The 57,671-nt window shown below is 52.9% G+C and carries 45 protein-coding genes (2 of these 45 running past the window's edge); 19 read left to right on the plus strand and 26 right to left on the minus strand.

Features of this window, described 5'->3' with window-relative positions:
* On the minus strand, window positions 1-1,107 hold the 5' portion of the coding sequence (locus tag LKH74_RS05710) for a GH25 family lysozyme (RefSeq protein ID WP_287788586.1). 246 nt of this gene lie to the left of the window's left edge; 1,107 of the gene's 1,353 nt are visible here — the first part of the coding sequence; the start codon lies at window positions 1,105-1,107; its stop codon lies beyond the left edge, outside the window.
* A gap of 498 nt (window positions 1,108-1,605) precedes the next feature.
* Here LKH74_RS05710 and purH point away from each other — a divergent pair, with 498 nt between their 5' ends.
* Window positions 1,606-3,135 carry a bifunctional phosphoribosylaminoimidazolecarboxamide formyltransferase/IMP cyclohydrolase gene (gene purH / locus LKH74_RS05715; protein WP_287788587.1) on the plus strand — a complete coding sequence of 510 codons (1,530 nt, stop codon included), beginning with the start codon at window positions 1,606-1,608 and terminating at the stop codon, window positions 3,133-3,135.
* A 309-nt stretch (window positions 3,136-3,444) separates the two neighbouring features.
* Here the strand turns inward: purH and LKH74_RS05720 are convergent, their stop codons facing one another.
* Window positions 3,445-3,879 (minus strand): MerR family transcriptional regulator, encoded by a 435-nt coding sequence (locus tag LKH74_RS05720; RefSeq protein WP_135367256.1) that lies wholly within the window; start codon window positions 3,877-3,879, stop codon window positions 3,445-3,447.
* Between the two features lie 104 nt (window positions 3,880-3,983).
* On the opposite strand from LKH74_RS05720, the gene LKH74_RS05725 reads away from it, so the two are divergent.
* Window positions 3,984-4,997: an NAD-dependent epimerase/dehydratase family protein gene (locus LKH74_RS05725; RefSeq protein ID WP_135367255.1), complete on the plus strand. Its 1,014-nt coding sequence runs from the start codon at window positions 3,984-3,986 to the stop codon at window positions 4,995-4,997.
* Between the two features lie 858 nt (window positions 4,998-5,855).
* Here the strand turns inward: LKH74_RS05725 and LKH74_RS05730 are convergent.
* Window positions 5,856-6,590, minus strand: a complete 735-nt coding sequence (locus LKH74_RS05730) for an SDR family NAD(P)-dependent oxidoreductase (protein WP_135367254.1) — start codon at window positions 6,588-6,590, stop codon at window positions 5,856-5,858.
* 218 nt (window positions 6,591-6,808) lie between these two features.
* On the opposite strand from LKH74_RS05730, the gene LKH74_RS05735 reads away from it, so the two are divergent.
* The 6 genes from LKH74_RS05735 (at window position 6,809) to LKH74_RS05760 (ending at window position 14,966) form a co-directional block, all read left to right on the plus strand.
* Window positions 6,809-7,855: a glycosyltransferase family 2 protein gene (locus tag LKH74_RS05735; protein ID WP_135367253.1), complete on the plus strand. Its 1,047-nt coding sequence runs from the start codon at window positions 6,809-6,811 to the stop codon at window positions 7,853-7,855.
* A complete protein-coding gene (locus LKH74_RS05740) occupies window positions 7,852-9,918 on the plus strand; it encodes a hypothetical protein (protein WP_287788588.1) in 2,067 nt (688 codons plus the stop codon). The genes LKH74_RS05735 and LKH74_RS05740 overlap by 4 nt, the downstream gene beginning before the upstream one ends.
* Before the next feature lie 117 nt (window positions 9,919-10,035).
* Window positions 10,036-10,896 carry a DUF3737 family protein gene (locus LKH74_RS05745; protein ID WP_135367251.1) on the plus strand — a complete coding sequence of 287 codons (861 nt, stop codon included), beginning with the start codon at window positions 10,036-10,038 and terminating at the stop codon, window positions 10,894-10,896.
* Window positions 10,893-12,059, plus strand: coding sequence for a MalY/PatB family protein (locus LKH74_RS05750; protein ID WP_287788589.1), 1,167 nt, complete (start codon window positions 10,893-10,895; stop codon window positions 12,057-12,059). The genes LKH74_RS05745 and LKH74_RS05750 overlap by 4 nt, the downstream gene beginning before the upstream one ends.
* 248 nt (window positions 12,060-12,307) lie before the next feature.
* Window positions 12,308-13,261: a Dyp-type peroxidase gene (locus LKH74_RS05755; protein ID WP_287788590.1), complete on the plus strand. Its 954-nt coding sequence runs from the start codon at window positions 12,308-12,310 to the stop codon at window positions 13,259-13,261.
* Window positions 13,262-13,736: 475 nt separating this feature from the next.
* Window positions 13,737-14,966, plus strand: a complete 1,230-nt coding sequence (locus tag LKH74_RS05760) for an MFS transporter (RefSeq protein ID WP_287788592.1) — start codon at window positions 13,737-13,739, stop codon at window positions 14,964-14,966.
* 815 nt (window positions 14,967-15,781) lie between these two features.
* Here the strand turns inward: LKH74_RS05760 and LKH74_RS05765 are convergent.
* On the minus strand, window positions 15,782-16,261 hold the full coding sequence (locus LKH74_RS05765) for a hypothetical protein (protein WP_135367247.1): 480 nt from the start codon (window positions 16,259-16,261) through the stop codon (window positions 15,782-15,784).
* 455 nt (window positions 16,262-16,716) lie between these two features.
* Between LKH74_RS05765 and LKH74_RS05770 the strand changes: the two genes are divergently transcribed.
* The 6 genes from LKH74_RS05770 to LKH74_RS05795 all read left to right on the plus strand — a co-directional run bounded on the left by LKH74_RS05770 (window position 16,717) and on the right by LKH74_RS05795 (window position 24,143).
* Window positions 16,717-17,925 (plus strand): betaine/proline/choline family ABC transporter ATP-binding protein, encoded by a 1,209-nt coding sequence (locus LKH74_RS05770; protein ID WP_135367246.1) that lies wholly within the window; start codon window positions 16,717-16,719, stop codon window positions 17,923-17,925.
* Window positions 17,922-18,548, plus strand: coding sequence for an ABC transporter permease (locus tag LKH74_RS05775; RefSeq protein ID WP_287788593.1), 627 nt, complete (start codon window positions 17,922-17,924; stop codon window positions 18,546-18,548). The genes LKH74_RS05770 and LKH74_RS05775 overlap by 4 nt, the downstream gene beginning before the upstream one ends.
* Window positions 18,549-18,558: 10 nt before the next feature.
* Window positions 18,559-19,491, plus strand: a complete 933-nt coding sequence (locus LKH74_RS05780) for an osmoprotectant ABC transporter substrate-binding protein (RefSeq protein WP_135367244.1) — start codon at window positions 18,559-18,561, stop codon at window positions 19,489-19,491.
* Window positions 19,491-20,153, plus strand: a complete 663-nt coding sequence (locus tag LKH74_RS05785; protein ID WP_135367243.1) for an ABC transporter permease — start codon at window positions 19,491-19,493, stop codon at window positions 20,151-20,153. The genes LKH74_RS05780 and LKH74_RS05785 overlap by 1 nt, the downstream gene beginning before the upstream one ends.
* Before the next feature lie 663 nt (window positions 20,154-20,816).
* Entirely contained in the window at window positions 20,817-22,145 is a 1,329-nt protein-coding gene (locus LKH74_RS05790; protein WP_287788594.1) for a hypothetical protein, read from the plus strand.
* A gap of 288 nt (window positions 22,146-22,433) precedes the next feature.
* Window positions 22,434-24,143 carry a DUF5776 domain-containing protein gene (locus LKH74_RS05795; RefSeq protein ID WP_287788595.1) on the plus strand — a complete coding sequence of 570 codons (1,710 nt, stop codon included), beginning with the start codon at window positions 22,434-22,436 and terminating at the stop codon, window positions 24,141-24,143.
* Between the two features lie 398 nt (window positions 24,144-24,541).
* Here the strand turns inward: LKH74_RS05795 and LKH74_RS05800 are convergent, their stop codons facing one another.
* Entirely contained in the window at window positions 24,542-25,186 is a 645-nt protein-coding gene (locus LKH74_RS05800; protein WP_287788597.1) for a Crp/Fnr family transcriptional regulator, read from the minus strand.
* 97 nt (window positions 25,187-25,283) lie between these two features.
* Between LKH74_RS05800 and LKH74_RS05805 the strand changes: the two genes are divergently transcribed.
* Window positions 25,284-25,838, plus strand: coding sequence for a hypothetical protein (locus LKH74_RS05805; protein ID WP_287788599.1), 555 nt, complete (start codon window positions 25,284-25,286; stop codon window positions 25,836-25,838).
* A 358-nt stretch (window positions 25,839-26,196) separates the two neighbouring features.
* Here LKH74_RS05805 and LKH74_RS05810 read toward each other — a convergent pair whose 3' ends face one another.
* The 10 genes from LKH74_RS05810 to LKH74_RS05855 all read right to left on the minus strand — a co-directional run bounded on the left by LKH74_RS05810 (window position 26,197) and on the right by LKH74_RS05855 (window position 39,856).
* Entirely contained in the window at window positions 26,197-27,828 is a 1,632-nt protein-coding gene (locus LKH74_RS05810) for a hypothetical protein (protein WP_287788600.1), read from the minus strand.
* A gap of 6 nt (window positions 27,829-27,834) precedes the next feature.
* Window positions 27,835-28,296: a hypothetical protein gene (locus tag LKH74_RS05815; RefSeq protein ID WP_287788602.1), complete on the minus strand. Its 462-nt coding sequence runs from the start codon at window positions 28,294-28,296 to the stop codon at window positions 27,835-27,837.
* A gap of 29 nt (window positions 28,297-28,325) precedes the next feature.
* Window positions 28,326-29,381: a DUF916 and DUF3324 domain-containing protein gene (locus LKH74_RS05820; protein WP_287788603.1), complete on the minus strand. Its 1,056-nt coding sequence runs from the start codon at window positions 29,379-29,381 to the stop codon at window positions 28,326-28,328.
* 120 nt (window positions 29,382-29,501) lie between these two features.
* The gene (locus tag LKH74_RS05825) at window positions 29,502-30,287 is read right to left on the minus strand and encodes a WxL domain-containing protein (protein WP_287788604.1); all 786 of its coding nucleotides are present in this window, start codon (window positions 30,285-30,287) and stop codon (window positions 29,502-29,504) included.
* An 817-nt stretch (window positions 30,288-31,104) separates the two neighbouring features.
* Window positions 31,105-32,772, minus strand: a complete 1,668-nt coding sequence (locus LKH74_RS05830; protein WP_287788605.1) for a hypothetical protein — start codon at window positions 32,770-32,772, stop codon at window positions 31,105-31,107.
* 6 nt (window positions 32,773-32,778) lie between these two features.
* Complete coding sequence (locus LKH74_RS05835) at window positions 32,779-33,261, minus strand: hypothetical protein (RefSeq protein WP_287788606.1); 483 nt, start codon at window positions 33,259-33,261, stop codon at window positions 32,779-32,781.
* 30 nt (window positions 33,262-33,291) lie between these two features.
* Window positions 33,292-34,362, minus strand: a complete 1,071-nt coding sequence (locus tag LKH74_RS05840) for a DUF916 and DUF3324 domain-containing protein (RefSeq protein ID WP_287788608.1) — start codon at window positions 34,360-34,362, stop codon at window positions 33,292-33,294.
* Window positions 34,363-34,479: 117 nt separating this feature from the next.
* The gene (locus LKH74_RS05845; protein WP_287788610.1) at window positions 34,480-35,256 is read right to left on the minus strand and encodes a WxL domain-containing protein; all 777 of its coding nucleotides are present in this window, start codon (window positions 35,254-35,256) and stop codon (window positions 34,480-34,482) included.
* 571 nt (window positions 35,257-35,827) lie between these two features.
* Window positions 35,828-37,357 (minus strand): hypothetical protein, encoded by a 1,530-nt coding sequence (locus LKH74_RS05850; protein WP_287788611.1) that lies wholly within the window; start codon window positions 37,355-37,357, stop codon window positions 35,828-35,830.
* Window positions 37,358-37,585: 228 nt separating this feature from the next.
* The gene (locus LKH74_RS05855; protein WP_287788612.1) at window positions 37,586-39,856 is read right to left on the minus strand and encodes an excinuclease ABC subunit UvrA; all 2,271 of its coding nucleotides are present in this window, start codon (window positions 39,854-39,856) and stop codon (window positions 37,586-37,588) included.
* 178 nt (window positions 39,857-40,034) lie between these two features.
* Here LKH74_RS05855 and LKH74_RS05860 point away from each other — a divergent pair, with 178 nt between their 5' ends.
* Both LKH74_RS05860 and LKH74_RS05865 read left to right on the plus strand, forming a co-directional pair.
* The gene (locus LKH74_RS05860; RefSeq protein WP_287788613.1) at window positions 40,035-40,556 is read left to right on the plus strand and encodes a DUF1440 domain-containing protein; all 522 of its coding nucleotides are present in this window, start codon (window positions 40,035-40,037) and stop codon (window positions 40,554-40,556) included.
* Between the two features lie 646 nt (window positions 40,557-41,202).
* Window positions 41,203-42,522: an MFS transporter gene (locus tag LKH74_RS05865; protein ID WP_287788614.1), complete on the plus strand. Its 1,320-nt coding sequence runs from the start codon at window positions 41,203-41,205 to the stop codon at window positions 42,520-42,522.
* A 120-nt stretch (window positions 42,523-42,642) separates the two neighbouring features.
* Here LKH74_RS05865 and LKH74_RS05870 read toward each other — a convergent pair whose 3' ends face one another.
* Together LKH74_RS05870 and LKH74_RS05875 are read right to left on the minus strand one after the other, a co-directional pair.
* Entirely contained in the window at window positions 42,643-43,428 is a 786-nt protein-coding gene (locus LKH74_RS05870; protein ID WP_287788616.1) for a hypothetical protein, read from the minus strand.
* Window positions 43,429-43,554: 126 nt separating this feature from the next.
* The gene (locus LKH74_RS05875; RefSeq protein WP_135368802.1) at window positions 43,555-44,097 is read right to left on the minus strand and encodes a MarR family winged helix-turn-helix transcriptional regulator; all 543 of its coding nucleotides are present in this window, start codon (window positions 44,095-44,097) and stop codon (window positions 43,555-43,557) included.
* A 161-nt stretch (window positions 44,098-44,258) separates the two neighbouring features.
* Here LKH74_RS05875 and LKH74_RS05880 point away from each other — a divergent pair, with 161 nt between their 5' ends.
* Entirely contained in the window at window positions 44,259-44,540 is a 282-nt protein-coding gene (locus LKH74_RS05880; protein ID WP_225428731.1) for a hypothetical protein, read from the plus strand.
* Between the two features lie 330 nt (window positions 44,541-44,870).
* Here LKH74_RS05880 and LKH74_RS05885 read toward each other — a convergent pair whose 3' ends face one another.
* The 3 genes from LKH74_RS05885 to LKH74_RS05895 all read right to left on the minus strand — a co-directional run bounded on the left by LKH74_RS05885 (window position 44,871) and on the right by LKH74_RS05895 (window position 48,053).
* Entirely contained in the window at window positions 44,871-46,298 is a 1,428-nt protein-coding gene (locus tag LKH74_RS05885) for a DUF4097 family beta strand repeat-containing protein (protein WP_287788618.1), read from the minus strand.
* Between the two features lie 3 nt (window positions 46,299-46,301).
* Window positions 46,302-46,652: a PadR family transcriptional regulator gene (locus LKH74_RS05890; RefSeq protein ID WP_287788619.1), complete on the minus strand. Its 351-nt coding sequence runs from the start codon at window positions 46,650-46,652 to the stop codon at window positions 46,302-46,304.
* A gap of 1,008 nt (window positions 46,653-47,660) precedes the next feature.
* Window positions 47,661-48,053, minus strand: a complete 393-nt coding sequence (locus LKH74_RS05895; protein ID WP_135368805.1) for a cytidine deaminase — start codon at window positions 48,051-48,053, stop codon at window positions 47,661-47,663.
* 181 nt (window positions 48,054-48,234) lie between these two features.
* Between LKH74_RS05895 and lepB the strand changes: the two genes are divergently transcribed.
* Entirely contained in the window at window positions 48,235-48,819 is a 585-nt protein-coding gene (gene lepB, locus LKH74_RS05900; protein ID WP_287788620.1) for a signal peptidase I, read from the plus strand.
* A 57-nt stretch (window positions 48,820-48,876) separates the two neighbouring features.
* Here the strand turns inward: lepB and LKH74_RS05905 are convergent, their stop codons facing one another.
* The 6 genes from LKH74_RS05905 to LKH74_RS05930 form a co-directional block, all read right to left on the minus strand.
* Entirely contained in the window at window positions 48,877-50,679 is a 1,803-nt protein-coding gene (locus LKH74_RS05905; protein WP_287788621.1) for a BspA family leucine-rich repeat surface protein, read from the minus strand.
* A 282-nt stretch (window positions 50,680-50,961) separates the two neighbouring features.
* On the minus strand, window positions 50,962-52,656 hold the full coding sequence (locus LKH74_RS05910) for an oleate hydratase (RefSeq protein WP_135368807.1): 1,695 nt from the start codon (window positions 52,654-52,656) through the stop codon (window positions 50,962-50,964).
* Window positions 52,657-53,046: 390 nt separating this feature from the next.
* Window positions 53,047-53,970, minus strand: a complete 924-nt coding sequence (locus LKH74_RS05915) for a zinc ribbon domain-containing protein (protein ID WP_287788623.1) — start codon at window positions 53,968-53,970, stop codon at window positions 53,047-53,049.
* Between the two features lie 321 nt (window positions 53,971-54,291).
* Window positions 54,292-54,960, minus strand: a complete 669-nt coding sequence (locus LKH74_RS05920) for a PBECR4 domain-containing protein (RefSeq protein WP_287788625.1) — start codon at window positions 54,958-54,960, stop codon at window positions 54,292-54,294.
* A gap of 398 nt (window positions 54,961-55,358) precedes the next feature.
* Complete coding sequence (locus LKH74_RS05925; RefSeq protein ID WP_287788626.1) at window positions 55,359-56,108, minus strand: hypothetical protein; 750 nt, start codon at window positions 56,106-56,108, stop codon at window positions 55,359-55,361.
* Between the two features lie 327 nt (window positions 56,109-56,435).
* Window positions 56,436-57,671, minus strand: the 3' portion of a protein-coding gene (locus LKH74_RS05930; RefSeq protein WP_287788627.1) for an acyltransferase family protein. Its footprint extends 708 nt past the window's final position; 1,236 of the gene's 1,944 nt are visible here — the last part of the coding sequence; the start codon falls outside the window, past its right edge; the stop codon is at window positions 56,436-56,438.

Raw genomic sequence — 57,671 nt, forward strand, 5'->3', positions numbered from 1 at the left:
GGACAGGTAACCTAATTTGGTCTTGATACGGTAAGACTTGCCGCTCGGTGCCTTGACAATCTTCCCGGCTACGGTATCGCCGGCCACGTAATAACCCCCAGTCTTCTTGGACAGACTCGAAGTTGTATAAAGATTCAATTTATGATTCAACGTGAAGGACCCGTGTTGGCCGACCCAATAGCCGGTCGCATCCTGGGACAAGACCCACTGGTTCAGGCCGCTCAAATACAACGCCTGCTTAGACTTGTCCGAGGTGACGCTCTTCACCTTGCTGATCTTGTAAAATTTCTGCCGGTCACTGGCCGCAATCGCCGTGCCATCCGCATCCTTGGTTGCCCCTTTATGTAGATAGACATGTTGGCCCTTCTTGTAACTGCTGTAAGCGTAGGTCGTGTGCGTCAGCGCGGTCGTCGTGGCGTCCGTCCACCAAGAGATCGGGTGCACCGAGGTCACGGCCTTACTGTTATCCGTGTATTCGCCCAACGCGGACAGGTAGTTGTGGTCCGTATATTGCCACAGTGCGTAAGAAATCGTAGGCGTCGTGGAGTAGTTGGCAATCCACTGCGCATCAAAATTCTGGCGTGCGGTGTTGGCATAACTTGTCGCAAAGGATTGGTAAGAATAGAACACCAATTTCTTATTGGTCAACGCGCTCATTTCATCATACCAGGCCTTAACCGCCGCGTTGGTGGTACCGGACGTAACGTCATTTTCTTCAAAATCCAAAACATAAAATTTGGCATTTTTATTCGATCGGTTGTAGAAATCCTTAGCTTCTTGCTTGGCACTGGCCGCGCTGGTGAACCGCGCGTAATCGTACTCCCCAAACGGAATGCCATACTTCACGTACAGCGCCGTGTTATTGGTGGCATAGAGGTCCTTGTACGACGAGCCGTATTGCCGCCGGTTGATGACAAAGGACACCTGACTCTTCAAATTGGCCACCTGTGACGATGTTAACTTTCCTTGCCATTCGGAAATATCCGGAATGGCCAATGTGCTGGCGTGCGCAACGGTCTGGCCGCCACCCCACGCGATTCCGATCAAGGCACTCGCTGCCATCAACGTTTGCGCCAGGCGCTTGGTCCAAGTTTGTTTACTCGACATATGTTTGGCACTTCCCTATTTAAAATTGCTTTCGCTGACTCCTCGTGGCGTGACTGTTTCCCCGCACGCCACGGTTCCCCTGAGGGCACCACCTCACTTCATCTTTAACCATAGCCGATTAAAATGTGCAGACCGTAACAGAGGGATTGCAGTTCAGTTACTAGATTTTACAATTATATTTATTACAGGAATGCCGTTAAATCAACGATAGTGGTAACAATCGGCCTGACAGAAAGTTAGTAACTTGAACTGGCAGCGTGGCGGTCAGCACTGGTTTGTCGGAAATCAAACAAGGCTGAAGCGGGTAGCCGCGGGAAGGCGACCTATTTAGTGGCCTCAATCGTTATCGTTCGTTTATAATTAACTTAATATTCTTCGTTAGCGTGAATCACGTGTGCCAGTTTGTAAATATACGAATATTTATATTTTGTTCCCGTTGATTGTTCAGGAGAAATCACGTACAATGGGGATACTCAAAAAAATCTAGGAGGCCTTCTCATGCGCCGTGCTCTGTTAAGTGTTTCAGATAAGACTGGACTGGTGGAATTTGCCCAGACGTTACTTGCCCAAGATTTCGAAATTGTCTCAACCGGCGGGACGCAAGCGGCCCTCGCTGCGGCCGGAGTCGCCGTCACACCCATCGAAGACGTGACCCACTTTCCCGAAATGTTAGACGGTCGGGTCAAGACGCTCAACCCGCTGGTCTTTGGCGGTATCCTAGCACGCCGTGACAACCCGGAACACCAACAAACGCTGGTCGACCACGCCATCACGCCGATCGACCTGGTCTGTGTCAACCTCTATCCCTTCGCGGCCACGATTGCCCAACCGAACGTGACGCTCGCCGCTGCCGTGGAACAGATCGACATTGGTGGTCCCTCATTGATCCGGGCCGCGGCCAAGAACTACCGCGACGTGCTGGTGGTCTGTGATCCCGCTGACTACGATCAAGTAGGCCATGCGCTCGCTGAACACACGGATGATCTACGTTTCCGCAAGCACTTAGCGGCCAAGGTCTTCCATCATACGGCCCACTACGACGCGGTCATCGCCACCTATCTGACCGACGACGCCAAGCCCGATACCCTGACGCTGACTTACAAACGCAAACAAGCCCTCCGCTACGGCGAAAACCCGCAACAGACGGCAACTTTTTATCAAGACTACGAACCGGCCCCCTTCTCCATCGCCGCTGCCAAACAGCTGCACGGCAAGCCGCTGTCCTTCAATAATATCAAGGACGCCGACGCGGCGCTGGGACTGATTCGGGAATTCAGCGACCCGACCGTCGTCGCCCTCAAGCACATGAACCCTTGTGGCATCGGCTCGGCCGTGGACCTGTCGACGGCTTGGGACAAATGCTACGCCGCCGATGACATCTCCATCTTTGGCGGAATCATCGTCCTCAATCGCCCGGTCGACCTGGCCACTGCCACCAAAATGCACAAGTTATTCTTGGAAATCATCATCGCACCGGCCTTCGACGACGATGCGTACGATGTGCTGGCCAAGAAGAAAAATCTCCGGTTGTTGACCGTCGACTTCGCGACCGCCCAACAACCGGAACCCGACGAATTAGTCAGCGTCCGTGGTGGGCTTCTCCGTCAGGAACGCGACAACGTGCTGGATGACCCTGCTGATTTCCAAGTCGTCAGTCACGCCCAACCCACCGCCGACCAATTGGCGGCCATCAGCTTTGGTCTGAAGGCCATCAAGTTCGTCAAGAGTAACGCCATCTTGATCAACACGGCGGACCAAACACTGGGTGTCGGCCCCGGTCAAATGAACCGGATCGATGCCGTCAAGATTGCGGTTGGTAAGGCCGAAACCAAGCCCAACTATGCTCAGGGCGTTCTGGTCTCCGATGCCTTCTTCCCAATGGACGACTGTGTCGCCTACGCGGCAGAACACGGCATCACGGTCATCGCTGAACCGGGCGGTAGCATTCGTGACCAGGACTCCATCGCCATGGCCGACAAGCTGGGTGTCGCCTTGATCTTCACGGGCAACCGGCATTTCCGTCACTAACCACAAGCATGTAAAAGGGAGAGTAGGACAGAGGGCAATCAGCCAGTGAGCATTAAAGGCGCGGCTCCCTTTGGCGCATGTTTCAGCTATCTAAATACTAAGCTTAGAGACATAAGAGCATCCCGTCGGATAACTCTTATGCCTCTAAGCTTAGTATATTTTCTATGGTTAATATTTAATAAACTTAATTATAAGGCTGATAATGATGGGATAAAAATAAAAGAATACATCAATTTTAATGAACTAGTTGCCATAAAAAAATACGCTCGGTCACCGCGCGCACTTTTAAGGAACAATTTATCCTTCGCACTATTCAAATGGATTGGGTAACCCGTTAGCGACTTTTTCAGTTGCAGCCGCCGCCCGTTCTTGATTAACTAAGTCGATTGCCTGTGGATTTCGATAAATAGCAAGTTTTTCATCAATCCCTTTGAGGTTCGCCATAATTGTTGCTTGCTGAGCTAGAATTTGTTGGCGGTGACGTTGCAACAACCGTTCACGGTGAGCAATCGTCTTCGGCCCTTGCATCACGTCTTCGATGTAGCTTCGAATATCGGCAATTTTCATACCGGTATTTTTCAAACAACAGATCGTATGTAGTAAGTGTAGATCGCCATCCGTAAAAACTCGGTAACCCGCTGCGTTGCGTGCGACAAACGGCAACAAGCCTTGCTGATCATAATAGCGCAGTGTATAGATGGACAGACCAGTTTTAGCAGCAACGTCCTTAATTTGATATAGCAAAATAAATTTCACTCCTGACTTTCCCTCGAGTACACTCGAGGGTTTATAGTAATGATAATAACCGATTCAATCAAAATATACAATTGATCCTCAAGGAGTTTAAAATGAAAAAATTAATTTTAGTCACCGGCGGCAATGGCTTTTTAGCGACTCACATTATCAAAGAACTGCTGACTCATGGCTACGCTGTCCGGGCGACCCTCCGTTCATTGAGTAAAGCCACCCCGGTCAAACGAGCCCTTACACACCACCACGTCCCTCACTTAGATGCACTCAGCTTTGTCGTAGCCAATCTCACTCAAGACGCAGACTGGGCCGCGGCAATGACTGGTGTCGATGCCGTGATGAGCGTCGCCGCACCCGTTTTCGTCAACGGCGAAAGTGTCGATGGAAAAATTAGTCACGCCGCCCAGGTCGGCGTCCAACGGATTTTACGCGCCGCAACCACTGCCGGGGTCAACCGAGTCATCATGACGGGCAACCTCGGTGCCGTGGGTTTCAGTAATTTTAGCCGGACAAAGCCAGTTACGCCTACCGACTGGACGGACCCGGCACAACCGGGCCTATCCCCTTATGAAAAATCAAAATTGTTGGCAGAACAGGCGGCGTGGCAATTCGTCAAAACACATCCCCAAGCACCCCAACTGGTCACTGTTAACGCGGGGGCAATGCTGGGACCTAGTTTAAGCGACCACGTTTCGGGGAGTTTTGGTATTTTAACACGCTTAATTGACGGCAAACCAACGCCAAATCTAACGATCAACGTGGTTGACGTGCGCGATGTCGCCCACATGCACGTTTTGGCGTTACAAACGCCCAATGCGGCGGGCCACCGCTTCATCGCAGTCGCGCCGACCCCCATCGATATGCGAACGGTGATCCAATTGATCAAAACGACTCAGCCAACGTTAGCGCTAAAATTACCACGTCATTTGTTGCCAACCACTTTGATCCACTTACTGGCACCGTTCAATGCGGAGGTCCGGACCGCTAACCTCATGTTAAAGCTCAATCATCACGTCAGTACCCAGTCTGCAACTACATTTTTAAATTGGCACGCGCAATATTCCAGTACACAAGCCGTAGTGGCAGCATTGGATTCTTTAGCAAACCGCTAAAAATTTTCTCATTAACAAATACCCCGCATCTGTAGAGCAACTCTACTTGATACGGGGTGTTTGCGATGAAATACTAAATATACTAAGCTTAGAGGCATAAGGTTGAAAGACGAAAATCAGCTGAAACTACTGTTAGCATGCGACTTCTGATGTTAAAAATGGTCGTTTACAGCCTCACGATGCGAGCTGGCCGCCTACCGTTCGCCAAATATAGGTCGGAACGCTGGGACGGGCCGAGCCAAAGGGCGGTCTCGACGCCTCGCTTTGAGCCGAAAATCGCGTCTCAAAGTGGCCTCATGACCGAAACGTGCGCCAACAGGCAACTGGTTCCGTTTAACACTGCAAGACAAATAATCCAAACCCGGGATTATCCGCCTAGCCCGTTAATGCTCGCCAGTTAACCGCCTGTCGTCACACTCTTTTCAGCGGCTGAACCCATATTTGGCGAACTCCCGGCTAAGGTGGTGCGTGCTAGTAACAGTTGGCTTAACCCCTGATAGTAGCTGCACTGACAACTAGTCTTTCATTAACACAGTGCTGCTGATAGACATCAACCTTGCCGGAGGCAGCCAGGGATGGCCCCAGCTGGGTCGGCGGTGTTGGCTGAGGTCCTTTCTCAGCCTACAGCGCGGTTCGTTTTTCAGTCTGGAGCCGTTCCCCAGAGCCGGCCCACCCTAGCCTGACGCAGACGTCTGGTTCCGCCAATTTTAGGCGTCGGAACACCGTCGTTATAGCAATCAGCGCGTTAATTTTACTTGCAACCTTCAGTCAGCTATGTAGAAGTGACGCGAAAAGAGCCTGGGATGATCACTTGTCCCAGGCTCCTTGTCTCTAGATTTAAATGACTAAAGGTGATCTCTATTGTGCCGACATCCCGCCATCGACCACAAACTCGGAGCCGGTCGCGTAACTGGCGTCGTCCGAAGCCACGAACAGGACTAACTTGGAAACTTCCTCAGGCTTGGCGATGCGCCGAAGTGGGATGGCCTTGGCAAACTGCTTCACGGCTTCTTCCGTTCCGGGTTGGGAGATCATCGGCGTTTCAATCACCCCTGGGTGAACCGAGTTGACCCGCACGCCGGATGGTGCCAGTTCTAAGGCGGCGGCCTTGGTCATCCCCCGCACGGCAAACTTGGTATCGGTGTACCCCACGGCACCACCGACGAGCCCATTTAATGAAGAAATGTTGACGATGGAACCAGCGTGTTGGGCCACCATTTCCTTGGCCACGGTCTTGACCCCCAGGAAGGTCCCGAGTTGGTTGATCTTAAAGATCTTTATGTAATCCTCTTCGCTAATGTCTTGGAGTCCCTTGGCAAACGTGATGCCGGCATTGTTGACCAAGATATCGATCCGGCCAAACGTTGCCTTGGTTTGATCGACCACCTTTTGCCAATCGGCTGCGCTGGACACATCGTGTTGGATAAAGATGGCGGCATCGCCGAGTTCTTGGGCCAACTGCGTCCCTTCGGCTTCCTTCACATCGGTAATAACGACCTTAGCGCCTTCTTTGACAAACAGCTTGGCGTGAGCGGCCCCCATGCCTTGCGCAGCACCGGTAATAATCGCAACCTTACCATCTAGTTTTCCCATAATCGAACGCCTCCATATTATTTTGGTGATATCGCTTACAAAAAATATTATACTGGATTTACTGATCAGTCGCTAATTAAATGCCTAATCCCAAAGTTAATCACCCTTAAAAAACACCCCAATTCGGGGCACATCCGTCATCATAATCTTCAGAAAGCCTTATGATGGAAGAACGTAGGGAGATTCATCACTGAGATTTTCGGGGGAGACGACTAATCATGAAATTTACCCACACGCCACGGTTGACCATTGTGGTCCCGTGCAACAATGAAGCACCCGTTCTACCAACGACGGCGCCCGTGCTGGCCGACCTGTTGACCCGCTTGATGCACGAGCGCGCCATTGCCACGGACAGTAAAATCTTATTTGTTGACGACGGTAGTCAGGACCAGACCTGGTCGCTGATTTCGCAATACACGCAACAGGACCGAATCTTTACGGGTCTCAAATTCAGCCGCAACTACGGTCAAGAAGCGGCCTTGATGGGCGGCATGCAGACGGCCAGCGCTTACTCGGACATGATCATTACCATCGACGCCGACTTACAAGACGACCCCAACTTGATTCCGGAGATGGTCGCCAAGGCCCACGCCGGTTTTGACGTGGTCTATGGCGTACGTAATGACCGGTCCACAGATTCCTGGTTCAAACGCACGTCTGCTGAGGGCTTCTACTGGGTCATGGGCAAGCTGGGCGTCGATTTGATTCCCAACCACTCGGACTTTCGGCTGTTGACGCAACCCGTCGTGGCCGCCTTGATGGCCTGCCAGGAACGCAAGCCCTTTATTCGGGGCATCATCCCGCAACTGGGCTTTCCAGCTACCAAATTGTACTACAAACGTCAGCCCAGAACAGCCGGCGTTTCCAAGTACCCGTTACGCAAAATGTTGCGGTTCGCCCTGGACGGCATTTTATCATTTTCCATTGCACCGATTCGCGCAGTCCTGTATGCTGGACTGGTCATCTGCACGGGGGCATTCGTCATGTTACTGTGGATCCTCATCCAACACCTGCGGGGCACCGTGGTCACCGGGTGGAGTTCTATCATGGCGTCGCTGTGGTTCCTCGGGGGCTTTCAGCTGATCGCCATCAGCATCATCGGCGAATACGTGGGGCGCACCTTTACTGAGGTCAAACACCGGCCGCGTTTCATCATCCAAACAGATACCTACACGCCCAGCTTTGCGCGGCAACCCATGCCCTACCCGCAAGCCGTGACGCTGTACCGCAAGCAACAAGTGATTAAATCAGGAGGCCACTCATGAAAATTCGACACGACATTACCGTCACGTTAGGCGGCATCATTAGCTTAGGACTACTACTGACCTTTGGGCTAGCGCTGTGGCCGGTAACGATTCGCGTCGATCATGACTGGCTCAAACCCTTGGCCCTACTGGTGGCCAGTGCCCTGTATTTGGGCGGTGTCGGGTTATTGTTTCGTTTCTTGCATCGCGTCACCCCAAAGACGAGCAAATGGCTGGCCTGGGGGCTGTGGGGCATATTCCTCCTGGTTCAAGTGTGGGTCGCCACGACCTGGGTGGCCGCACCGCGCGCCGATCTGTACTTCGTGCATCAACAGGCGCTCAACCTACTCGATGGCAGTCATCACTGGAACGCCTATTTCTACACCTATCCCAACAACGTAAACTTCACGCTCCTGCTCAGTGGGATCCTGCAACTGGGCCGCTGGCTGGTCGGCAGCGACTCTGGCGTTTGGCTCAACGTCGTGCAATTTGCCTGGCTGGACCTCGGGCTACTGGCTATTTGGCACCAGCTCCGCCGCCACAATCCGGCGCGGGCCAACTTGTTCATGGTGCTCATCATGACGGCGGTCCCCTTCTACGCCTACGCGCTGAACACTTATAGCGATACGGCCGTGATCCCGTTGGCCTTACTGGCAATTGCGGCCTTTCGCCACCTTCAGCGCGCCACGACCTGGGAACAAATTACCGTGCGTAGCATCGTCTTGAGCCTCCTACTGGTGGCCGCCTACCTGATCAAAGCCAACTTCATCGTTCTGTTGATTGCGGTGGTCATCACGCTGTGGGTCCGCCCCAACCAGTCGCCGCACCCCGGCTTCACCCGTAGCCTCTTGACGCTGGTCTTGTTGGCGACGCTAGTGGTGGGCGGTGGTCTGGCCAAGAAGACAGCGCGCGCTAACGGCTACGTGACAGACCCGAACCAGGCCCTGCCCGCCATGAGTTGGGTGGCCATGAGCTGGAATCCCGCAACCTATGGGCAATACCACCTCGATAACGTCGCCCAGATTCGCCAGCAGCCGACCCAGGCGGCCAAACAAGCGACGGCCAAGGCCGACCTGACGACCTATCTTCACGAAATGGGTCCCAGTGGCATTGCCAACCACCTGTTCAAAAAAGCCCGCCTCTTCTTGGCCAACGGGACCTTTGACAGCTTTCAGATCAACCGGGCCTACGACCGTGCGCCCAACTGGTACCGCCAGCACCGCGCAACCAGCGATTGGTTCCTGGCTATCTGGTGTCAACTGAGCTATTTGGCGCTCCTATTGGTCAACCTAGGCTGGGGCATCCAGCAGATTCGCCGCTACCACCTGACTTCGGCCTATCTGCTTGGTGGCCTGTTCTTCATCGGACTGGCCTGCTTTCACATCATCTTCTGGGAGACTGAAGAACGCTACGCCTTGCCGATTTTCTTCCTATTGATTGCGGGCACGGCGGCTGGGTATCGCCAACCACTGAACATCCTACGCTATTCGGAACGGTCCAGCTGGCTGCCGCTGGGCATGGCCCTAGCCTTCACCGGCATTTTGGGGCTGGCGGCTTGGCAAAATACCAACCTGATGGTCCACTCCAACAGCGAGCCCGTCAGTGTGGTCAGTCAAAATGAGGGCCACTACTACCAAAACCACCATCTACGCCTGAACACGCGCCAGTCGCTGACCCAACCGTTTACGGCCCCCCTGCCCTTTGATCAGTTCACGATTGGTACCGGCAAACGCCTGACCGGTCAGCTCACCTTGACCAACGTCCAAGGGAAAGTCGTTTGGCAATCTCGGGGGAAGACCACAACGTTTGATCAGACCATTCCGCTGCAAGCGCCCGGCACCTATCACCTGACCGTGACCAACCGCGGGTCCCACACTATCGCGCTCCAGACGGCGCCCGCGACCTATCCGTTATTGCCGCAAGCCATCCAGCACCATCCCCACGAGTACCTGAGTTTTGAGGTCAAACAACGTAGCGTCGCCCCAGTCTTGTCCAACGGCAAGTTCTGGCTGCTCTTTGGCGCCATGTGGCTCAGCGGCCTATTGGTCATCGACCGTTTCTACTGGTACCGGCGGCGAATTTAAGCTTTTTTGTGGAATTTCTTGCCTTCGAGCCACACGAAGGGTCTAGAATAAGTTTTATGGGGCATTGGGCCCCGCAGTCTATTCCCTCATCGGTTCGTAAAAAGGAGTAATCAATCAGTGACAACAGAAATCAACCAACAAACCTTAACCGGCGAACGGGCCCTCTTTCAGGGGCACGATTTGCACATTACTAACAGTACCTTTGTCGACGGGGAATCCCCGCTAAAACACAGTCAAAACGTGGCCATCGACCACACGATTTTCAAATGGAAGTACCCGCTGTGGTACACCCATCACGCCAACCTGACCCACACCACCTGGCAGCCAGACGCCCACGCCGGTATCTGGTACACCGATGATCTGACCATGACCCACAGCCTGGTGCGCGCCACCAAGACCTTCCGGCACGCCAGTCACCTCAAGCTTGACGACGTCACCTTTGCTAACGCTGGTGAAACGCTGTGGTGGTGCCAAGACGTCCAACTCGATAACGTGACGGCGACCGGCGACTACTTTGGCATGAACAGCGAAAATGTCGTCGTTCACAATTTAAAGGTGAGCGGCAATTACGCCTTTGACGGCAGCAAGAACGTCGAGGTCCACAATTCCACCTTTATCACTCACGATGCCTTTTGGAATTGCGACAACGTGACCATCTACGACTCCACCATCATTGGCGAATACCTGGCTTGGAACACCAAGAACATTACCTTTGTCAACTGTTGGCTGGAAAGCGATCAAGGCCTGTGTTACGTCGATCATCTGACCATGAAAAACTGTTCGTTGATCAACACCGATTTGGCCTTTGAATACTGCACCGACATCGATGCCACCATCAACACGGCCATCGACAGCGTGAAGAACCCCGTCAACGGTAAGATCACCGCGCCCGCCATTGGCCAAGTCATTTTCGACGACCCAGCCATCGACGCTAAACGCACCACGATTACCACGACTAAGGAGGCCTTGCAACAATGAGTTATGACTTTTCTGAAATGATCGACCGGCGCCACACCAATTCCGTGAAGTGGGACGTGAAGGACAACGAGCTGCCCATGTGGGTGGCCGACATGGACTTTCGCACCGCGCCCGCCATTGTGGACGCCATCAAACGAAAGGCCGACACCGGGATCTTTGGCTATGAAGAAGTTCCGGATGCCTACTTTAAAGCGGTCCAACACTGGTATGCGACCGAACACAACTGGACACCGCAGACCGACTGGATGCGCTTCGTGACTGGCGTGGTGCCCGCCATTTCGTCGGCCGTGCGGCGAGTCAGCCACGTCGGCGACAACGTTTTAGTCCAGGCGCCCGTTTACAATATTTTCTATAATTCCATCGTCAATAACGGTCGCCACGTCTTGAGCAACGACCTGCACTTTCAAGACGGCACCTACGTCATCGACTGGGATGATTTAACCGCCAAATTGGCGGACCCATTGACGACCATGATGATTCTGTGTAACCCGCACAATCCGGTCGGTAAGGTTTGGCAACCCGCCGAACTCAGTCGGCTGGCAGACCTGGCTGCGGCTAACCACGTCACGGTCTTTTCCGACGAAATCCACGGCGACATCACCGACGCCGGGCACGGCTACACGCCCTTTGCCTCGGTCAGTGATACTGCGGCCAACCACAGCATCACGGCCGTTTCGCCCAGCAAGACCTTCAACGTCGCGGCCTTACACGCGGCCACGTTGATCATCCCCAACGAAAATCTGCGCAACAGCGTTGACCGCGGCATCAACAGTGAAGAACTGGCCGAACCCAACGCCTTTGCCATCCCCGGCACCATCGCGGCCTACACCCAAGGCGCCGAATGGGTCCACGAGCTAAACGCTACGATCACGGCCAATAAGCAAACGTTAACGACCTTTATCCAGCAACACTTGCCAGAACTCCAGGTGATTGCCGGCCACGCCACCTACTTGGTCTGGATCGATTGCCAAGCCATCACCCACGATACCCAGGCGTTGTGTGACGTGATTCGCCAAGAAACGGGCCTCTTCATTACTGCCGGAGCTGTCTATGGCGGCGACGGCCACGACTTCGTACGCATCAACGTCGCCTGCCCGGCCGAACGCTTACAGGACGGGCTTGACCGCCTAGTACAAGGGATTCACGCCTTTCAAGCGAAATAGCTAAGGTGTGAAAGCACTGGTTCGCCAGTGGACCAGTCATCGCCTTTTCGGGAATCAACCCGTTAATTTGACGTTCACCTTTTTTAAATCAGCATCGCACGGCCGACTGTTAACTCACTTAACGGGCGGCCGTTTTTATTTGCCAATAATTATCGGTTGATAACACTTTCCAGTACCGTCAACCATCTTGCCCGTGATATACTAACTTTGATACCGATTTCACGTTAATTTTCGAGGAGGAATTCATTATGCCAATCAATCCAGCTGACGCGCAAGACGTCTACCGCGACGCCGGCGACAACATCATGTTTACCACTTACGTTATTGACCGTGACCATCTCGACCAGGACCGCGATGCCCTGGCCGAATTTGCTGACCGCCTCGCTGCGATTGAGCGCAGTATGGCGATTCGCTCGCCCGAAGCCAATCTGCGGGTCGCCTTTGGCTTGGGGGCCACGGCCTGGAAACTGCTCTTCCCAACGGCCAACGTGCCGAAAGAACTCGTGGATTTTCAAGAGGTCAAAGGCCCCAAGTACACGGCTCCAGCAACCCCGGGCGACCTGTTCCTCCACGTTCGGGCCAAGGACACGGCCGTGGTTTATGAAGTCATGGACCAGGCGCGGGAATTTCTCCGCGATTGGACGACCGTGGTCGATGAAACGCCAGGGTTCCGCTACTTTGAAGGCCGGGCCATCATCGGCTTCATCGACGGCACGGAAAATCCCGCGGGACCCGATGCCACCCAGTACGCGCTGATTGGCGAGGAAGACCCCGAATTTATCAACGGCTCCTACGCCTTTGCCCAGAAGTACCTGCACAACATGGACGCCTGGAAGTCCCTGAACACCGACAACCAGGAAAAAGCCATTGGGCGGCATAAATTCAGTGACCGCGAACTCGAAGACGACGAAAAATTACCGAATGCCCACAACATTGCCTCCCAAGACAACGAGGGCGGCGTCGAACACAAAATTGTGCGGATGAACGTGCCGTTTGCCGAACCGGGCAAGGGCATCGTCGGCACCTACTTCATCGGCTACGCCCGCCATTTCACCGTGACTCAGCGCATGCTGACTAACATGTTCACCCAAAGCGACCGACTGCTGGACTTCAGTACGCCCATCACCGGTGCAGCCTTCTTCATTCCTTCCCGGCGCCTGCTGGAAAAGATTGCGGATGGCGAGTACTTCCCGCAAGATTAGTTTGACCATTTATCTAACCCGATTAATGAAAAGCGTTTGGGACGAAATCGCCCAAACGCTTTTTGTGCACTAACCTTAAATTGCCGAAACGTGGGCCTGGGACAAAACCTCCCGGGCCCGTTCGCGTCACCTTTACATAGTTACATAGCTGAAACGTGCGCCAAAAGCCACCAGTTCCGCTTAAAACTACTAACCAAACAATCCCAGCCTGGGATTGTTCGGTTAGCAACCTTAATGCTCGCCGGCTAATCGCCTGTCCCACTCTCACTTTCGGCTTGTCACAAAAATTTTACATTTGCACAAAAAAGGGGGATTTAAAACACTTGCGAGCGCATACAATTAAGTCATTAATGTTGACCTTCCGCGGTTATGGGCGTATCTTAATGGGGTTACCATAACGAATAAGTCACGATTGGTTTGCGTTATTTAAGGTAACCTCACCAATCAATTTCAAGCTATAAGGAGTTGAACCATTTTGGACGAAGCTGAAAGAGAGTCCGGGCCATGGCGCCGAAATTTACGGGTTCTCTGGTTTTGTACGTTTGTTGCCGGCATGGCTTTTAGCGAGATCATGCCCTTTCTATCGTTGTATATCAGTAGTTTAGGCGATTACACCAAATCACAAGTCACCATGTATAGTGGGTTGGTCTACGCGGCCGACTTCTTCGTGAGTGCCATCGCCTCGCCCCTGTGGGGAATGGTGGCCGACCGCAAAGGCCGCAAATTGATGTTACTGCGGTCGTCTCTGGGAACCGCCGCGGCCATGGCGCTGATGGGGTTTGCCACCAGCGTCTGGCAGTTGGTCGCACTGCGGGCCTTGCAAGGGGTCTTCGCGGGGTTCATTTCCAACGCCCAGGCACTGGTCGCTTCGCAGACGCCCCGGAAACACAGTGGGGCCTCGCTGAGTACGTTGATGACCGGGGTCACCAGCGGGATGCTGCTGGGGCCGGTCATCGGTGGGGTCTTGGCGCAAGTCTTCTCGATTCGCCTGACCTTCTTCATCACCGCCGGCCTGTTGTTCTTAACGTTTGTCATGAGCTGGGTCTTGGTTGAAGAAAAATTCAAACCCGTGACCAAATCAGCAGACGGTCCCAAGAGCCACAACCCCTTGGCCGCCTTTCCCAATCCTAAGCTGATTTTGGTCCTCTTATCCTCCACGCTGATCGTGCAGTTCGGGAACATTTCCATTTCTCCTATCATCAGTCTGTACGTCAAGGAACTGATGCACAACGTCGGTCCCATTACCGTGGTCGCCGGCATTATCGCGGCTTTACCAGGGATCTCAAACATCTTTGCTTCCCCGCGCCTCGGGCGTTACGGGGACCAGCACGGCTCTGGTAAGGTCTTGATCTTCGGGTACGTCTTCGCCTTTCTGATGTACCTGCCGCAAGGATTCGTCACCAGCGTCTGGGTACTCGGGATTCTGCGCTTCATGATCGGGATTTCCGACGGAGCGTTGTTCCCCGAAATTCAGACCCTGCTGACCAAAAACTCGCCGGTCGAGCTGACATCGACTGTCTTCAGTTGGAACCAGTCCTTCCAAGCCATCGGTAATATGATGGGGTCGCTGTTAGGCGGCTGGATTGCCGGGGTCTTCAACTACAACGCCGTCTTCTTCTCAACCGCGCTGTTGATGCTGATCAACCTGGCCTTGATCTGGTGGTTGGTCCCTGAGATTCGTAAAGCTCGGGTAAAAACGGCCTAGGTCGCCCAGCTGAAGGTTGAAAGACGGAAATCGGCTGGACCACTATTGTTGTTATGTGCCTCATGGCGTCAAAAATAGTCGTCTTCAGCCTCACAATACGAACTGGCCGCCTACCGTTCGCCAAATATGGGTTGGAACGCTGGGGCGGACGGGTCGAGCCAAAGAACGGTCTCGACGCCTCGCTTTGAGCCGCAGCCCACGTCTCAAAGACGCCAGTTGCCTAAGCGCCGTGGACCGTGTCGCTAAGGCAACTCCCACGGCTGAACCCATATTTGGCGAACTCTCGGCTACGGTAGTGCGTCTCAATAACAGTCGCTTTAACCCCAGGTAGTAGTTGTCTTTTGCTAACACAGTGTGGCTGACTCCATCAACTTGCCGGAGTCAGCCACAGCTGGGCGACTGGAGAGGCTCGTGGTCTTTGCCAGGCTCTCAAGTGAACCGGAAGACCGCTCCTCAGACTGGGAGTGTTTCCCCGAGCAGGCCCTACCCTAGCCTGACGCAAGGCGCCTGGTTTCACTAACTTTAGGTATCGGAACACCGCTGTTACGACAATCAACACGTTAGTTTTAGGTTCAACCTTTAGTTTTCCAGTTAAGATAAGTGTTCAAAGCCCCGTCGGTTAGTCTGTCATGGACTGGTCGGCGGGGCTTTTGTGCATTATCGTCGTAAAATTGGGGCTCGTTTGGCAACTCACAACTAGGGTTGATGACCAATCGCTACAAGCCAGCGCCAATCGTAAGAATCCCTTAAGACTGCTCCACCACCGGTCACAAATTTCCAGCGGATTTCGTTAGTATCTATAGTGACCCCCGTAGTTACCCGGCAAACCGTTCCAGTGGTCCGACTTCATCCGGCCCAAAAACCTGGGTCTCCGTCGGTGCGACGCCTAAGAGGCTGTCCACGCTGCCGAGACCTTCGACCAAATCAAAGGCCACGCCCGCCGCCAACAGAGTTTGCCGCGCTTGGCGTTCGGCCAAAGGCAGGTCGTCGATGTCATCAGTCTTGCCGATAATCAATTGCGGATTGCCCGCCGCGCGTACCGCCGTAGCTAGGGTCACCGCCGTTTGCGCCAAATGAATCGTCGGCACCAAGGCCACGACCAGGTCTTGGTCCAACATGGCGGCGCTCAGGCCCCCTTCGTCCAGGACTTCTTCGGTCAAGGCCGTCACCGTGGCGGGGAGGGTCACTGCACTTGAGGTGTAGACGGTCAGGTCAAGTTCGGGATTGTGGCTGAGCTGCTGGATGAGCAGCTGACTGGCACTGTCGATGGCACCAGCAAGTAAAAGTCGTTTCAAGGTCGTAACTTCCTTTCAGTTTTGATGATAGCTAAAAGTATAATGGGTTCCAGTAGGTCGAAGGCAACCCTTTTTTTCAGAAAATTTCATCCCCGCCTCAGGCAACGGCCATCCACCATCCACAACGTTTTCTGTGTAAATGAATAAGGAATTACTTATTGAAAACTCATTTAGCTATGTTACCGTAACGAAATACCCATTCATCCCCGACGTGCCGGGCATATCGTCAGTAGTCGAACTCGTTTATACTAGCTGATTATCAACAGAAGGAATAGTTATCTTTTGGTAAACCCCGCGCTTTCGTGTACAATAAGGATGACTGCAAAAACCAAAACCACATACGACCGGTCTCCAGGTTGCCCGTTTTCACGTGTGCTCCCGGCACACCGATCGTTATTTTTATTCGGCGGTACATCGCCGTAATTTTGTAACACCACTATACAGGAGGTTAATCTATGCTACTTTCAATGGAACATCTACGTAAGGAATATCCCAATGGCAAAGTGGCCGTTGACGACTTCAACTTACAAGTCGGTCGCGGTGAATTTATCGCCTTCATTGGGACCTCTGGCTCGGGAAAGACCACGACCATGCGGATGATTAATCGCATGTTAAAGCAAACGTCCGGCACCATTAAAATCAACGACAAAGATATTTCTAAGATGGACCCCGTCAAATTACGGCGCTCCATCGGCTACGTCATCCAAAATATCGGGTTGATGCCTCACATGACGATTCAAGAAAACATCGAAATGGTGCCCAAGCTGCTGGGTTGGTCCAAAGAAAAACGGGCCGAACAAGCCCACAAGATGATTGAACTGGCCCAACTGCCCGACGAGATGCTGAAACGCTATCCCGGCGAGCTTTCTGGTGGGCAACAACAACGGATCGGGGTCGTGCGGGCCTTGGCCGCTGACCAAGAGATCATCTTAATGGATGAACCCTTTGGGGCCTTGGACCCCATCACCCGCGAATCGCTCCAGGATCTGGTCAAGCATTTACAAGAAGACCTGGGCAAGACCTTTATCTTCGTGACCCACGACATGGACGAAGCGCTGCACCTGGCCACCAAGGTCGTCATCATGAGCCAAGGCAAGCAGGTCCAAGTCGACACGCCGGAAAACATTTTACGCCATCCGGCCAACGAATTCGTCACCAACCTGATTGGGGAGGAACGGTTGATTCGGGCCCAACCGAACATTTTGTCAGTTAGCCAGATCATGTTGAAGAACCCTGTGTCCATCACGCCAGACAAGACGGTCGATGACGCCATTGACCTGATGCACGATCGGCGGGTTGATACGCTGCTGGTCACCGACGATGACGGCACGCTTCAGGGGTACGTCGATTTGGAAGACATCAACCGGATCACTGACGCCCACACGACTGTCAGTGATTTCACCAACCGCCAAGTCTTCTTCGTGAAGGCCGATTCCCTGATTGGCGACACCGTTGACCGCATCTTGAAGCAAGGGGTCAAGAACGTGCCCGTGGTCGACCAAGACAAGCACTTGGTCGGCATCGTCACCCGGACGGCCTTAGTCGACATCGTCTACGATGCCTTACGGGGTGCCCCGGAAGCTGACGAAACGCCCGCTTCACCGATCAACGCGGACATCCATGCCGCAGCGACCCATGATGAAGGAGGCGACTCCCAACAATGATGCACTTTCTAGCGACTTACGGAACACAACTGATCAGTAAGACCGGCCAACATCTCTACATTTCGGCGGCGGCCTTAGCCCTCGGCGTGATTGTGGCCGTACCGCTGGGCATCTTGCTGACGCGGATGAAACACGGCGCCAACTTTATCATTACCTTGGCCGGTGTGCTTCAAACGATTCCGGCCATGGCGCTGTTGGCCATCATGATTCCCATTTTCGGGATCGGGTCAACGCCCGCCATCGTAGCCTTGTTCATCTACTCCCTGCTGCCCATCTTGCGCAACACCTATTTGGGCATGCAAGGGGTCTCCCCCACGGTGCGTGACGCCGCGAAGGGCATGGGCATGACCTGGTGGCAAATGATGATTCAAGCCGAGATTCCACTGGCAGCGCCGGTCATCATGGCCGGGATTCGCCTGTCCGCCACCTACGTGATTGCGTGGGCCACGCTGGCGTCTTACATCGGAGCCGGTGGCCTGGGCGATTTCATTTTCAACGGTCTGAACCTGTACCGCTCTGACCTGATCCTCGGTGGCTCCATTCCCGTTATCCTGTTGGCGCTCATCGTCGACTACTTACTGGGTAAAGTGGAAACGGCAGTCACGCCGCGGCAATTACGATAGGAGGCCCGCTATGCTAAAAAAGTTACGTAAATGGCTCGCCGGCTTCTTGGTTGCGGTGATTCTCCTGCCTTTAGGTGGGTGTGCCCTCCCAGGATTGGCCGGATCGGGCAACAATACTGTGCGCATCGCATCACAGAACACGACCGAGCAACAAATCATGGCCTACGTCATCGCAGGTATGATCGGTCACTATACAAACTTACAAACGACCATCATCAACAACTTGGGGTCCGGTAACGTCAGCTTCAACGCCCTGAAAAACGACCAGGCGGACATCTCATCCATCCGGTTCAACGGGACCGATCTAACGACCATCCTGAACGAAAAATTCCAACGGGACCCCGCTAAGGTCAAACACATCGTCACCAGTGAATTTCAGAAACGTTACCACATGACTTACTTCGACTCATACGGGTTCGCCGACACCTACGCGTGGATGGTCAAGCCCGCCTTCGCCAAGAAGCACCACTTGAAGACGGTCAGTGATCTGAAGAAACTCGCGCCCAACATGAAGGTCGGCATCGACCAAATCTGGCAAAACCGGCAAGGCGACGGCTACCCGGCCTTCCAAAAGACCTACGGCTACAGCTTCGGCACCGTTTTACCGATGCAGACCGGGCTGTTGTACGATGCGTTAGCCGCCGACAAGATGGACGCCATTTTAGGCTATTCCACCGATGGGCGGGTCGCCAGTTATCATTTGAAACTCTTAAAAGACGACAAGAACTTCTTCCCACCTTATGATGGGAGCGCCGTGGCCACGGATGCTATCTTGAAACAACATCCCGAGTTGCGCAGCGTCTTGAACCGTTTGGTCGGCAAAGTTTCCTTGAAGACCATGCAAAAGTTGAACTACCAAGTCGACGATCAACTGGAAGAACCCCAGACGGTCGCCAACAACTTCTTGAAGAAAAATCACTACTTTGAAGGGGGGAACCAGTAATGAAAGACATGGGCCTATTGTCTCAACTCGTTTATTACTTTAGTCATAATGGCATGTACGTCCTGAGTCAGTTCAACCAGACATTCCTGGTTTCCATCTACGGCGTGCTGCTGGGAGCCATCGTCGGCATTCCGCTGGGCATCTGGATTTCGCAGTACCGGCGGCTTTCGCCTGTCATCATCGGCATTGCCAACGTGATCCAAACGATTCCGTCACTGGCCATGCTGTCGATTTTGATGTTAGGCCTGGGGCTGGGGCAAACGACGGTCATCGTCACCGTCTTCCTGTACTCGCTGCTGCCAATCATCAAGAACACCTACACCGGCATGTTGAGCGTCGACAGCGACGTGCTGGACGCCGGTAAGGGCATGGGGATGACGCGTTTTCAAATCATGATGACGATTCGCGTGCCGCTCTCACTGTCCGTCATCATCGCCGGGATTCGGAACGCCTTGGTCATCGGGATTGGGATCACCGTTATCGGGTCGTTCATCGGTTCCGGTGGTCTGGGTGACATCATCGTGCGCGGGACCAACGCCACGGACGGTGGGGCCATCATCCTCGCCGGGGCCTTACCGACCGCGTTGATGGCCATCATCACCGATCTGGTCTTGTCCTTCGTGGAAAAGCGCCTGACGCCGAAGACTTCTTCGGAAAAGTAACGGTCTGATTCTGAGTTAAAATTAAAGCCGCCAGTCACGTTAGCCCTTCGCTTGCGTGGTTGGCGGCTTTTTGCAGACTTTGAGACTGATGGCTTACCGCTACATGGTATGTACTGGTCGCCTTACCGTTCGCCAAATATGAGTTGGAACGCTGGGGCGGACGGGTCGAGCCAAAAGGCGGTCTCGACGCCTCGCTTTGAGCCGAAGCCCACGTCTCAAAGACGCCAGTTCCCTAAGCGCCATAGCCCGTGCCGCTAAGGGAACTCCCACGGCTGAACCCATATTTGGCGAACTCTCGGCTACGATTGGTGGTTAACAATACTGGTTTAGCCCCCTAACGCCAGCTACCTTATCGACCAGCAAAAAAGGTCTTCACAACAGCGCTAATGTTCTGGAATCCAATTGCTTAATACCGTTTTACCTCAGTCTCATCGACACTCGTCACCCCGGTGATTATCGCCGGCGCTTCCGACAATTAATGCTATACTATGTAAGAAAATAGCTACCCTACCAGAGTGCTGGTCTCGTCCAACCAGCTGGCCGGCTGACCACAATCGCGACTCCCCTCACGTAGCCAATCGTTGGCGAACGGCCAGCCTCATCCGTATCACTACTCACCAATCCCATTTCAAACATAAAACTACCTGCAAAGGAGATGATGGCGTGTCAAGACTGCGCCGCGCCGGCATTGATTTTTCCGTCGGCACCCTCAACTTTCTGGCCAACATCGGCTTGATGTTGCCTTATATTTTAATGCTCCTGAAGTACCAACAGACCCAAAGTGAGACCTATCTGATTGCCCTGGTGGCCTTCTACATTTCGCGGGCGGCCAGCATCTTTTACACCAAACGCCTGCACCTGCGCTCGAGCACCTACCTGATTGCCTGTTTGGTGCTGGGTGCGCTGGGGAGCCTGATCTTTGCGGTGACCACCGCGGTCGGTTGGCTGATCGTCGGTAGCCTGTTGTGGGGCTACAGCGCCGCCACGATTTGGCCGTACTTCTTGACGGTCAAGCTTCACCTGACGCAACTGACCGATTTTAAAATGAAACGGCTGTACTGGGTCATTTTTCTGGGTCTGGGCATCATGCTCGGCGTCGACCTGGCGGCAGGCTGGTCCTACACGCTGACCTTCAGTGCCCTGGCGCTCCTCTACCTGGCTGCGTTGCCGGGCGGGTTGTTGCTCGAGCAGTTCACCAACGACTTTTACCGCCAGCAGGCCCCGCAGCGCCACCGGCTCCAACAGGGCTGGCGCTGGGCGTTATCGCTGGTGGGCTTTGCCGCCATCGCGGTGCTGACCACGCTGCGCAAGACGCAGTTAAATTGGCCCAACTGGCTACTCCTGACGATCATCGGTGTGGCCCTGCTGGTCTTTGCCATCGAGCTGTACACGGACCGAAACGTCCTGCCCCAATACAAGGTACGCCTCTTGAATCGGGGCTTTACCATGAGTCTGGTGTTGCTGTTCAACAGTTTCTTCGCCTACTTTTACTTTGGGACCGCGGGGATGTACCTGGTCTTTGCGTTGTATCTCATCGGCTTTGAGACCGGTTATCCGGTGTTCGGTAAATTGGCCCACGATGATTCCCACCAAGCTCTGCGCCTCAGCCAGATCAGCCTGCTGGCGGGCCACGCATTATTGTTGGTGCCGTGGCAAGGCAGCTTTGTGCTGGGGCTGTTGCTCATCACGCTGTACATCGGCTACGACAACCCGACCATCAATGCCACGCTTTACGGCGCCCCGGACATCGACCACGACACGGCCATTATTCACAAATACCGTTTCTCCACTTACGGTGGCCTGCTGTGTCAACTGGTCATGTTCGGCCTGATCATCGCCGTCAGTGCCAGCGCTAACCTGTCGATTCTCGCCTTCTTCAAGCCCAGCGATGCCAGTCATTTCTGGCTGTACACTTGGACACTGAGTTGGCCGCTAACGCTGGCGTCTCTGGGCATTTCACTGGGCAATGTGTTGCACGAACCGAAGAACTGAATCAGAGTGGCATAAGTTTCAGTTGTCTAAAGTTAACGCACAAGAGTTTGGGATTTATTGCGCCCAAGCTCTTTTTCATTACCGCCATTCGCTACCAAAAGAAAAGTCAGCTAACTTTCCTCACCCCAATTTCCCGGCGGCCATCCCCGTCATATCAAGCTTTCACCCCAACATATCCAAATGACGGCAGCGTATCATTTTCACTGAGCATGAATGCGAACTTCACTCATTAAGTGGTGCTAAAGTTAATGTAGTAGACCGCTTATTGGGGAAAGGAGTCGCTTTATCATGCGAAAATGCCATTTTAAATTTCTATTGCTAGCTATCATGACCTGCCTGTGTGCCTGGGGACTGACGGCTAATTTGTCTGCGCGCGCCGATTCGCTTGACCTCGACCAAACGATCGACCAGGTCCTGCCCAGCACCAGCGCCGACCCCAACGAACAGGCCGTGCGCACCGCTCTGTTAACCAATCCTTCACTTACCGGCGAATCGACGCTCGATCGGGTCCAAAAAGTCGGCGCAAAAGTAGCCATCGATCAGCCACTCACCTCGTACGCCCCGCTCATCAAGATCGTTAGCGTGCTGACCGCACTACGGTTGACCGACCAAACCGCCTTGTCTGGCGACAATTTGGCGCCCGTCATCCAAGCCTATTTAAACGACCGGCCCGACAAGTCCGCTGCTCGCCCCGACCTAAACCTCCAACTCGTCCATGACCAGCTGACCAACACCGACCTCGCCACCATCCTGCAGATTGCCCAGGTCAACGCACAAAGCACCGCACCCATGCACATCAAGAACCTGAATCTGATGCAAAATCAGATCTCGGACTTTTCCGCTTGGCAGACCTACAAAGCCGCCAACGGCTTGAACAGCCCCATCACTGCCTTAAGCGCCAACCCCCCAGACACCAACGCCACCGTAACCTTGCCCGCCGCTAAAGTGACCGGCAATACCGTCAAGCTCCCCTTCGCTGATTTAACAATCACCAACGCCGACTACGATACTGGCGCCGTGCCACCCATCGCCATCGCCATGGGTACCCAGCTTGCCCCTTATTTCGATGACCCCAGCCACTACGACAGCCAGGGGGGAATGGACGCCACGAATCTCACTAACCAAATGGACACGCCGCACTGGAACATTGATCCAGATAATCACACGGTTGATTTGACAAATCTAAACACCTTCACCGCCCAAACATCAAAATACACCATTTTTTACACACCTAAAAGTTTGCAAGAAACTGCCGATAATTTCGCTGTCATCGGTGATGTCTCGCGACCGGAGGATCTGGACAACCTCACCATCACCAACGTCCCGGCCAATGCCAAGCAGCTTCAGGTCAACCTGCTGATTACTTACTATAACGGCAGCGACGATGACACATATGCCACTTTCACGCAAAAATACACCCTGCCGCTAACTTCGCCGGCCACCACAACGCCTAGCACCACTCCGCCGACCGCAACAACACCGGAACCAACACCGGCGCCAGATACTGTTGCCGATCAAGCCACGACATCGCCAGCTAAGACCGCCACCAAGATCATCACGGCCACCCGAAAATTAGGGCTCTACCAATCCCCTAACTTCAGCACCAAACAACGTCTGCACTGGTACACCCAGTCAGCCCGGACCCAACGCCCCATGTTCAAGATTCTCGGCGTCGTCCGTGCCCAGTCCGGGGCGTTACGCTACCACGTCAAGGACGTCACGCCAGGCGCCAAGACGTACGGGCAGACTGGCTACATCACGGCTAAGGCTGACTTCGTGGCCAACGCCTATTACCAAATCAAGGCCACCAAGATCAAGGTGCTGCGTGGCCTCAACAGCTACCGTTCGGCCGCGTTGACCGGACGCAAGCACCACTATCGCAAGAACCAGACGATTCGCGTCACCAAGCTGGTCAAGCACAAGCTGACCACGCGCTACCAGCTTCCCAACGGCCGCTACGTTTCCGCCAACAAGCGCTTGGTCTTGCGGGTTAAGTAATGCGTTAGACCCATTGGCAGTGACTCATATCAGCGTTAGGTTAGTTGGTGACCGCTTCATAGTGGAAACCAGCCGCCTTGCCGTTTACCAAATTCGCTGGCGACACACCACGCTTAAAATACGATTGGCTGGTCCGCCAAACGAATGACCTTTCGGCATCGCCCTAGCCCCGCTGATCCTCGCAGGATTTCTAATCATCTATGGTCTGCAGCAAACCACCCGTTAGTTCATCAACTGCCGCTGTCCACCCGGCTCGCCCACCAGCGGACGCCGCTTCCTGACCAACAAAAAATCAGCACCCCGGCCACAGACCGTTGTGCTGATTTTTGGTGAGCTAAATGATTAAGGCCAAACCGAAAGCGTGCTATGATGAGCTTGTGAAATTTCACAAACTTTTCTCACAGCAGGGTGATCCGCTTGCCGGCGATGGCCAACAGACCGTCGCTGACCAGCTGACCGAGTTGCCGGCTCAGGGTTTCGGGCGTGATGCCCAAGAAACTGGCCAGTTCCTTTTTCTTGACTGGCAGGTCAAATTCGGTCGTCTGCTTCTCCTGGCCAATCTGCTGGAGGTAAGCCAAGACGCGGTTCTTGGATTTCAGGTTACCCGTCAATGCGCTGACGGACTCCAATTCGGTCAGGCGGTCACCTAAAATATTTAAGAGGTTGAAGGCCACTTCCGGTTCGCGCCGCAACAACGCCTGAAAGTCCGCGCGGCCAATCGAACAGATCTTGGTATCCTCGACGGCCTCGGCGTAGTTGTAGTGCTTGCGCTTGGCAAAGAGCGCCGCTTCACTGTCGATGGCCCCGCTACGTAACATGTACAGGACCTTCTCCTTGCCGTTTTCATTTAGCTGATAGACCTTGACCCGCCCGGAATCGATGATCATCATCCGGTCCAGCTGAGTCGTCGGGTCATACAGCACCGTGCCCTTCTTGACGGCCTGTTGGTGTACGGAAATTTTGACCAGCTCGGCGATGGCCGCATCGTTCAGGCCCTTGAAGATTGGGGCCCCCTGCACACATTTAAATGGCGAATGCGTCATCTTTTTTCCCTTCTTTCGTCATTTCTTGATAATTATCAATTTTTATTCGTTAAAATCATTGTACACTAAGTCTATCAAATCGAGGAGGTTTTTTCTTATGAAAATCTATCAAGCAAACATCGTGCCACTTAACGAAAAGGCAATCGGCACCGCCGCTCACGGGACTGCGCTGTTCACCATCAACGGCGACAGCCTGACCATCAACATCGAAATGTTTGACACCCCAGCCAACTTACAACACTGGGAACATTTCCACGGCTTCCCAGATGGCAAGGCCGCTGAAATCGCAACCAGCGCCCAGGACGTGAACCACGATGGCTTCGTGGACCTCCCCGAAACCGGTGCCGTCTCCGGGACGACCATGGTGCCGTTCAACGACGCGCCACACGAAATGGACATCCCCAACGACGACTATCCCGTCGCAGATGCCAACGGCTACTTCGCCTACACTAAGGTCGTGCCGCTAGCCGCTTTGGACAAGAAGTTCAAGGAGACCTTCAACGATAGCGAGCTCGAACTCGACAAGCGGGTCATCTACATCCACGGGGTCACCGACGATGTCGCCCTGCCAGACACGGTTGAAGGCGCGGTCGGCCACTACTCCACCCACGTCACCTTGCCAATCGCTGTCGGCAAGATCGTGGCACTCTAATGTCGCGGCGCCGGGCAAAAGCGGCAGTCGCCACCCTGTACTACGCGGTGGTCTTGATTCTCGTCGCGACCCATCAGGATATGCTCGCCATGTGGGGGATGGCCGTAGGTATGGTCATCGGCGCTGGCGAACAGCTTTTTTAAAAAGATGAATAAATGTCAAAAGAGAGCGGAACTGACTGCCTTTTGACGCACGTTTCAGCTATATAAAGGTAAAACGAAAGGAGCCGTGGCCATCGTCACAGCTCCTCTTTTGTTTACCTAAAAATTAGCAGGTGAAAGTCGTTGCCCGCGTCATCGTGGAAACTGGCCGCCTACCGTGCGCGACAGCACACTGTCATGCTGGTGACCAACCCACGCTAGTTACTCGTCCCCGGCGCATCGTTCAAATACCAGGTCAGCGTGCCGGCATAGGCGTTGGCCGTACTACCGGTATAGATATTCGGCTTGGCGTCCAGGTAGATGCCCGCGGGCACATTGCTCGTGTAGGCTTTTCCATTTTGCGTCCAGTCCTTGGCGGCGTCAGTCGACTCCCCGGACCGCGTGCCAGAAGCGACCGGAACGGCATTGCCCGCATCTAATTTGGTCATATTGCCGCTCCCGTCTTCGTAGACCACGTCGCCACTCAGCGTATGACCACTGCTATCGGTCATCGTGGAGGCGGTGGCACTCAGGTACCACGGCGAACCGGTCGCACGAGAATCAGAAATATTGACATGGTACGTTCCTGGCGCAAACAGGGTCGACTGCGCGGGCACGGCCAACGTCGCCCCCGCCCCGAAGATCAGTTCACTCAGGTCGCCAAATTGCAGTTCGCCCAGGCCCCGCGTCACGGAAATGGCAGCCGGCGTGGTGCTCTTGTCGCCATTGCTGTCGGCAGCGTTCAGATTGACCGTCTGCGTGCCACCAGCCGTCAGCGTCGTCAGGTCATCGGCCGTGCTAAACGCTAGTCCGTCGCCGACCTGCGTCAACGGCGTGGTGTAACCTTGCTTGGTGACATGTAGATTTGCTTGGTCGGCCAGCCATGCCGCAATGTCTGCGGATGACTTGCCGGCAATGTGATCCGCCCAATCATCGGGCGAAATCGTCAAGTTCGTGCTCGGGGGCGAGATGTCCAGCGGCACGGTATCGACGACGTTAGCGGTGGCGGACTTGGAATCACCGAATTGGTTGTACTCGGTGACTTTGATGGTGCTCGGATCACCAAGACTCTTTAGCGTGGTGCTACCCAGATCAAACTTGTACGTACCGTCGGACTGAACCGTGGTTTTGTAATCTCCTGCTTTGATATTTCCACCGGTAAGCATAGCCGTTAACCCCGCATCACCAGTCCCTTCGACCATCGTACTTGATGAAGGAATATCATTTCCCTTGTTAATCGTCACACCCGCCAAGGCACTCGTATTATTGTTATTTGCAGTTAACGTAATTGACTTATAGTAATCCATGATATTAATGTTAAACAAGTCACTCTTAGCACCGTAGTCAAACCCAATATAGATTGGCAAACTAGGACTAATACCTAAATTAGTGAAATCTACAGGAATCGTAATATAACTTGACGGCGCCTGTGCAACCGTATTACCAGAACTCAACGACCACATTTTCGGCGAACCCGTATTCAGCGTCGTTACCGTTGACCCGTCATAAGTGGTGACATCAGCATAAAATTTGGTAAATTGAGAATCAGAATAGTAATCGGTCTTGATTGTGGCATTCCCTGAAAATGAAACATAAATATGCTTTGTCGCACTGGTAATTCGCCCATTAACAACGCCATCAGCAGTGACGCTATCAAGCGTAGGGTATGATGCACGAAACCCCTTACTATCATCATCAATAAAGTTTGGCGTTTGCTCGTATGACCCTTGGGCACCAATTAGACTAGTCCCCGGCTGGGCAGCATAGCCAGTCGTTACACCAACACCAACGCCCAGCCCCACAAAGGCCAGCAACAAGCCAAGCTGTCGTAAAATTTTCTTCAACTTCATCTCGGCTCACTCCCTCTCCTTTAGTAGCCGTGCCTGGTGATAGACAATCAACGATAACATCAAGACGGTTAAGAGCAACAGGCCAAAGACACTCATCAAGAAGACTCGCGACTCGCTAGTCTGTGGCAGCCGTCCGGCAATCAAATCCGCCGAACCGGCCTTGACCATGGTGACCACGGCGCCAGGAGCTGATTTTTTCTTGGCCCCGGCAAGCTGATCGGCCGGCCCTTGGTTCTTCGCAGTTGGCTTTTGGCCATTAGGGATTGCCGTAGCTTCCGCATCGCCCTCATCACCGGCCTCGCTAGTCGGTGCTTGTGACCTGGTCGCATTGGGATTGGCCTTGATCGTGACACTGGTCTGCGTCGTGCCGCCGGTTCCGCCAACCGTCGTTGCCAGCGCTGACGTTCCGGTCCCCAAGCCGACCGCTAACGTAAACGCTATGACTAACCCCCAAAGTATTCTTTTCACCGTCAGCGCCCCCTTTCGCGTGACATGACTTAATCTTCCGCTTCCGCAGCATCCCGTCGACGCCGCCGAATCAAGTAAATAATCAACAAAATCAGTAACATCAAAATCAGCATACCCAGGGCCCCTAAGCCAATCAACAGCCAAATGCTGATGCCGGAATTATCGACGGAATCCGCATTGTATTTGTTGGCTTGTGCCTTGGTCACCGTGAAGTTTCGGTCAAAGACCCAGGTGCGATCCGTGTTTTTTACCACCATGTGTAAACGGTAATGACCGGCGACTAACTTGGTTTTGCCGTACAACAGTGGATAACTGAAAACGGTATTAGGCGCCATTTGGACGTTGTCTTTCTTCACGTGAAGCACCGTCTTACCGCCATCTCGGTTGGAAATAGTCGTGTTCATCTTCAGATTGGGCACGATGATAGCCGTGGGATTCCGCAGATTGGCGATGACGCCGTGATGGTAATTGCTCAGTCCAGCGGCAACCTTGCCTAATTTCAAATCAGGGTTGGGTAACTGACCCATCGTGTAGGACATCCCAACCACGTAGGCATATTTATTCGTAATATTACCGGCACCCTTCACATTGCCGGTGACCTTATGATCGACCCGTTCGAAATACCAACCACCTAAAATATTGCCGTTGAAATTCGTCTGCGGAATCTTGACCTTGACCGTTACTAATTTCGACCCCTTGGCTGGAACCGTTACGACTTGGGGGCCTTGAACCTGACTCAGCTCACTCATCTTGTAGCGCAATGACGGGTCATATTTTTTCGCCGCGTTGACGTAATTGATGGCCCCCGACGAACCCGTCCAGGCCGTATTGACCACCGACTTGACCCGAATGTCTTGTGCCGTGAGATTGTAGATTCGCGTCCGCAACGTTTCGGTCTGACCAGACTTCATTGCCAAGTCGAAAAACGTCTTGTTCTTATCGATTTGATTCTTGGGAATCTTGGGCGCCACGTTAAACCCAATATCATTGTTCACCGCCGCTTGTGACGCGACCGGCGCCAGTAACCCGATAATCCCCCCAACAATCATCAGTACTATAAGTTGAAGCTTCTTCAATCCAGACATGCTTACACATCCTACCCTAGTTAGAATTTTACTGAGATGCCCATTTCATGGCACCCGCTATGTAGGCGAAAAAGGTGTTCATTTTCAGCCTAATGGACACCTTCACTCGCAAATTGAAAATTAGTTATTAATTGCATCAGAACTTGCTGGCGTGTTGCTCAGCGTCCAGGTTAAACTCCCATTGTAAGTCCCCGCGGTCGCGTTAGCCTTAACGTTACTCAGGTGGATATTGTCCGTCCCTAATTGAAAGGCCGTCGCACCAGCACCGGCACCCTTAGCGGCACTGTAGATGGTTGCTGGATCATTCGCTGTCTGGTCCGTACCCAAGCTAACGCTGTTGGCACTGATTCCGTCTGCCGTCGCGGAATTGGTAATTTGGGTATTGCTCCCCGCACCGTCAAAGTCGACCGTGGCACCAGCCAAGACATCGCCAGCGTCTGTCTTCATTTGAGAGCTAGAAACGTTGACTGACCAGCCTTCGTTCGTCCCACGGGAATCACCGATTTCAGTAACGAAGTTCTCATTAGGGGTGCCGTTCTTCATGAAAGTACTCTTTTGAATTGAATCAACATCCATCGATTGCGTTCCACTGATAACTGATTGGGCGGACTCGAAGGTCATGTCCTTCGTGACGTACAAGAAAGTCAGTGGACCAGATACCGTTGCGCCGTTGTTGTCCTCATTGCCAGGATCCGTAGTCTGAGTCCCATCCGTATCAGTGGTCTGACTTGGATTGGTTGGATCAACTGGTTTTTCTTGGTTAGCCGGTGCCGTCATGGTAACGTGTGTGTCTGTTTTCCCGGTGGAAACCGGATCGGTTTCAGCCGCGTTAGCCGCAACGGGTGCAACAGTCCCCAACAATAATGCACTTGCTAATAAAATACTGCTTACTGTCTTCTTCATCATGATGTAACGCACTCCTTTGCTTGATAAGTCCCAACACTTAGTGACAAACAATACCCTGTAATCTAAACTACCTGGTTCCCAAGACCAAGCACCTCAATTATTTAGATTACCTCAAGAATTGCAACGTCCATTAATGGTTGTTACGCTTCTTTAAGTATGTAACAACGTTATTATAGGGCCGATGACTGGGGTTGTAAATATTATCATGGGACAAAACGTAAAATTGGCGTATTAATCATGAAAACGTTTGTAAGGCTATTGTATCAACCTATAGACGTATAGGTTGATGTTATTTACACCCGTATCTTTTTATATAACCCCCGTACTCATGCGATTTAAGCCGGATTTTCAAAATGCGATAGGCCCTCAATCGTCTATCCCCGTAGGCGTTAACCGGGTTCTGTTGGCAACCGTTTTCACAATGCTAATCTTGTAAAAGGTTGGATGGTACATTGCTTTATTAAACCGGTTTATGCGTCAAATCCGACTTTTGGTTCCCAGTCAACAAAAAGGCGTCCCCACACCACGATTACCCGTGAGTTAGTACGCCAACTTGCCAAAGCTATTTTATTGTTTAGGCGGCTGTGTCGTTGATGCCCGCACTGACTGAGCCAGGATGGTCACTAGTCGTTTAACAGTTGCTGTAACAAGTCACGGGTCGCCTCTCGCCGCTGCTCACGCTCATCTCACGTACTGCTGCAGGGCCGATAGCGTGGCCGCTTCTTACTGACTGGACAACCTCATCAAAAGTGACGGACCCACTCATCTTAAAGTGATGAGCGGATCCGCCATTTTTAGCATCATACGCCTAGGGCTTTTAATTGCTAATATCACTGCCCACAGAACCTGGGGCATTGGTTAACTGCCAGGAAACCGTTCCCTGGTATTGCATCGTATCGCCGCCCGCGTATACCGTTGGTAGTGCATCAATGTAGAGGCCCGTCGCGGGATCGGTGAGGCCTTGATTTTTCGTGGACCATTTGCTGGCCGTGTTTTGCGGGTAAGTCGTCTTCCGGTCTCGTACGCCGGTAGCAACTTGAACCGCATTGGCCATGGACTCCTTGTCCCCGTCGGCATCGACGTAGACCATGTGTCCTGCCAACTTCCGACCATCAGTTGAGGTCAAGTCAGTCGCCTGGGCCATCACGTACCACGGCGTCCCACTCGCTTGAGTATCGCTGATTGAGATATCCGGTTGAGTCGTCGGTGCAAATAGCATCTCCTGACTAGGCACCGCGACTGAGCCAAATTCAAGCGTTGGGCTGATAGACGTAAAACTCAGCGCTCCGTCAGTCCGCGTCAACGTGATATCCGCCGTATCAACGGTCGAGATATTCGCTGAATTCGTCGCCCCAATCTTAACGGTCAGACTGCTACCATTTGCCAGATCAGCAATCTGGGTCGCTAAATCAGTTTGATCAGATTTCAAGGTCACATCGCTCAAGTTATACTGGTCGCCCAAATACGACACCGTAATGCCTGCCTGTTGGGCAATCCATTTTAGAATGTCGCTGTCGCTCTTGCCGGCAATGTTGTCTTCTAAAGTATCTGGGTCGATGCTTAGTGCCTGTTTATTCGTGGTAATATCCAGAACCGGAATGACATCTGCAACGGCGCCAACAGCGTCCCCGGTATCATTATATTCCCGTACACCAACTGTCTTACTCGTCAATTTACCAACATAGTCGGGCAAGTCAAATTCAAATTTACCATCCGAACCAACTGTACTATTGAACACAACTTCTTTGCCGTTTGTATCAGTTATCGGCAGTTCAATATCTAACCCAGGATAGCCCACCCCTGTAATCTTTTTATCAGATCCTTTAATTTTCCGGACGTTCCCCGTAGTTGGATCGTCGGTTTTGATGGTAGAGTCAATATACATTTTGGGGTCAATCGTCTGAGAATCCCCACCCCACTCCTTTTCAAGTTCAGCATCCTCAAGGAGTTCAGCAAACTTTAGATAATCAGTCTTTGACGAATTTTGATAAGTCACAGCGAAGCCGATGTTTAACGGCATGAGGTCCTGAATCCGTGACAAATCAACATCAATCTCATAGTAGCTATCTAATGCTGTGCTGACCGTTGTGGGAAAAAGTACTGTGCTCGTTCCTAAACCAAGGACTTTCGTACCATTCCGAACGAACGGCTTGACACTCGTAATATTAGACCCACTTTGTGCCAAAAACCTACCTGATATTGAAATATAGATTTTAGTCGTCTTATTTGTGACCCGACCGTTTGGTGACAGATTATTGGCCGCAATTGGCGCTGCTAATTTTGGGTAGTCTGTAACAAGCGACCAGTCAATAGGATCCGAATCCCCTACAGGGGTCACATGCGGCTTATAGAACGCACTCTGCGTATTCACCGCACGAGCTCCCGCCGGCAATGTCGCCGCGCGTGCCGGTAGTACCAGGGTTCCCAGACCAAAAACGACAGCCAGGAACAAGCCAAGCTGAATTATCCATTTACCTAGCTTCATCTTGACTCACTCCCTCTCTCGTAATAGGCGGGCTTGCCAGTAAACGATTGCCGCCAGAATCACGACGAGCAACAACAAAATACCGACCATATCCGCCAGTAAGGACTGCACTTCGTTGGTTTGGGGTAGCCGCCCGGCAAGCATGTCCGCGGCAGCAGCCTCGGCCGCCCGCAAGCCGTGCTTTCGTGGTTGGGCTACTGAGGTGTTAGGCGCCGTTGCGGTCGCGCCCGCTCGGCCATTTTGGGTTCGCTGAGTTCCCCCACTACGCCCATGACGTTCGGCGGTATCCGCCGCGGATGGTATTTTCATCGGTGTCTTGCCGGTCGGAATCTCGTCATCAGCCGTCCCGGTCACGGAGCTACCAGTAAAGGTAATTCCCACTTGCGTTTCCCCGCGACTGACCACATTATCGGCGAGCGCTGAAGTTCCCAGGCTTAGCACGCAAGCCAGCGTGAGCACCAACATCAGTTTCATGATAAAATTTTTCATGACCAACGCTCCCCCTTTCAGGTAGATGGTCTAAGATTCAGCCTGCTCCTGCTCATCTTGTTTTTTCTTATTGCGCCGGATCAAGTAGATGATTAAGAGAATCAAGAGAATGAGCACTAACATCCCCAGCGCCCCTAGCGCCAGTACCAGCCACAGATTAATCCCAGAATTCTCGACCGAACCGCGGTTGAATTGCGCGGCCTGCTTAGCCGTAATCGTGAAGTTACGGTCAAATACCCAGGTCCGATCCGTGTTCTTCACTACCATGTGGAGGTGGTAGTTGCCGGCTTTTAATTCTTCTTTGCCAAAGTAAATGGGGTACCGGAACGTGGTGTTCGGGGCCATTTGGACATTGTCCTTCGTGGCTTGCTTGACCAGCTTATTGCCATTGCGATTCGTGATGGTCGTCTTCATTTTAAGGTCGGGAATGATGACCGCTTTAGGATTCCGCAAGTCAGCGAAGACTCCGCGGTGATAATCACCTAAGCCAGCGGCGACCTTGCCTAATTTCAAATCAGGAAACGGCGTCTGACTGCCCATGGTGTACTTCATTCCCACCACGTAAGAATAGCTATTCCGGAGGTTGCTAGCCCCCTTGACGTTCCCCGTGACCTGGTGATCGACTCGTTTAAAGTACCAGCCACCTAGAATGACCCCGTTAAACGCGGTCGTCGGCATCTTGACCTTAGCCGTCACCACGCGGGACTTGCCCGCTGGAATCGTCACTGTCGATTTTCCTTGAAGCTTACTGATGTCACTCATCTTGTACTTGAGCGACGAATCAAATGACTTGGCCGGCTTAACGTATTCGATCGCACCGGCACTACTGGTCCACGCCGTATGAATGGCCGTTTGGACCTTGATGCTTTGGTTGGTCACGTTGTAGATTCGGACCTGCAAATTCTCCGTCTGCCCCGACTTCATTTTCAAATCGAAGAAAGAGTTCTTCTTGTTGATCTGATTTTTGGGGATCGCGGCTTTCACGCTATACCCAACTTCGTTTTCCCCAGCGGCCTGTGCGACTGCGGTGAGTCCCCAGCCACCTAAAATCAAGCTAAAAACTGCTAAAACGATAAACTGAATCCGTTTAATACCTTGCATCCTTACACCCCTGACTACCCTAGTTAGTTTTAATTTGTCGTTCATGTTACCGACTTATGTAAGGTAAAAAGGTGCTCATCCTTCACCAAATGAACACCCATTTACCGCGTAATGCAATTATTCAGCTGGCGTATCACTCAACGTCCAGTTAATGTTCCCAGAATAAGTGACGCCACCTTTAACGTTGGCTGGAATCGAGCTTAATTGAATGTCGCCTGGATCCATTTGGAAAGTCGTGGTCAACATCCCACTGTTTTCCTTTGCCCCGTAAATGGGTTGTGTGGAAGTACCATCCGTCGTCATCCCGGAAACGGCACTTTGCGTGATGCCGCTTTCTGTATCAGAACTACTCTTGATTGTTGCGGCCTTCTTACTGTTGAGGTTCAACAGGGCACCCTTCAACGTGTTATCGCCATTTGAGGTACTGTCAGTCTTACCATCAACCGTCATCGGGTCAGCACTAAGGCTAATGGACCAGCCAGCGTTGGTACCCCGGGTATCGGTGACTTCAGTCAGTAAGTTCTTATTGTTTGCAATGGCTGTCCCAGTTCCAGTAGACCGCTTGTTGTCGATACTTTCGGCCGTTGCTTCAGTCGTTTGGGTCGAAACATCATGCGTCCCGAAGTTAATGCCATTAGAAACGTACAGCAAAGCCAAGTCCCCTGCTGGATTATCTGGATCAACATCGACCCCACCTTTGTCACCAGGATCCGTCGTACCAGGATTATCTGGATCGACTGGATCAGTCGTTGCGGCTGGCTTGTTAAAACTAATGGATCCGGTAGTCTTCCCAGTCATGCTCCCCGTGTTAGTTGCCGCATTGGCCGCCACTGGCGCGATGGAACCGAGTAACAACGCACTGGCTAACAAAATACTACTAATAGATTTCTTCATAAAGAATGCACCCCTCTGTATTGGTTATTCCAAAACTGACAAACCCTTAAGCACCATACGATAGTCGTTGTCACTCATCCAAATTCCAGCCGTTCCCAAGTAACGACTCCACATATAGGATCAGCGGCGGCAAACATGTAACGTTTGCTTAACTATGTAACACCAACATTATAAGTCCAAATTATGAACATGTAAACCTTTTTCTGGAAATAATCATTAACTTTTTTAAATAAAATTTAAAACCCCTTTAACGCCGGAATTCCGGCATTGATAGCGGTTTTAAATTAATGTGAATTAACTCTCAATCAAATAATTGGACAACATATTTTTTATTTTGTCTAACAAACGACAATATTCGTTATTATCACGATAATGCCTATCGTGGCAGTATCTTTCGTCCTAGCAAGTGGCGGGCAACCATTAACACTGTATATGGTAACTAAAAACAACCCCTAAACTATTAGGGACTGTTTTATTTAAAAAATAACGAATAAACTCGACCGTATGGTGCAAATTTTAGAACAATAAAAAAGCCAGTGACCCGGAATCCCTCGCCGTCACTGGCTTTTCACTAATCCTCTAACAATTTCTGAACCAACGCATGTGTCACATTTTGCCGCTCGGCCCGCTTATCCGCTAGCAATAAATAATACTGTTGCAGAGCCGACAGCGTGGCCGCTTCCGTCGCGGCAGGTAAGGCGTACAGCCGGTGATAGGCCGTGGCCACCGCCGGGAAGTCGGGGTGGCTGTGGGCCAACTGCCGCAGCTGAGCGGTGGTCACGTGATTCTTCTTGGCGGGCACCCACCCCGTTTGGGGCTGAACGGCCAGGCGTTGGGCGAAGGCCCGTCGCAAGGCTGCCGGCCAAGTCGCGGGTACCGGTTGCCCCGCAGACAAGCGCTCACGGATCGTCAGGCAATCCTTAAAGACTGCGGCGGGAACTTGGCGGCCCTCCCACGGCTGACGCAACTGGTCGAGACGCGCCTGACGCTGGTCGCGGGTCCAGTCAAACCCCACCGCGGCATTGAACAAGTCATCATCCCAATCGCGCTGGCGTTGATGTGCCAACTGCCGACTCAAGCGGTCGACATCGGCCACCAGGTACCGCGGTACGATTTGTAGGCGGGTGGCGGTAATCTGGTGTTGCCGGTCAAATTCCGTGGCCATCACACCCAGCTGATAGGAATTGACCAGCTTTTTAAGCTGTGGCGGCAGGGGGACCTGCGCCAACTGGACCTTGAACTCAGCTAAGGGCAGGTGTTGCACGATCAATTCAGCCACCCGCTGCAAAGTCGTTTGGTACGGTGCGGAGGTGCGTAAGGCCTGGACCGCCGCGCTTTCCTGGTGCTGGGCGTGGTCCCAGGCGGCCTGAGCCTCTTCTTCAGCCAGTTGACGTTCCCGGTCAGCGCGGCGCTGGGCAGCTTGTTTGGCCACAGCCGCGGCCTCGTGGTCCAGGGTGGTCAAGGTATCGTATTCACTGAGGTATGGCTGGAGTTGCGTTTCCGGCAAGGTCGTCCGGCGATGTTGCAAATACCCAGTCACTGTCTGGGCCGTTCCGTTGTGGACCCAACGCTGTCGCCGGTGATGCGTGGCTGGCAAATGGGGCAAGGCCGCCGGGTCCCACAAAATTTCGGGGACCTGCGGATAATGGGCGGTCAGGTCATCGTACTGAGCGACCGCATGGATATTGTCCTCGGTGGTGATGGTCATCAGGTATTGCATTTCGTCACTCATGAACTTCTTCACGCATTCCGAGCCCACGATAATCTTGTGGCCGTTGGCGCGCAACACCACGTGGTATTCGTAGCGCACCGGCTTGTGGCACAGGGCACAGTGACGCCAGTCCAGGCGCTGATTGCTGGGATTGATCACGTAGGGGGAATCCGCCAGCAATTTCCACGCCGTACTGCTCAGCTTCAACCAATCCACCCGCTGTTCCAGCAACGCCGCCCGGGCCGAACGGGGCAAGAAGTCACTGCTGTCCTTGATGGTCGGGTGTTCACGCAACAGCGGCATCAAGCGCGTCAACGCCGGTAGGTCCAGGGCCTGCTGACTCAATTGTAGGAACCGGTTCTCCGCCGGCGTTAAAATCGTGGTTGCCATGTTCTCCGTCCTCTCTGTAAAATTGCGTTCTTTTAGTTTAGCATATTTTAGGTGAGATGGGAACGTATGTTTTCAAATATCGTTGGTCCAGGCCCTTGCCGTTGCCCGACTCAGGCGCCTGGTTTCACCAACTTCAGATGTTAGAACACCGTCTTTGCGGCAATCAGCGCGGTCCCACCCAGACTTGGCGAGCTGGAGGCAGCCAGATTCAACAGACGCCGGCCGACGCTAGTTCTCCGCGATCCAAGCCCGCAACGCCACGCCGGTCCGGGACTGGTCCACCTTGACGGCTTCGCGGGGCGTGCCGCTGTACTGAATCTGGCCACCGTAGCGGCCGGCGTCGGGACCGACGTCGATCAGCCAGTCCGCCTGGCCGATGACAGCCAGGTTGTGTTCGATGATGATCAGGGAATTGCCGGCGGCCACCAAAGCGTTAAACAGCTTCAACAAGCGGTCCGTGTCCTGCAAATGCAGGCCGGCCGTGGGTTCGTCCAACAGGTAAACGGTCCCTTGTTTGCCCAGTTCCACGGCCAATTTCAACCGCTGGAGTTCGCCACCCGACAGTGTCGTCAGGGGTTGGGCCAGTGTCAAATAGCCCAGGCCAACGCGGTCCAAGTTGCCCAGTTGACTGGCTAATTTGGGCGTAGCGGCGAAGAAGTCCTTGGCCACCTTGACCGACAGTTGGAGCACCTCAGCGATATTTTTGCCCTGATACGTGTACTGCAGGGCCTCATCACTGTAGCGTTTACCGTGACACAGCTCGCAGGTCTGCACGACCGGGTCCATGAACGCCATGTTGGTGATGGTGACGCCCTTCCCCTTGCACCGCGGGCAGGCGCCCTTGCCGTTGTAGCTGAACAGGCTGGTGCCCACCCGATTGTTGGCGTTACTGAACAATTTGCGAATCTCGTCCAAGATGCCCAAATACGTGGCCGGCGTCGAGCGAATGTTGATGCCAACGGGCGCCTGGGCCAAATCGATGTAGTCGTCTTTGAGCTGACCCTTGAGCGCGGTGACCAGCGAGGACTTCCCGGAACCGGCGACCCCGGAGATGACCGTCATAACGCCCAGGGGCACGTCCACGTCGACGTCCTTCAAATTGTTTTGGGTAACGTGGCGCAGCGGCAAAGTCCCGGTCGGCTGCCGTTCAGCGCCCCAGTGGTGCGGTTGCCGCAACCATTTTCCCGTCAACGAATCCGACGCCAACAGCTCGGGATAGGTCCCAGTAAACGTCACAGTCCCGCCGCCTTGACCGGCCAGTGGACCCATTTCGACCACGTAATCGGCGAAATCGATCATCGCCGGATTGTGCTCGACCACCAAAATCGTGTTGCCCTTATCCTTCAACTGGGTCAACGCCTGCTTGACCAGCTGGATGTCGTGGGGATGTAGGCCAACGCTAGGTTCGTCTAAAATGTAGACCATGTCGACCAACGCGCTGGTCAGGTATTTGGCAATCTTGATGCGTTGGGCTTCCCCGCCGGACAGCGAACTGGTCCCGCGGTCGAGCGTCAAATACCCCAGGCCAATGTCGACCAGCGACTGGATCTTGGTGGTCAGTTCCCGCACGACGTCGGTGGCCAGCGGTTCAGTGATGCCGCGCAAAAACGCCAACACGTGGTTCAGGTCCATGGCCGTCACGTCGGCGATGTTCTTGCCGTTGATGTGGTTGGTTAAGACCGCCGCCCGCAACCGCGTGCCGTGACAGGTGGGACACGGCTTGCGGGTCACGATCTCCGCAATGGCCTCGCGGTGGTGTTCGGCTTCCTTCTTGCCAATCACCGACCGGCGAATCCGCGGCACGACGCCTTCATATAACGCCGTGCGTGGAAAGCCGTCGCCAGGATGGGCCAGCTTTTGTTGCGGCGCGTGCATCAACATTTCGTATTCTTCCGGCGTGTAGTCCTTGATGGGCTTGTTGTCGTCGAACAACCCGCTGGTCGCGTACCGCCGCCACCGCCACGTATCGGGGCCGAAGCTGACAAACGTGATGGCGCCTTGATTCAACGACTTTTCCGGGTCGATCAGCTTGGACTCGTCGATGTCGTCTACGTAGCCGAGGCCCTGACAGTCCGGGCACATTCCCTGTGGCAGGTTAAACGAAAACGTGTCGGAGTACCCGATAAACGGCTTACCGATCCGTGAAAATAACAGCCGCATCAACGAGTAGATCCCGGTGTACGTCGCCAACGTCGAGCGGGCATTCTTGCCCAAGCGTTGTTGTTCGATCACGATGGCGACCGGCAGATGCTCAATGTCGCCGACGTGCGGTTGCCCGTATTTAGGCAAGTACTGTTGCGTAAAGCTGGGGAACGTCTCGTTCAATTCCCGCCGCGACGCCGCCGCAATCGTGTCGAACACCAGCGACGATTTCCCCGACCCCGACAGGCCCACGAACACCGTGGTTTGGTATTTGGGCACGCGTAAATTAACGTGCTGCAGGTTATTTTGCGTGGCATCCTTGATGTCGATGAAGCCTTTTTCAAATGTTGGTTGCATCCCAGTACCCCTCTCGTTTTTTCGTTGCGAAACACTACCAATTCACCTTAACATATTCTAATTTTTTGTGGGCGACCGTGGCTCGGTTGTTCTAAAGGTCACAATCAAACCTCTCCAAAAAAGCCACCGAAAAGGCTATAATTTGACGTGTAGAACTATTTGAAGGAGGAAATCTTTTATGTCTTTATTTAAACGTCATCCCCTCAACTTACCGGCAGCCATTATCGCTGGCGGTGCGGCGGGTATCGTCTCTGGATTAGTCAAGCTCGGCTGGGAAAATGTCTTGCCACCCCGCACGGCGGCCCGCGACGCCACCAACCCACCGCAGACCCTGCTGGAACAATTCGGCATTCCCAAGCAAGTCACCCACGCCACTTATACTTATTCTGGCCACCAACTGCCTTGGGTCAGTTACGTCATTCATTTCGGCTTCTCGACTACCTTTGCCGTGCTTTACCAAATCATCGGTGAAAAGATTCCGGCCGTGAAAAAAGACGCCGGCACCTGGTTCGGCCTGGCCATCTGGGTCGCCTTTCACCTGGGCATCATGCCAGCCATGGGCACCGTGCCGTCCGCAGCCGACCAGCCTAAGGAAGAACACGTCTCCGAAGCCCTCGGCCACATCGTCTGGATGGTCACCAACGACCTGGTCGGCGCCGAAGTCTACCGGCGCCTGACCCAGGAAAGTCGCCGGCACTAGCGTTTGACGTTGTACAAACCCGCGCCTCCGGCTGTCAGGGATTCTGCCTGCTAACCATTGTGAAAACTGTCCGCCTACCGCGGCGCGCCAAATGCGTTGGAACGCTGTGGGCGGACGCACCGAGCCTGAAGTGCGGTCTCGGTACTCGCTTTGAGCCGAAGCCCGCGTCTCAAAGACGCCATTTCCCTAACCGACTTCGTCGCTAAGGGAAATCCTACGGCTGAACGCATTTGGCGCGCCACTCACGGCTACGGTTGAGCTCCTCAGCAACAGTCCTACGTCAATACTTTGGCCCAGTTGTCAACTTGCGATGGCCACTTTTCTGAGGGTGACCAGCAACTGGACCTTTTAGTTACGAACAATGGTTAGTCTCGCCGATAACGTTAGTCAGATGCGTTACGTTGCCTAGCCGGAGACTGGCAGGGGCGGAGCCGGCTGTGACGACGGTGTTAGCTGGCGTTTTGTGCCAGGTTACACCGTGGGACGACTTGAGAGACTGGTGATTTTTACCAGGCTTTCAAGCGAGGCGGAAGACCGCACTTTGGCTGGAGCCGGTCCCCATAGCAGGCGGAACCCCTGCCAGGCGCAGGCGACCCGCACTTATTTTACCAACCCATCAGAATGAGAACTTAAGGGGGAATACCCATTGAACAAACCTTGGCAAACCAAGTGGCCCGAGCGGATTAGCTACGGCCTCAGTGATGCCGCCGATAACTTGGTCTTTCAAATGATGACCACCTACCTGCTCTTCTTTTACACCGACGTCTACGGCTTGTCCGCCAGTGCCGCCGCGATTTTATTTATCGTGGCGCGCCTCGCCGATGTGGTGGAAAGCCTGATTATCGGCTTGATGATTGACCGGACCCATTCCAAATGGGGCAAGAGCCGGCCATTCTTTCTGTGGTACGCGCTGCCGTACGTGATTTTTGCCATTTTAACCTTTGTCACCCCGCCGTTTGGCGACACCGGCAAGCTCATCTGGGCCTACGTCACCTACCTGGGGCTGGGCTTCTTCTACACGGCCGTCAACCTGCCCATCACGTCGATTCTGCCGACCATGACGCAAAACGAATCGGAAATGACCCTGCTGGGCGTGATTCGCCAATTTGGTGGCAGTTCCGTGCAAATCATTGTGGCGGTCTTCACGTTACCGCTGGTCGCCTTCTTCGGTCACGGCAACCAGCAACAGGGCTTTCTGCTCACCATCGCTCTCTTCGGCCTGATTTCACTGGTCCTGATCCTCAACACCTTCATTCACGTGCGCGAGCGGTTCACCAACCCGGAGAAATCTCACCAATCCTGGTCCGCCGTCAGCAAGATGTTGCGGCAAAATAAGCCGTGGCTGGTGATTTCCACGGTCATCCTGTTGTACTGGTTGACCACGGCCATCAAGAACCAGACCACAATCTACTATTTCAAATACATCCAACACAGTGAAAAATTGGTGCCACTGGCCAATGGCTTTACCTTCGCGGCGCTGATTGGCGTCGTCTTAATCATCAAGGGCGCCGACATCTGGGGCAAAAAGGCCACCATGCAACGCGGTATCTTAACAGCCGGGAGCGGTCAACTCGTTTTGACGCTGGGGGTCATGACCAACCAGCTGGGCATCATCTTTGCCGGCATCCTGCTCAATGCCGTGGGCGGTGGCCTGATCATTGGTCTGGTCTCCATCATGATTGCCGACACGATTCGCTACGGCATGGCGCTGGGCATCCAAGCGGAGGGCATCTTGGCCTCCACGGATGACTTCGGCGTCAACGTCGGCTTGGGGCTGGGCGGCCTGGTCACCGCTGGGTTGTTCCACCTGTCCGGCTACGTGGCCAACCACCAGCAAAACGTCGCCACTCAACACACCATCATCCTCAACTACGCCTGGATTCCCCTGGCCCTATACGTCGTGATGTTCGTGGTCCTGTGGTTCTACAACGAAAAGGAACTGCAGGCCACCATCAAGGGCGCTTAACGGCGGCCCTACTGGTACTAACGAAATTCAGGTGAGATTGCTCACCCCTTTGGGTGCTTCTTTAAAAAAACTTAAATAGCCCGCTCCCCACACCACCAATTACTGGTAATGGGGAACGGACTATTTATTTGCTTGTAAATCAAATTTCACAGCGCCCCGGCGGCCCACTCGCGTCAACGCGTACTCCCGACTTCCGGCGTGCGCCCCCTGGTAGTAGCCAAAGGTCGCCGCCCCAATCCGTACCGGTTGGTCTGACGTTTGCGTGTAAGGCACCGGCGCAATCTGCGTCGTCGTTCGTCGATAGGCGGCCGCCTGATTGTCACTGCTACTGGCCGCCTGCACAAAGCCCATGGTCGCCACGTGTAGCGTTTCCTGGCGGCCCTTTACCGTCACGACAATTGGCTGGGACCTGGGCTGCTTAAACCTGGTCCGTTGTAGCTGCCTGAGTCGGCGCTGCGCATTGGCAATCACGCGCCGGTCGGTCTTGATCGTCGCGAAGCTCACCACGGTGGCGTCCTGGTTGCGCCGTAAATTTCGCCGTTCCGCGGCCAGTTCCGCGCGCGTCGTCTTGATCAGGGCGCGCCGTTGCTGGGTAAAGTCTTGTTTGGCCCAAGCCGCGCCCCTAGCCTTGACCTGACGGGGCGACAACTTAGCGGCGGTTCCCAACGTCACCGACCGCGGTACCCGAAACGTTAACGTTCGCCCGTGTTGCGTCACCACAATCGCCCGTAATGGCGTCTGCGCGTTCGGTCGCGTCCGACTCCGGGCAAAATACCACACCCGCGGCTGAGCGGCTTGACCGGCCCGCTCAAACGCCACGGCCCGTGACGACCGCTGCTGCCGGCCACAAGCACTTAAGCCCACGGCCGCCAAGACAATCGCCCCCACAATCATACATTTTTTCATGAACGCCTACCCTTTTCCGGCGGCTCAACACCGCAAGTAATTTCACTCATTATACCCGAAATCAGCGCTAGCCGCTGCACAAAAAAACGCCAGCCAGCAGCTAGCGTTCCGTCATACTTGATTCACTTATTCGGCGTGATTGTGACTCCCCCGGCTCCGGTTGGAGTTGCGACGCTTGTCGTGCAAGCTGTCGAACCCAACGAAACCAGCGGCCACGGCCCGTTCGTTGGCGCGGTGGAGCACCTTGATGAAGCGTTCGGCCTCTTCCTTGCCGCCGAAGAATTCCAACCACCGGTGGAACCGGTCGTCAGTGGCTTCGGACAAGTTCCGTTGTACCCGACTGCCGGCCGCGGTCAGCGTAATGTACTTCACCCGCCGGTCGTTAGGGTCAACCTTTTGCATCACGTAGTTTTCCTTCAACAAGACATTGACCTGGCGCGCGATGGCACTCTTGGAGACGCCTTCCAGCTTAGCCAATTCAACCAGGGTCTGGCCGTTCTTACTGCGAGCCACGTTGTCCATGACCATGAAGGCCTCAAAGGTTAAGTTATATTTTTGCGTAGGAATGGAGACAAAGTCACCAATATATTTGAAAATGTGCATGTAGAGATCGTCAAATTCTTTTTTCAATTCTGCTTCAGTTACAGCCTCATTAGTCGATTCTGTCATTATCAGTCCATTACTCCTTCTAGTCCAGCGCCGGGCGCTGTCATTTTCATCCACTCGTGCTTACGTGCCTGAATGGATAACCCTCCGTACATTTTACCATGAAATCAAGTTATCCAGTAATGTTTTAAATTAGCTTTTCAAAACAGAACAGGTGTTCTATAATGAAATTAATCTTAGTCATTAAGGATGTGAGCTTCATGATGCCACGCGTCAGTCATTCAATTAAAAGCCTACTCCAGCGGGCCTACCAAAATAATTTGATTACCACGCTAATATTCAACGACGTTACTTATACCGGAACCGTCGACTTCCTGTCGGCGACGACCGTTTACCTCGGTTTGTCAGCTGGTCGCACCCAGGAGTTACCCCTCGCTGGTGTGCACCGGGTTCAATTACACCAATCGCAGTCTTGGTGGTACCTTTATGACCAGTCGCCACAGTAACTTCTTCTAGTATCGCCTCTCCTCAGCAAAAAATAAACCCTTTTTTGCTAAATTGTTGGTATTTTCTTGACAATATCTTGAAAATGCCTGTGTTGGTTCTGCCGTCTAGCTTTAAGGTCAATCCGCAATTGGTCTTAAAGCCCTTTTAAGTTAGTCCTAGTCTACCTTGATTATAACCCCTCCAGTCGTGCCTGAGTGACCACAGTTTCAGTAAACTGGTAACAATTAGAAAGTTATATAGGATAATTAATTGAATGGACTAAACCAATTGCCGTCCAAAAAGCCTACCACGGTCAATAAAACTGACTATGATAGGCTTTTTATTTTGACTTAGATTAAGCGAATGCTACCGGTGTTGGCTAATACGCCGACATGGACTGTCGGGTTTTCCCCCACTGCGCCGACCTTGTGGTGCTCGTCGTCCAGGGATAATTTGGCCTCTTGCGGCGTCCGTACGCTGGCGTTGCGATTCTTCACGTCAAAGGCGTAAGCCGTCAGTAGTGGCATCTGCAGCGTCGTGCTGCCCCCTTGACTGTCAACTTGCACGTCTGCGGGCAAGGCGTTGAATTGCAAATTCACGCTGCCGTTGTCGGTGTGATACCGCCCGCCGCCACGCAGGTTCTGGCCGCGCAGTGAGCCGTTGGCCGAAGCGGCTTGAACGTCACCGGTCAGGCCGTCCAGCTTGATGGTCCCGTTGTGGTTACGCGCGCTCACGTCGCCCGTGTGGTCGTAGAACCGGATGGCACCGTTGTGAGACTCAACGTGCACGGTCGCCGTGCTTTCCTTTAGGGTCACGCTGCCGTTCTTGCTGTCCACGGCAATGTGGTCGGCCTTGACCTGATCCAGCCGCACCGACCCGTTAGCCGAGCGCAAGGTCAACCGGGCCAGTTGATCATCGAAGGCCCGCATGCTGCCGTTGCTGGCATGAGCATCCACGCTGACGGGCGCACGCAGGTCACTGATCTCTAGGCTGCCGTTGCCGACCTGCACCGTGACCTTTCCCGCCAACTGCGCCGGCAAAAAGATCTCGGCCCGGGCGTGTAATGGCCACAACCGCGGCCGGTCCCCCTGCTTGACCTGGAGCACGTTGCCGTGGCGACTGGCGTGCAGGTAGTAGCGCGCGTTATCGCGACTCATGTACTCGTTGACAACGATCTCGTCGGCGTTGGCCGGTCCCAATTTGACCGCCGCATCCCGATAGTTGATCTCCAAGCGCTCCAGGTCCGTGACCGCAAACGACTGGGTGTTGACCAGCCGCAGGGATTCCACGAAGGTCCGCCGCGGCCGCTCGCCGTTGATTTTGACGTCATCGCCATTGACATCGACCAGGCCGTTCGCCACGGTGACGTGGTCGCCATCCACCTTGACCAACTTGCCGAAATCCACCTTATCGTTTTCGCCGTCGACCAGGACGTGATCGCCCCAGGTGACCTTGTCGTCGTGAATCTTCAGCTTGCCGATTTGGACGTCCGATTGACTGTGATGCTGGTCAGCCGATTGGTCCTCTTGGTCGCCAGTCGTGTCCGCGGTGGTGTCGTCGGCCGCCACTTCCTTGAGCAGCGTGTCGATGTCGCCCAGGTCAGCCATCGCCGCATCAATGGCGGCCTGGGTGTCTTGGCCCTGATTAATTTTATCCGTGACGGCTTCAGTCAAGTCGCCAACCAATTCTTCTTTCAACTCCGTCAGTGCCCGTGAAGGCTGATATTGGCTGAACAGCTGGTCCAGTCGCGTCCGAATTTCCATCGTGATATCGTCCATGAGTTAGTCCCCCTCAGTAATCTTGCCCGTGATCAGGGCGTCAATGATTGGTTTGGCCACTTGCCAAGCCGCGGTGTTGGCCGCCAACAGGTCCTGACCCGCCGCGGTGATGTGATAGTATTTGCGTCGCGACCCCTGGGATTCATCGCCCCAGTAGTCCGTCAGCGCGCCATTTTTCTTCAGCCGGCGAAAGACCGTGTACAACGTGGCCTCATTCAGCTCATAATGCCCGTCGCTCAACGCCTTGACCTGCTTGGCCACCTGATAGCCATAGCTGTCGCCCTGCTGTAAAATGTTCAAAATAATCGTATCCGTATGGCCCCGGATTAAATCTTTGGAAATAACCTCAGCCATGGTGCCACTCCCTTTGCTTTTCGACTGACATTACTGTACCACGTACTACTGTGCGTGTCAAAGTAATTTGTTTGAAATAGTATTTTTTGCTGACAATGTGGATGGGGCTGGCCGCTTCATAGTGGTAACTGGCCGCCTTACCGTTCGCCAAATATGGGTTGGAACGCGGTGGGCGGACGGGGCGAAAATCACGTCTCAGAATGGCTTCATAGCCGAAACGTGCGCCAACAGGCAACTGGTTCCGCTTAACACTGCTAGGCAAATAATCCAAGACCGGGATTATCCGCCTAGCACCGTTAATGCTCGCCAGTTAACCGCCTGTCGGCTCACTCTTTTTAAGCGGCTGAACCCATATTTGGCGAACTCTCGGCTACAGAAGTGCTTACCAATAACACTCGATTTGGCCCTTGGTAGCAATCAATCGGCATCGGCCAAGGATGTGGCACCATCTGGATCAAAAGACTGCTCCTCAGAATGAGCAACTAACCTCAAAGAAATAATTGTCAGAATAACGATGTCCAGACAATCATCACGTTAGTTCTACTTTCGATGTTCAATCATTTAAACCACACCCTAACCGACGGCAGAAAGAATTCACATCATCTGGCGAATCCTCCCGACGCCAGGTGGGGACTAGCTTTTTCGAAGCCGTACCTGAGTCCATAAAAACTTTGGCAGCTACAGCGTGGTCGGCTATCCGCTATTGGTCGCGGACAACCACTTTCATAGCCGTGAGTTTGCTAGAGATGGGTTCAACTGTGGGAGTTCCCTTAGCGACACGGTCCATGGCGCTTAGGGAACTGGCACCTTGGAGACGCGGGTCATCGGCTCCAAGGTGAGGTCCAAGACCGCCCTTTGGCTTGGGCCGGCGCCCTCAGCGTTCCAACTCATCTCTAGCGAACGGTAAGGCGGCCAGTACATACACCGTTGCCCACGACAAAAAGCGGTTAGCCAGATGCGTGCTAACCGCTGAATAGACTAAGTATGTCGTTTAAACCCTATGTGCCGCTATTTTAGCTCCGTAAAGGCGCCGGGGAGAATGCCTTCGACCGTGGTCTCCGTGAAGGCGCCCTTTTGGTTCGTCAGGTAGATCGGCGCATCCGCATCGAAGAACTCGGCGATGACTTGCCGGCAAATGCCACAAGGCGCGATGGGGCCATCGGTGTTCCCGGTAACCAATAAGGCGGTAAAATGTTTTTCGCCCGCAGCGATGCCGGAGAAGATGGCGGTCCGTTCTGCACAGTTGGTGGCACCGTATGACGCGTTTTCGATGTTGCAGCCGCCGTAGATCTTGCCACTGGCACCGACTGCTGCTGCGCCGACGTGGAAGTGTGAGTACGGCGTGTAAGCCTTGTCCAGCATTGCCGTTGCCACCCGCAATAGTTCTTGTTGATCAGCCATGATGATTCCTCCTCTTTATAGTTAAAGGTTTTACGTCTCCTATTGTGACATAATTTCACTGAAAGCGCTACCATTTGCACAAATTTTCTAGCTATTTCTTTAATTTTTAGCCAAACTGGCAAAGTGGTCGGTGGACTGTGCTACACTAACCTCACGTCAACAATCAATTGGGAGCGTACATATGAAAATTTTTCGGAGTATTATGAGCTGGGTCATCCCCGTGCTGGTGGCCGTGATTTTAGTCCTGCTGGTGCGGACCTACCTGTTCGAGGTGGTCAAGGTTTCCGGCGACTCGATGGAACCCAACCTGGTCAACAACGAGCGGATGTTTGCCATCAAGCCGTTGAAACTCAAGCGGCTGAGCGTCATCGTCTTTGATGCGTACGGCGAAGATCCCACGGCGGCCAAGAATACCAACTACGTCAAACGCGTGATTGGCCTGCCGGGCGACAAGGTCGTTAGTAAAAATGGCGTGCTCTACGTCAACCACCACAAAATCAATCAGTCCTTCATCAGCGAGGCTGAACGAACCAGTGGCACCGGCAACTGGTCGCTAAAGAGCCTGTCTAAAGCCGGCAACTGGCACTACCAGGGTAGCCGCGTTCCTCAGGGCCACTACTTCGTGTTAGGCGACCACCGCAGCATTTCCGAAGATGGCCGGGCTTGGGGCTACGTCAACGCCAAGAAGGTCATGGGCGTGGTCAAGGTTCCGTTCTGGCAAGGAACTAAACAACACCGCATCAACGTCAATGATTTGGCCAAATAGCCTTAAAAAGCATCCGGATTCAACCTGCTGTGGCTGAACCTGGATGCTTTTTTGACGCTATTTCATGATCAGTTTCACTTTATTCCCAGTGACAAACGTCCCGTCACGTAAGACCAGTCGCGTGGTTAAGCGGTAGTGGACGAGCTTCTTGACGTGAAGCACTTGACCTGGCTTGTAGGCCTTAACTTGGTGCTTCAACGCTTTATCGCGATAACCATTGACCCTAGCAAGGATTTTGACCGTCTTGGGATTGCTTTGGTAATAGGTATGGGTGGTAAAGGCTGACTTGGCTGTAATGTACCCGGTCTGGCCGTCTCGCTTGGTGCCGTGGTTGACGTCTCGGACGAGGTAACGCTTGACGCCGTTCTTGGACTGAGCCACGCCGATGATCACAAATTGTGGTCGCTTAGTCCGCGATTGCTTAGCGTAGTACGCGATGCGCGTACGTTTACTGAAGTTGGGGGTACGGTAGAGACCCAGCTTTTTGACGGCAGTAACGGCACGATTCTTCTTGGCCACCGGATTGGTCGAGTCAGGTTGTGTCTGGTCGGCTTCTGGCGCTTCGCTGGTCGACTCACTGGCTGAATCCGCGGCTGGCTCAGTCACGGTGTTGCCACCAGTGGTTGGTGTAGCTTTCTTGTACGCCAAAGTTACTTCTTTAGCTTCCGAATCATAGGTCCCGGTTAACGAACCGTCCTTGACCCCAACGTAGTCGTACCCAGAAATACTGTCAGGACTAATAGTGTACTTCGCATCATAGTCACCGGGGACTTGCTTATCGGCTTGGATAGTCTTGCCATCTTGGTCAACGTAGTGGACGGTGACTGGATTGCCTGGCGTTGTTGTCGGCTCCCAAATGTAGGTCTCATTATCCTTTGGTGCTGTTGAGCTATCACTATACATCGTAATCAAACCGTCAGTACTATAGGTGACCTTGTTAGGGTCAATTGAATACTGGTCCTTAATATTCTCCCAATTCCCTGTATATTTAGCTTTATCTTCGGGGAACAAGTAATTGTCAAGGCCTAGTAATCCTGAACCTTTAAGATTATCCTGAGGACTTAAAGTCAGCTGAGTTGTTTTAGTCGTAAGAGAACCAGAAAAGATACCCTTTAGTGGTCCTTCGTGGGCCCAACTACCCAAATTGACACTCTTCAAATAAGCACTACCAAACATTTGATCAAAGTTCCCTACATTATTTACATTCCAATTGGATAAATCTAATGATAAATCTTTAGTTTGATCACCATAGTCATAAAACATGAAGCTCATATCAGTAACCTGATCCGTTTTAAACCCTTCTAACCCTGTCACTTCTTTGACGCCAAGAAACATCCCCTGCATATTCGTGGCCTTGCTCGTATCAAAGTTAGAAACATCCAACACACCTTTGTTATAGCCTCTGAACATGTTCGAAAAGTCTGTTGAACCTGTAGTATCCAAATGACTCAATCCCTTAATCACCGGTTTACCGTTACCGTTACTCAAGAGATTACCAAATAAGTATGAAGCGTTTTCAGGCGCCTTAATTGGACCATCGAGCGAGATGACATCTAACGGAAAACTATTATTGTCTTTGCCCTCAAGTACCTGAATACCATAAAACGACGATTGCGTATCGGTCGCTTCCGGCAACGTCCCACTCTCAAGATGCAAAATGCCATCCGCCGTCAGCTTCCACGTACATCCTTTTAACACGTCAGGACTCTGCGTACTATCATCCAAAACCTTATCACTGGTTGCCGCTTTGGCCGTAATGATTGAACCAGGCCCTGAAAACGTAGCCGTAGTTCCTCCCCCTTGCATACCACCAAGCGCAAGCCCCGCAACAACAGCTATGCCAATCGTACTAACTTTCATGATTAAGCTCCTCCTCGATAAGCTAAATAGTCAGTAGAAAGTTTCGAATACAAACAATTGCTATTTTAAATCGCTTTCTATAACACCAATATCGTAACATAAATAATACGAATATAATCGTTTTAACGACCAACCAATTACCTGAATCTGTCCCCAAACCAAAAAGGAACCCCCTGATCGGCAAGTTCCTTTCAGTATGGGGCGCAAGCAGTGCCCACAGTGTGTTAAGTGATTGGCAGTCGCAAGGAAGACGCCCACTTAAACTGCTGCACCCCGCAATATTTAGCTAAACATCTTCTTGGTGGCTTTCAGCAAGGTCTTCGGGTCCTTGTCGTACCGCGGCGTATCGACTAAGTTATCCATCGAAATGCCCGTGAAGTGGTAAGCGGCAATTTCACCCGAACGAACCGCACTTTGTTCCGTGAAGATCATTTGGTAAGGTTGTTCTGCGAATTCACCCGTGAAGGCCAAGTTGGTCGAGTGCGCAGGAATCACCTCTGGCCGGTCCGTCTTGGCGCGGTTGTTGAACAGGGCTGAGGCGTAAGGCATGTAAACCGGAATGTTATTGACGATGCTGTCCATGATTTCGGTTTCCTTACTCTTGATGTTCACCGGACCAGGGTCGACCTTGGACAATTGGCCAATCAATTCTTGGGCCATTTCCTTCCCGGTCATCTTGATGTATTGCTTGTGGACGAATTCACCCGTCCGCCGTGGGTACAGGAAGTAGCCCCAAATAACGGATTCGTTTGGCTTTTGCGTGGTAAAGTGAGGTTGGTGGTGCACCACGATGGACATGTTGACGTCCTTTTGACCCAGCGGCGTGATTGGCGTCGTGGACAGGAAGGAGTTCAGCGCGTTGCCGGGAACTTGGGTCGTGATCCGGGTGATCTCATTCAACAGCAGGTGGTTCTTCGTGGTCAGAGTGAAGCTGACCCATTCGGAATTCTTGCGGTCGTTGAAGAACTTATCCGGCGTCCCCAGGTTGTAGAAGTGCTCCGTGGCCTTCTTCCACAGCGCGGCACTGATGCCGTATTCCATATTTTCTGGTGCTGGCGTGTCGTAATCGCCCATCGTTGCGGAGTCCGTGATCGACCCGTTGGTGAAGATGACTGCGGTGTCGTCGTCAATGTCAACCAAATCTTCCGTGTCCGTTTCCAGGTTCTTGACGTGCAGCCCCGTGACCGTGATTTCATCTTGGAGCGGGCTGTCCGCAAATTCCCAATCCGTCACGATGCGGTTGTCGATAAAGGTGACCCCTTGATCCTTCAGGTAGTTGATCAACGGCAACATGATACTTTCAAATTGGTTGTACCGCGTCCGGTTGACCCCAACCAGGTGCTCGATTTGCGTGAATTCGTAAATCATTTGGTGCATGTAGCGCCGTAATTCTTGAACGGAACTTTCAATCCGGAAGGCGAAAGTCGTTTCCCACATGTACCAGAAGTTGGTTTGGAACATGTGCGGGTCGTCCTTGAAATATTCGGCGATGGTAATGTTATCTAGCTTGGTTTCTTCTTCATCAGGCATCAGGACTAACTTGGACAGTAAGACCCGGTCCTTGTTATTCAGTCCCAACTTGCCGCCGTCGATGATACCCTTGCCGCCTTGTAACAGCCGCGCCTTGTCATAGGTCCGGTGGTGGGCGTCAAAATCATGGGTATCTTCGGCTGCCGTCATCCCCTCTTCAGTCGCAGAAGGAATCCGGTCTAACAAGTCCATCAAATCAACGTAAGTCCGGTAATTCAACATCCGGCCGCCCCGAGCCACGTAGCCCGTGCGATTAGCCAATGGGTGCGCCTTGTTCCAGTATTCATCACTGAATTCGCTGGTCGTGCCCCCATCGTTAGCACCGTGCATGTCGACCCCATAGAAGGTAATCTGCTTACCGTTCCAATGGGCTTCTTGAATCAGGTAAACCGCTGCGGCCATATTGGCTAAACCCGCACCGATCATTACTGCTTTTGTTTTGACCATCAAAAACACCTCCGTAGATTCATGTGCCTTTTACGCTTCCATTATGCTTGCTTTGTCATGCATTGTAAAGCGTTTACTTTTAAAATTAGCTATTTCTAAGAAACGCTAGGAAACCTTAATCTGGCGGCAATTACAACAGGTCGTGTTGCATCATTTTGGCCCAAATTGGGTAGTCCACTCGTTGGCCTCACTGGGTAAAATTGGGGGTAGCCACTGCATGAATCTTAGGATAGCATACTAAAGCGGTCACCTCACGCGATTTGCATTATAAATACTGTTATACCGGGGCTGAGGCGGTGCTTTCAGGCAAAATGTGGCTCTTCCATCTAGAAACGAAAAGAAGCTTGCGAAATCCAAAACTGATTTCGCAAGCTTCTTTGATTAGCAAGTCTACATCGCCAATCCCAGCATGCCCGCAATCGTGGCCGCCAGGGTCAAGATAATGATGATACCGATAAATGAGATCACAAAGCCGGCGATGGCTAAGCCCCGTGGTTTCCGGAATAATCCAATGAATGAGAACAGGGCACCTAAGAACCAGACCACCCAATCCACAAATGGCACAATGGAAGTAAACAGTGAGATCAGGGCCAAGATAAAGCCAGCCGTCCCCAAACCGTTGCTCTGTTGCTGGCTCTGTTGGATGTAAACGGTATTTCCAGTCCCCTGGCCAACGGGTTGTGCGGTCGCTTCCACATTGGGTTGCGCAGCTGGCTTCGCACTCGGTTGCGCGGTTGCTTGTCCCGCCACCGCAGCTTGGGTGTTGGTACTGGCTTGTTGCATCTGCGGTTGAGGAGCCACCGGTGAAGCCGCAGCCGTCGCCTTGGTTTCTGGTTTGACCGGTTGTGATTTTGCCTTGTCATTAGCGGCCTTAGCCGTCTGCTTGGCCGTGTGCCGTAATTTTTGTTCAAACCCAGTTGCCTCACTGCCACGCGTCCAAGCGATGCTGTATAGCCCAGCTAAAACCGCAATTAAGGCAATGACGCCCAACCAGATGTTGTAGAACATTGCCCGGGTCACCAGCGTAAAGATCAACAGTGCGGCAACAATAATAATTGCAGTTACCCAGTTATTTGCCACCCAATTGACCATCGCGTCTAAACGTTCTGTAAAGCCACCATTACCGGCCGTGCTCCCTGCTGACTGTGCTGATTGCGGCGTTGATTGTGGCGTTTGATCCGTCTCAGTCGTCACGTGCGTCGTGTTATCTTGGTTCGCCGATTCGTCCGTTAGCTGGTACCCACACTTGGGGCAAAACTTAATCCCCGCTGTTAACTTAGCCCCGCAGTGCGGACAAAAATTTGCATTTTTCATAGTTTTCCTTCTTCCATTTTTCCGGTCTCAATAATTCTACCCTAAAACAATACTATCATAGCATAACCATTACGTATTGCGTTAGTTGATTCCTATTTTTTAGTAGCGCTGCTGCCGATATTAGCAACCTAACGGCAATTACAACAGGCCATGTTGTTTTTAAAACTTGGGCATCCACTCATTGGTAGCACCAGACCACGATCGCTGAAATTGGTGGCCGTCAACGATATGGTTCTTAGGATAGCACACTGCGGCAATCACCACACGCGATTTGTCTTATAAATGCTGTTATACCGGGGATGACGTTACTTTTGACCGTTTTTAGTCAAATAACGCTTTTAATTCATTAGCTGCATATTTAAAGCCACTAACCTGACATAAAATTTTGGGGTTGTCGTTGGAGATTCTATCGTTAATATTGTATTCGGCTATAGCTTTAACTATTCCTGGGTTACTGTTAGGCTTCTGAAAGTGGTATTTAGTATGCTTACACGAACGTGGCGTTTCATACTTTGTGCAGCCTCTTTGATAGGCAATTGCAACTGGATTGTGTGTCGATTCGGCCAAATGATCATACACCAACTTGTTCCAAGTGCTCTCTTCATAGCTTCTACAATCGGTGGTCAGCGTCTTGCTGAAATACTTCATCGCTAGAATCTTAGCCTTGGCCCAATCTTTCTCCAATCTAATATCAGGCAGACTTAAAGACATATTTTCTAGATGATTCCAGAACGTATTAGCACCTTGCTTGTACTGAATACCAAATAGATGTTGCAAATTATTTTTGTGAATGACAATGAACATATGAGACATGGACGTCTTTAAATTCTTGTGGTAGCCTTTGGGCTTGACTTGGTAAAAATAACAAAACTTTTTGTGCAACATGTGATCTCTGACAAAGAACAGGGTATTTTGCATATCTTCCAAGTTGTCGAGCAAGAATCTATGCTTCCTTGCATTAAATACTATCCAATCCTGTTGATTGTTCATAATTTCCCCCATGCCAAATCATTCATTATCCAATTTTTAGTGATAAAAAAAGATGAGCTACAAGGCTCACCTTCTTGCCAACTTTTTAACGTCCTCGATAGACGCCTCCATTAAGAGGATTCCAAAAGTGCTATCCTTAACCAATAGCTTATCTACCCGAATTTGCATGTGACTCAAATGTCACACTGGGCTGTCAGCGCCGCCCAAAACTTCTTTCTAACAAAAATATATCAGGGTAAAGGTCAGCTGTCAATCAAAACACCCTTATAAATACTGTTATACCAAGGCTGAGGCGGTGCCTACCAGTCGCCATCGTTCACCCCATCCAAAAGAAAAAGTCTGGGGCAAACCGTCCCAGACTCCTGTGTCTCAAATTCAAATGACGTCAACACCTAAACCTAGTCAGCCGCCATAAACTTGCCAGCGGTTAAGGTAGACGCCTTAACCCAACCTTGCTTGCTGATGTAGAGGTATTTCACGTTCTTCTTGTTTTGCTTGATGGTCATTTGCTTGGTTGCCGTGAAGGTCTTGCTTTCAGGTAAGACACCCTTCTTGGTCAGCGTCACCTTGGCCCGGTCTGCGGCAAACTTGCCGGTAAAGACGGCTGGTTGCGTCCCTTTGAAGTGATAAACAGCCTTCTTGATCTTCTTGGCGTTGACCAGCGTGTAGGTCTTGCTGGTGATCTTGTCGGCAGCTTTCTTCACGACCTTTTTGCCATCAGCGGCCATGAATTTACCCGCGGTTAATTTGGACAAAACGACCCAGCCTTTGACCTTGCCATTCGCCGTCTTGACGTAGGCGTAGGTGACTTTCTTAGCTTTGGTCGTCTTAGTTGCCTTGGCTTTGACAACAATCTTCTTGGTGGCGTAGTAAGTCTTTTGCCCGGCCAGCGTGCCCTTCTTGGTCAACGTGACCTTAGGTTGATCAGCTGCAAAGGCGCCGCTATACAATGCTGGTTTGCCACTCTTCACGTGGTAAGCAGCCTTCTTCATCTTTTGGCTGCTGAGCAACAGCAACGTGGTCTTCTTGGTGGCTACCTTAGCTGCCGCAAAGGCGGTTGTTTCTGCTTGGGCTGGCGCGATAGCCCCTAACCCCAAAGGTAATACCATCGCTGCAGCCGCCGCAATCATTGCTACTTTTTTCATCATAGTCGTTTTCCCCCTGTAAGTGATCTAGTGAACTCATCTCTGAATTCAGTCAGTATCATAGCACGTCCACGCGAAAACGGTCGCAAAAGATTCCAGAATTACCGCAAAAAGCCTAAAAAAATTGGCCGGAGCGGTAAACTAACCCAACTAACTGCTACAGCGCCAAATAGGTGCCCAGCTAGATAATTATACGGCACACGTTTCGGCCATGAAGCCACTTTGCCAGAAAAAAACGAGCCTGGGGCAAAACCTCCCAGGCTCGTTCGCATTACCTTTACTTAGCTGAAACGTGCGTCAAAAGGCAGCCAGTTCCGCTCTCGTTTTCATCTAATGTTTGTGTGTCTGCTGATAAATGCCCTTGGCAATCAACGACGTGTAGTAGCGGTTCCCGTGATTGTTCGGGTGCACGTGGTCGCTGACGAACCAGCTGGTGTGGTCCTTGGCCTCTGCGTACCAGTCGATGACGTGGACGTTCTTGTATTTGTCCGCGGTCTTGGCGATACGGCTGTTGACCGAATTTTGCCACTCTCTGGTTGGCACGTGGGCCGTGACCCAGAAGATCTGACGGTCCGGACCGATGGCGTGGACGATTTGGTCCGCCTGATCCGGCGTCACGTAGCCGTTAGTCCCGATGTTGACCAAGACGTTCTTCGCTAGCTGGCCGCGTTGACTCAGACTATTTAAGATGCCCGGCACCGCGTCAGCTTGCCGCCCGACTGCTCCGTCGACGATGGCGCCCGGAAAGACCTTCTGCAGGTCGCCCGAGTCATCGAGCAAGACGGAATCCCCGACCGCCGTCAGTGGCGTTTGTTGACTGGTCAACAACTCATCGGCCGTCAAGAAGTAGTACTTGGCCGTCTTTTGGTTGGCCGCCGACATTTTAGAAAACGCCACGGCCTTATCGTGTTTGGCCTTCGAGGCCTGCTTGGCCAACGCCTTTTGTTTCCTCACCGCCGCAGCGTTTTTCTTCTTGGTGGCAGCCTGACGCGCGGTAATCGTCTGCTGTAAGGCGGTTGGCTTGGCGGCAGCGGGTTGTTGCATGAAGCCCACGGCCGTCAACCCGAATAGCAGCGCCGCCACGACGCCCAAACTGTTAGCTAGCCGGTGTGCACCGGGTTGTTGCAAATAGCTGCGCACGTCGTTGGTCAGTTGGCCGTAATGGTAATGCCGCATCGGATTTTCGATCCAGCGGTAACTCAGCTCCGTGACCAGCATGATCAGGGCCACCTCCACCAAGGAGTTAAACAGCGGGTGATTGCCAATGTTGATGCGTGATTCATAGAAGATCATCACGGGAAACTGGTACAGGTAAATGCCATAGCTGCGTTGTCCCACGTAACTGAAGACGGGATTCGTCAGCACCCGGTTCAAATCACTGCCGGGATGGGCCACGGTACCGACCAAGATGCCGGACAAGACCGTGAACCAAAACATCCCGCCGCGATACGTGCTGGCGGCCTGGCCGTTCATGGTAAAGAACATGTAAATCAGCAACAGTAAGGACACGCCCCCGGCAATGTCTAGACTCAAGCGGTGCGCCGGCGTGACGTTGGCATTGAGCTT

The sequence above is a fragment of the Levilactobacillus sp. genome (assembly GCF_022646225.1).
In the GTDB taxonomy this organism is placed as follows: domain Bacteria; phylum Bacillota; class Bacilli; order Lactobacillales; family Lactobacillaceae; genus Levilactobacillus; species Levilactobacillus suantsaiihabitans.

What these genes read in the sequence shown, in the direction of transcription:
- purH (WP_287788587.1), top strand. Translation starts at nt 1,606, where the DNA reads ATGCGCCGTGCTCTGTTAAGTGTTTCAGATAAGACTGGACTGGTGGAA.
- LKH74_RS05725 (WP_135367255.1), top strand. Translation starts at nt 3,984, where the DNA reads ATGAAAAAATTAATTTTAGTCACCGGCGGCAATGGCTTTTTAGCGACT.
- LKH74_RS05730 (WP_135367254.1), bottom strand. Translation starts at nt 6,590, where the DNA reads ATGGGAAAACTAGATGGTAAGGTTGCGATTATTACCGGTGCTGCGCAA.
- LKH74_RS05735 (WP_135367253.1), top strand. Translation starts at nt 6,809, where the DNA reads ATGAAATTTACCCACACGCCACGGTTGACCATTGTGGTCCCGTGCAAC.
- LKH74_RS05740 (WP_287788588.1), top strand. Translation starts at nt 7,852, where the DNA reads ATGAAAATTCGACACGACATTACCGTCACGTTAGGCGGCATCATTAGC.
- LKH74_RS05750 (WP_287788589.1), top strand. Translation starts at nt 10,893, where the DNA reads ATGAGTTATGACTTTTCTGAAATGATCGACCGGCGCCACACCAATTCC.
- LKH74_RS05755 (WP_287788590.1), top strand. Translation starts at nt 12,308, where the DNA reads ATGCCAATCAATCCAGCTGACGCGCAAGACGTCTACCGCGACGCCGGC.
- LKH74_RS05770 (WP_135367246.1), top strand. Translation starts at nt 16,717, where the DNA reads ATGCTACTTTCAATGGAACATCTACGTAAGGAATATCCCAATGGCAAA.
- LKH74_RS05775 (WP_287788593.1), top strand. Translation starts at nt 17,922, where the DNA reads ATGATGCACTTTCTAGCGACTTACGGAACACAACTGATCAGTAAGACC.
- LKH74_RS05780 (WP_135367244.1), top strand. Translation starts at nt 18,559, where the DNA reads ATGCTAAAAAAGTTACGTAAATGGCTCGCCGGCTTCTTGGTTGCGGTG.
- LKH74_RS05785 (WP_135367243.1), top strand. Translation starts at nt 19,491, where the DNA reads ATGAAAGACATGGGCCTATTGTCTCAACTCGTTTATTACTTTAGTCAT.
- LKH74_RS05795 (WP_287788595.1), top strand. Translation starts at nt 22,434, where the DNA reads ATGCGAAAATGCCATTTTAAATTTCTATTGCTAGCTATCATGACCTGC.
- LKH74_RS05800 (WP_287788597.1), bottom strand. Translation starts at nt 25,186, where the DNA reads ATGACGCATTCGCCATTTAAATGTGTGCAGGGGGCCCCAATCTTCAAG.
- LKH74_RS05805 (WP_287788599.1), top strand. Translation starts at nt 25,284, where the DNA reads ATGAAAATCTATCAAGCAAACATCGTGCCACTTAACGAAAAGGCAATC.
- LKH74_RS05810 (WP_287788600.1), bottom strand. Translation starts at nt 27,828, where the DNA reads ATGAAGTTGAAGAAAATTTTACGACAGCTTGGCTTGTTGCTGGCCTTT.
- LKH74_RS05820 (WP_287788603.1), bottom strand. Translation starts at nt 29,381, where the DNA reads ATGTCTGGATTGAAGAAGCTTCAACTTATAGTACTGATGATTGTTGGG.
- LKH74_RS05825 (WP_287788604.1), bottom strand. Translation starts at nt 30,287, where the DNA reads ATGATGAAGAAGACAGTAAGCAGTATTTTATTAGCAAGTGCATTATTG.
- LKH74_RS05830 (WP_287788605.1), bottom strand. Translation starts at nt 32,772, where the DNA reads ATGAAGCTAGGTAAATGGATAATTCAGCTTGGCTTGTTCCTGGCTGTC.
- LKH74_RS05835 (WP_287788606.1), bottom strand. Translation starts at nt 33,261, where the DNA reads ATGAAAAATTTTATCATGAAACTGATGTTGGTGCTCACGCTGGCTTGC.
- LKH74_RS05840 (WP_287788608.1), bottom strand. Translation starts at nt 34,362, where the DNA reads ATGCAAGGTATTAAACGGATTCAGTTTATCGTTTTAGCAGTTTTTAGC.
- LKH74_RS05845 (WP_287788610.1), bottom strand. Translation starts at nt 35,256, where the DNA reads ATGAAGAAATCTATTAGTAGTATTTTGTTAGCCAGTGCGTTGTTACTC.
- LKH74_RS05850 (WP_287788611.1), bottom strand. Translation starts at nt 37,357, where the DNA reads ATGGCAACCACGATTTTAACGCCGGCGGAGAACCGGTTCCTACAATTG.
- LKH74_RS05855 (WP_287788612.1), bottom strand. Translation starts at nt 39,856, where the DNA reads ATGCAACCAACATTTGAAAAAGGCTTCATCGACATCAAGGATGCCACG.
- LKH74_RS05860 (WP_287788613.1), top strand. Translation starts at nt 40,035, where the DNA reads ATGTCTTTATTTAAACGTCATCCCCTCAACTTACCGGCAGCCATTATC.
- LKH74_RS05870 (WP_287788616.1), bottom strand. Translation starts at nt 43,428, where the DNA reads ATGAAAAAATGTATGATTGTGGGGGCGATTGTCTTGGCGGCCGTGGGC.
- LKH74_RS05875 (WP_135368802.1), bottom strand. Translation starts at nt 44,097, where the DNA reads ATGACAGAATCGACTAATGAGGCTGTAACTGAAGCAGAATTGAAAAAA.
- LKH74_RS05880 (WP_225428731.1), top strand. Translation starts at nt 44,259, where the DNA reads ATGAAATTAATCTTAGTCATTAAGGATGTGAGCTTCATGATGCCACGC.
- LKH74_RS05885 (WP_287788618.1), bottom strand. Translation starts at nt 46,298, where the DNA reads ATGGACGATATCACGATGGAAATTCGGACGCGACTGGACCAGCTGTTC.
- LKH74_RS05890 (WP_287788619.1), bottom strand. Translation starts at nt 46,652, where the DNA reads ATGGCTGAGGTTATTTCCAAAGATTTAATCCGGGGCCATACGGATACG.
- LKH74_RS05895 (WP_135368805.1), bottom strand. Translation starts at nt 48,053, where the DNA reads ATGGCTGATCAACAAGAACTATTGCGGGTGGCAACGGCAATGCTGGAC.
- lepB (WP_287788620.1), top strand. Translation starts at nt 48,235, where the DNA reads ATGAAAATTTTTCGGAGTATTATGAGCTGGGTCATCCCCGTGCTGGTG.
- LKH74_RS05905 (WP_287788621.1), bottom strand. Translation starts at nt 50,679, where the DNA reads ATGAAAGTTAGTACGATTGGCATAGCTGTTGTTGCGGGGCTTGCGCTT.
- LKH74_RS05910 (WP_135368807.1), bottom strand. Translation starts at nt 52,656, where the DNA reads ATGGTCAAAACAAAAGCAGTAATGATCGGTGCGGGTTTAGCCAATATG.
- LKH74_RS05915 (WP_287788623.1), bottom strand. Translation starts at nt 53,970, where the DNA reads ATGAAAAATGCAAATTTTTGTCCGCACTGCGGGGCTAAGTTAACAGCG.
- LKH74_RS05920 (WP_287788625.1), bottom strand. Translation starts at nt 54,960, where the DNA reads ATGAACAATCAACAGGATTGGATAGTATTTAATGCAAGGAAGCATAGA.
- LKH74_RS05925 (WP_287788626.1), bottom strand. Translation starts at nt 56,108, where the DNA reads ATGATGAAAAAAGTAGCAATGATTGCGGCGGCTGCAGCGATGGTATTA.